The organism is Billgrantia gudaonensis (assembly GCF_900100195.1).
GTDB lineage: Bacteria > Pseudomonadota > Gammaproteobacteria > Pseudomonadales > Halomonadaceae > Halomonas > Halomonas gudaonensis.
Map to the genome: position 1 here is coordinate 55295 of NZ_FNES01000008.1, position 57187 is coordinate 112481.

Here is a 57187-nt window from a genome sequence, read left to right on the forward strand (position 1 = left end):
TCGAGAAGCGCCAACAGGTCGGCGGCCATGGCGGCATAACTCATGCCGTCGGCATGGGGCGAGCGGCCGTGGTTGCGCAGATCGACGGCAATCACACGGTACCGTTGCTGCCACTGCTTGACGTGAGAGCGCCAGTTGTCGGCACTGCCCAGCAGGCCGTGTACCACCACGAGGGGAGTGCCCTCCCCGCCCGTGTCCACATGATTGAGATCGACGGTCATCGGACCTCCCGTATCGGTGACATGTCAGGCTCGCTGTGGCGCCAGATCCTGCTGGCCGGTGAGCATCACCAGACGGCGACTCAGCCAGGCAAGCAGCACCCCGTACAGCGGCAGGAAGAAGAGCAGGCTGATGGTCAGTTTGATCGCATAGTCGACCCAGGCGATCTCGATCCAGTTGGCGGCCATGAAGGGGTCCGGGCTGTTATGGAATGCCACGGAAAAGAAAGCCGCCGTATCGGCCAGATTGCCGAAAACGGTCGATACGGCCGGTGCGATCCACCAGGCGCGCAGCCTGCGTAGCCGATCGAACACTTGCACGTCGAGCAGTTGGCCGAGCACGTAGGCCATGAAGCTGGCCACGGCGATGCGAGCGACGAACAGGTTGGGCTCGCCGAGCGCCTCGAGTCCCGCGAAGCTGCCGCGCGGAAAGACCACCGAGACCAGATAGGAGATCACCAGCGCCGGCAGCATGACGCGGATGATGATGGCTCGCGCAGGCTCCTTGCCGACGAGCCGAACGGTGAGATCCGTCGCCAGAAAGATGAAGGGGAAACTGAAGGCCCCCCAGGTGGTGTGGAAGCCGAACAGGGTGAAAGGGATCTGCACCAGATAGTTGCTGGCGGCAATGACAACAATGTGGAAGCTCACCAGCAGGACCAGGCAACGGCGATACTGGGCGGGAGACAGCGCGAACATGGATGGATCCTTTTTCGTGCGCGCGACAGCGCGGGAGGGGTGAGGGAACCCTCGTGAATGGAAGGGACGTAGTATACGCGCGAGCCCTTGTCAGGCCAAGGCAGTGAACGCCGCGACGCCGCCCGAAGGCGGCGTCGCAGAGCCGGTGACGACCCGAGGAATCAGAGCGGTCGGGCTTCGTGGGAAGCGCCCACCGAGCGCTCCTTCATGGCCTCGTGAACGTCCTCCAGGCTGGCCGGATCATCGATGGTCGATGGCACGCCATACTCCTTGCCATCGGCGATATTGCGCAGCAGTTTGCGAAGAATCTTGCCGGAACGGGTTTTCGGCAGACGATTGACGACCAGCACCTGCTTGAAACAGGCAACCGGGCCGATCTGCCGACGAACGCGATCGATGAGCTCTTCTTCGAGGGCCGCTTCATCGCCTTCGAAACCGTCCTTGGGTATCACCAGGCCCACGGGCACCTGGCCCTTGAGCGCATCGTGAATGCCGATCACCGCACACTCGGCGACGGCGGGATGGGCGCCGACCACCTCTTCCATCTCGCCGGTGGAGAGACGATGCCCGGCGACGTTGATCACGTCATCGGTGCGTCCCATGATGAAGAGATAGCCGTCTTCGTCGAAATAGCCGCCGTCACCGGTGAGGTAGTAGCCGGGGAACGCGGCCATGTAGGCGCTGTGGAAGCGCTGCGGATCGCCCCAGATGCCGGTCAGGCAGCCCGGCGGCAGCGGCTGTTTGATGACCACGCTGCCCTGTTCCATCGGCTTGGCCCGCTCTCCTTCCCGGTCGAGGATCCGCACGTCGAAGCCCGGTACCGGAACGGTGGCACTGCCGGCCTTGGTGGGCATGGGCTCGAGCCCCTGAAGGTTGGCCGCGATCGGCCAGCCGGTCTCGGTTTGCCACCAGTGGTCGATCACCGGCACGTCGAGCAGGTCGTCCAGCCAGTGGAAGGTCGGCGGATCGAGTCGCTCCCCCGCCAGGAACAGCGCCTGCAGGCACGAAATGTCGTATTGATCGAGCAGCTTGCCGTCCGGGTCCTCCTTCTTGATGGCGCGAAAGGCCGTGGGTGCTGTGAAGAAGCTCTTGACGCGGTATTCGCTGATCAGACGCCAGAAGGCACCGGCATCGGGCGTCTTCACCGGCTTGCCTTCGTACACCACCGTCGTGCAGCCGCGCAGCAACGGCGCATAGACGATATAGGAGTGGCCAACGACCCAGCCCACGTCCGAGGCGGAGAAGAACACGTCGCCCGGCGCCACGTCGTAGATCGTTTCCATGGAGTAGTGCAAGGCCACCGCATAACCGCCGGTATCGCGAACCACGCCCTTGGGCTTGCCCGTCGTCCCCGAGGTATAGAGTACATACAGCGGATCGCTGCCCTTGACGGGTACGCAGTCGGCCGGCTCGGCTTCGGCAACCAGCTCGGCCCAGTCACGGTCGCGAGTGCCGAGCGTGGCGGTTTGACGCTCACGCTGCAGAATCATGCAGGCATCGGGCTGATGCTCGCTCTGGGCAACCGCCTCGTCGAGTATCGGCTTGTACGGAATCACCCGATCGATCTCGACGCCACAGGAAGCGGCCATCACGACCTTGGGCTTGGCGTCGTCGATACGCACGGCCAACTCGTGGGGCGCGAAACCACCGAACACCACCGAATGCACCGCTCCCAAGCGTGCGCAGGCGTACATGGCCATCAGCGCTTCGGGCACCATGGGCATGTAGATGACGACCCGGTCGCCTTTTTCGACCCCCAGACCGCGCAACGCGCCCGCTACCCGAGCGACCTCGTCGCGCATTTCGCGGTAGCTCAGCGTACGCTTGCCGCCGGAGACCGGCGAGTCCCAGAACACGGCTGGCTGCTCCCCGCGACCGTTGTCTACATGGTGATCGAGGGCGGCATGACAAATGTTCAACTCACCATCGACGAACCAGCGAGCATGATCCTGCTCGTCGTATTCGAGAATGGTCGAAGGCGGCGTGAACCACGGGATGCGACGAGCCTGTTCTGCCCAGAAGGCATCCGGCTGTTCGATAGAGCGCTGGAATTCAGTCTTGTAGGTGGTCATGAGCTTGCTGTCCGACGTCTGAGTTGCCACGGTGATTGTTGACACTCTAGAGATTTTTCGGCGAATTTCCTTCATACCATCGGCTAAGAATGCCGAATCGATGATCTGGAGCATCAATATTGTCGACAACAACGTACCCTCAGCGACGGTGGTCGCAAAAGTTGCGTTGAATCGTCGTTTGACAGAAGTTCAGCCACTATCAAAGATGACTAAATGAGCAATGCCAAGAAGACCGATATTGGCTATGAGCAGCGCCGCACCTTTCGTGCGAACGCTCGACCCGGCTCCCGACGCCCTGGACGACGATCGAACATAACGCGCCTGGCGAGCCAATACGGAGAAACCGAGATGAGCACCTTACCGAGTGCCGCCGCACGTCTGCTTCAGGCAGGCAATGAGGCCATCGACGAGGCAACGTCCCTGCTCAAGGCCGTCGCCAACGACAACCGACTGAGAATTCTCTGTCTGCTCGATGGCAGCGAGCTGTCAGTCACCGAACTCAACCGGCAGCTCACTCTGAGTCAATCCGCCCTCTCACAGCACCTGGCGATCTTGCGACGAGAGGGATTGGTGACGACGCGACGTGCCTCTCAGACCATCTTCTATTCGCTGCAAGGTGAAGAGGCACGGGCTTTGGTGGAGACGCTGGCACGTCTGCAGCGTCTGTGAGCTCAGCGCTTCTCCCAGCGGCCGGCATCGAGACGTTCCAGCAGTCGGTCGACGCTGCGCTCCACGCCGTAGGAGACGGCCATGCCGAACCGCTCGCCCATCGAGCGGCGCGGCTCCAGGCGAACGCTGATGACCCGCGCCTCGTCCATGCGCGAGACCAAGTACGCTTCGCTGGTTCCCAGCGCATCGACGAGGTTGCGCGTCAGGGCGTCGCGACCGTACCAGATCTCGCCGGTGGCCACGGCCTCGATGTCCAGGTTCGGCCGCCGCTCGGCAACGTGCGACTTGAAGAGCCGGTGAGTGTTTTCGAGATCGGCCTGGAACTTGTCGCGGCCTTCTTGCGTGTTCTCTCCGAACACGGTCAGGGTACGCTTGTATTCGCCCGCGGTGAGAAGCTCGACATCCACGTCATGGCGCTTGAGCAGACGATGGAGGTTGGGCAACTGGGCCACGACACCGATGGAACCGATCACGGCGAACGGGGCGGCCTGCAAGCGGTCGGCGGCACACGCCATCAGGTACCCCCCACTGGCCGCCACCTTGTCGACGCAAACGGTCGTCGTCAGGCCCGCCTCGCGTAGGCGATCCACCTGCGCGGCAGCCAGGCCATAGGCATGCACCAACCCGCCGGCGGACTCCAGCCGCAAGACCGCTTCGTCGCCCTTCTCGGCACTCGCTAGAACCGCCGAAATCTCTTCCGCCAGGCGAGGGGTTCCGCTGGCACGAATGTCGCCGTGAAAGTCGAGTACCCAGACCGTCTGCCGCGCCGTCGGCGCCTCCTTGCCACCACGACGGTTCTTCGCCTTGTCGTCACGACGGAACGCCTTGAGCAGCCGTTTCCGGGCACTCGGTTCGCTGGCAGCGAGGGCAAGCCGGCGGCGCCGGTACTCGCGTCGATCGTTGAGCTGCTCGACCCGCAGGCGCAGTCTCTCGCTGCCGTCACCGCGCATTCGCGCGATGACGGCCAGCGCCAGACCGACAACCAGCACCAGTATCGCCAGACGGGCCACGAACAGCCCAAGCTCGGTCGCCCACTCTTCCACCCTGAAGCCTCCACCGTCCGGTTGATGCTACCATCCTGCCCCCGGTCAGGGCTCGGCACAATGCTCTTGATTAAAACAATCGTTCGAAATACGCTCTTGGCGCAACTCCCCAACGACACGCAAGAGGAACCCTTCCATGTCCAGTACCACGCTTCAGAAACTGCAGCAACGTTTCGACCCTCAAGCCGCCCAGGGCATGGACGATGTCTTCCAATTCCACTTCCATGATGCGGGTAGCCACTACCTGATCGTCAAGGACGGCACGCTGGCCGTTCACGAGGGGGAACACGATGACCCCTCGGTCACCCTGAGCATGAGCAGCGATACGCTCAAGGGCATCATGAACGGCGACATCAACGGCATGAACGCCTTCATGACGGGCAAGCTAAAGGCGACCGGCAACGTCATGCTGGCGACCAAGCTCACCACTCTCTTTCCTTCCCGTTGAGCGCCTCGCCGGCGTTCGCCCTTCAGCGGCCGGCCGTCGCCACTTCGGAGAGATGCGTTTCGATCAACGCTCGAGAAATCGAATAAAGAGGTGGCAGTCGAGGCAGTTCGCCGGGCCGGAACCAGGCGGCATCGACGATCTCGATGCCGTCGATGTGCAGCGTCTCGCTCGCCGCTTCGGCAAAGAAGCCCAGCATCAACGAGTGCGGGAAAGGCCACGCCTGGCTGCGGTAATAGCGTACTCGGGCGACGGTGAGCCCCACTTCTTCGTATATCTCTCGCCGTACGGCATCCTCGGCTGATTCGCCGGGTTCGATGTAGCCGGCCAGGGTCGAGTAACGCCCAGGCGGAAAGCGTGGGCTGCGGGCCAGAAGCAGTGCTTCGCCATGGGTAACCAGGGTGATGATGCACGGCGATATCCGCGGATAGTTGCGGTGGCCGCAGCTCGCGCAGGTCATGGCGAATTCCGTATCGAGCCGCGATGTCGGAGTGCCGCACCGCCCACAGAAGCGATGGTCGCGAAGCCAGGCAGCCACTTGCAGAGCGGTGGAAAGCAATGGAAACCAGGATTCGGGGAGGACGGACAACCAGTGACGACCCTCTAGCCAATCTTCTTCGGCTTTCTTCTCGACGGCCAGGGCAACGGGCTCGTCGTTCCAGTAGCCGAGCGGTTGCCAGGCAGCGTGCCAAGGCTGCGACGGCTGCAGCGGGGAGCCGTCCGTTGCCGGGGCGATCCGCCCTTCGGCGATACGCACCACCCTTCCCGACGCGACACCGAGAGGGAGCTCACGGCGCAGCATCACTCGTTCTCCGAGTGGCCGGCCGATAGCACTGCATGGTTGTCCCAGAGACAGTGCCCGGCCGACTGGCGAATCCGTTCCAGCTTGGCGCGGTGCGCCTCCATTTCCGACTCGTCCGGAGCGAATACGCGCAGACTTCCCGCCTCGAGGGACAGCCGGCGAATGGCCAGTCCTCCCGCCACTGCATCGTCATTGCTGCGAGCTTCGTCGGCATCCAACGTCAACGCAGTCTGGCCGCCGGTCATGGCCAGATAGACATCGGCGAGGATTTCCGCGTCGAGCAGCGCACCGTGCAGTACGCGATGGCCGTTGTCGATGTCATAGCGCTTGCACAGCGCATCCAGGTTGTTGCGCTGCCCGGGATGGCGATCACGCGCCAGCTTCAGGGTGTCGAGGATACGGCAATGCTCGGCCACCGGCCCGAGTCGAGGTTCTCCGTGGTCGGCCAGCCGCTGAAACTCGTGATCGATGAAGCCGACGTCGAAGGCGGCATTGTGGATCACCAGCTCAGCACCCCGGATGAAATTCCAGAAGTCATGGGCGATCTCGGCAAAACGCGGCTCATCGGCGACCCGTTCGTTGGTGATGCCATGAATCTCGACCGCCTCGGCTTCGATCTCGCGTTCGGGATTGATGTACTGGTGATAATTGTTGCCGGTGAGGCGACGGTTGACCAGTTCCACGGCACCGATCTCGATGAGCCGGTGTCCTTCTCGGGGGTCGATGCCCGTCGTTTCGGTATCCAGAACGATCTGTCGCATGGCACTCACTCGTGGTTGGCAAGATCGGCGGTCGCAGCCTGTGCGTCGATGGCGGCATTGGCCAGGGCGTCGGCGCGCTCGTTCCCGGGGTGACCGCTGTGCCCTTTCACCCATTGCCACTGGATGCGATGACGATGGGTTTCTTCCAGCAGCTCACGCCATAGTTCGGCATTCTTGACCGGCTGACGACTGGCCGTCTTCCAGCCACGCTTTTGCCAGCCATGGATCCATTCGGTGATGCCGCGGCGCAGGTACTCGGAATCGGTCCAGAGCGCGACTTCGCAGGGGCGCTTCAGAGCACGCAACGCCATGATGGCCGCCATCAGTTCCATACGATTGTTGGTCGTTCGCGACTCGAAACCGTTGAGGGTCTTCTCGTGATGCCCGCTCTGCAGTACCGCGCCCCACCCGCCCGGACCCGGGTTGCCGCGGCAAGCGCCATCGGTATAGACGACGACCCGGGGCAGCGGGTCTTCTTCGTTAACATCAGACAACGTCACGAATCCTTTCAGTGTGGCGGCCGACGCGAGAAGCATGTCCCAGCGCATTGCCGCCGAGCGCGCTGCCGAGGTCGAGCTGAGGGCGCTGGACATGCGCCAGCCGGCTCCGGCGTCGTGCACGAATGATGTAACTGTCGCCCAACGGCAGGTTATGCCGTCTGCCGAGGGTTTCCAGCGTCGCGTTGCTAGGCAGGCTGCCGGGCAAATGAAAACCGCAATAGTCTACCCGCTCGATCTGGAAGTCGACAAACGCCAGCCAGTCTCGCAGCCCGGCAGGCGTACGCCAGCGTCCGCGCCACGGCAGCCGATGGCGGCGGCCGGGCCACAGACGGCCTATCCCCGCGGCGCCCAGGGGGGCCCAGCCGAAGATGATCAGACGGCCATCGTCCGCAGTGACCCGTGCCGCTTCCTGGAGCAAGCGATGAGGATTGGGCACCACCTCGAGCAAGTGGTGTATGACGACCAGATGCAGACACTCGTCGGGCAGTGCCAGGGCATCGGGAGGACACACCAGCGTCGATGGCGACTCGGCGAGTTCGACCGTGGGCGCCCAGCGCAGGCCATGGCGAATGGGGCACATGTCGGTGAGCGACGCAGCCATGCTCAACTCCAGGCGATGTCCACCATGCAGGCGTTCGCATATCGGCCCCAGACAGGCACGCTCGGTGCGCCAATGCGCGGTGCCGTCGGCACTGGCCCAGTAGCGTCGCCCCTCCCTGAAGAGTCTTGCCAGGGTGGTCGCGTCCTGCGCGTTTGACATCGTCTACCGTCGCCTCCAAGATTGTGGGTTTTGCAAGCCACGGGCACACCGCTCATACAGGTGCGGGCCAGCGAGCCGGGCCGGCGTCATGGTGCTCATATTTCGGTTGACGACGCGACGAGGACATCCTGCCCATGCTGAGCGTGACACCGATTCCCGCTTTTGGCGATAACTATATCTGGCTTCTACGCCAGGACACGAGCCCCGACGTCTGCGTCGTGGACCCTGGCGACGCCGCCCCCGTCATGCATGTGCTGGAGCGCGAGGGACTGACGCTGACCAAGGTGCTGATCACCCACCATCATCACGATCATACCGGCGGTCTCGAAGAGCTCATACAGCGTTACTCGCCTCACGTGATCGGCCCGAACAATCCCCACATCGAGGGCATCGACGAACCCGTTGGCGATGGCGACACCTGCCGCGTCATGGGGCGTCGCTTCGACGTTCTGGCGGTACCCGGACATACCCTCGACCATATCGCCTTCTTCACGCCGGGCATTCCGCCACTCCTGTTCAGCGGCGATGCTCTATTCTCGGCTGGCTGCGGCCGACTGTTCGAAGGAACGCCCGAACAGATGCACCAGTCGTTGCAGCGCCTGGCCGAACTGCCCGACGACACGCTGGTATTCGCCGGCCACGAATATACCCAGGCCAATCTGCGCTTTGCCAGCGCCGCCGACCCACACAATCCCGATGTGGCATCGGCACTGGCCGAGACCGAGCGCGCTCGCGAACTGGACCGCCCCACCCTGCCCAGTCAGCTGGGTCGAGAACGACGCATCAACCCCTTCTTGCGCTGCGCGGATCCCGAAGTGCGCGCCGCCGCCGCGGCACATGGGGATACCGACACGGATCTAGCCACCTTTACCACCCTGCGCGCGTGGAAAGATCGTTTCTGAACGACGACACGGTATGTTGCGGATGCAGCAACCAGAAGGAGAACGCATGATCCATCGAACGGCGCGACGACAGACAATCGGTCTGGTCGCCAGCTTCGCCCTGACGGGCACCCTGGCGCTGGCTACCACCACCAGTCAGGCAACCACCATACCGCCCCATTCCGGCGCGCCCGCGAGTCACTCTTTCTGGGAAGTATTGCAGCTCGAGCCGCGGGCTTCGGACGCCTGGGAGCAATTGCGTGGACTGATGCAGTGGGATCACCACACCGAGGACCCCCGCGTTCGACGCTGGATCGAGCACTACCGCGCCAGCCCTCATAATGTGCGCGAGATCACTGAGCGCGCCCGCCCCTGGCTGGCATGGATCAACGCTCAACTCCAGCAGCGAGATCTACCGGGCGAGATCGCCCTGGTGCCTTTCATCGAAAGCTCCTTCGATCCGCAGGCTCGCAGCCATCGGGGAGCAGCGGGCATGTGGCAATTCATGCCGGGCACGGCCGATGCGCTAGGGCTCTTGCGCCAGCAAGGGTATGACGGCCGATTGGACGTGGCCGCCTCGACGCGCGCAGCACTGGATTACATCGAGCTTCAGGCGGAACAGTGGTACGACGGTGACATCGAGTTGTCGCTGGCCGCCTACAATGCCGGCGCCGGCACCGTCAATCGAGCACGCAATGCTGCCTTGAGTCGTGGCGAGCGTGGAGACTACTGGAACCTCGACCTCCCCGGCGAAACCATGCAATACCTCCCCAAGCTGCATGCTCTGGCGGCCATCATCGCCGACCCGGAGGCTCACGACATCGAACTGCCGGCCATCGATGTCACCCCGGCCATTGCCGAGGTACCGGTGGAACAGACGATCGATATTGCCCGGCTGGCCGACATGGCCGGTCTTCGTCAGTCCGAGCTGACGGCACTCAATCCGGGGCTCACTGGCGGCCAGGTGCATCCGGGCACCGCCGACGTCGTGCTCGTTCCCAGCGAACACGAAACGGTCATCCAGGCTCGGCTCAACGACGCCACGCCTCGCCGCTCCACAGACGGTGGCACTGCCGAGTACGTGGTGCAGCAGGGGGACACCCTTTCGCGCATCGCCAGTCAGCATGGCATCAGCGTCGACGAGCTGCGTCGCTACAACGGCTTGCAAGGCGACATCATCCAGGTTGGCCAGAGTCTCGATATGCCCGCACAAAGCCTGGCATCTCGCTGACGCCGACGTAAAAGGGCTGCAGGCAGTTTACAAGGCACGGTACGCCTGACACCTTATGACGATCGCCTCATCGGGAAGCACAGGAATCCGTCAAGGATGTCACCCAGCTCGATCGTCACTCGCAGCCTGCGAAATGTCCTGCCGTGCCTGGCAGCGCTGGCCACCGCCTCCATCGTCATCGCAGATGAGCCGGTCGCCACGGAACATGGCCTGGCGTTGTACGGCGAACCCGCATTGCCCGCCGACTTCACGCACTTTCCCTACGTCAATCCTCAGGCGCCCAAGGGCGGTAGCCTGACACGAGCTGCCGTCGGCTCCAGCTTCGACTCGACCAATCCCTTCATCATCCGCGGTACCCCGGCGGCCGGCGTCAGCGTGATCTACGACACTCTGCTCGAGAGCAACCTCGACGAACCTTTCAGTGTCTACGGGCTGCTTGCCGAGGGCATCCGGCTCGATCCCGAGCGTCACTGGATCGAGTTCGACCTGCGCCCAGAAGCACGCTTTCATGACGGCGAACCGGTCACTGCCGAGGACGTGGTCTACAGCTTCGACCTGCTGATCGAAGAGGGAAATCCCTTCTACCGTAGCTACTACGCCGAGGTGGCCGAGGTCGAGGCGCTCGACGACCATACCGTGCGCTTTCGCTTCAGTTCCAACGAATCGCGTGAGCTGCCGCTCATCGTCGGCCAGTTGCCGATCCTGCCCCGGCACTACTGGGCCGAGCGCGACTTCAGCGCCCCGACGCTGGAGCGGCACATCGGTTCCGGTCCTTACCGTATCGCCGAGGTGGACCCCGGCCGACGCATCGTCTACGAGCGCGATCCCGACTACTGGGGTCGCGACCTGCCGGTCAACCGTGGGCGCCACAACATCGACCGCCTGGTGCATGACTACTATCGCGACCGAGACATCGCCTGGGAAGCCTTCAAGGCTGGCATCATCGACTATCGCACCGATGCCCGAGCCGCTACCTGGGCCATCGGCTACGACTTTCCCGCCTATCATGACGGTCTGGTCAAGCGACTGACGGTGCCCGACGGTCAACCGGCAACGATGCAGGGCTTCGTCTTCAATCTGCGCCGTGACAAATTCCAGGACCGTCGCGTGCGCGAGGCGCTGTCGTTGACCTTCGACTTCCCCTGGCTCAACGCCAATCTCTTCTACGACAGCTACCAGCGCACGCGGAGCTACTTCCAGAACTCCGAGATGGCCGCGCACGGCCTGCCGAGCGAAGCGCAGCTGAAGCTGCTGGAGCCGCACCGCGACGACCTGCCGGCAGAGGTCTTCACGAAGGCGCTGCCCATCGACCATCCCGAAGCGCTGCGCAGCCGCCTGCGGCGCGCCTACGATCTGCTGCTGGATGCCGGCTACGTCGTCGAGGATGACCGCCTGGTTCACAGCGAGACGGGCCGCCCGCTACGCCTGGAGGTGTTGCTCTTCGATACCGGCATGGAACGGGTGGTCCAGCCGATGCTGCACAACATGTCGCGCCTGGGAGTCGAGAGCAGCATTCGCATCGTCGACATCAACCAGTACCTCAACCGCCTGCGCAGCTTCGACTTCGACATGGTGGTAAGCCAGTTTCCACAGTCGAACAACCCCGGAAACGAGCAGCGCGAATACTGGACGAGCGATTATGCCGAGACGCCGCAGAGCCGCAACCTCATGGGGCTGGCCAATCCAGCGGTGGACGATCTCGTCGACCACCTGATCCGCGCCGACAGTCGCGAGGCATTGAACGCCGCAACCCGCGCCCTGGACCGGGTGTTGCGGTGGCTGTTCATCACGATTCCCCATTACCATTCCGGCGAGACCCGCCTCGGACTCTGGGACAAATTCGGCTATCCCGAACCCTTCCCCGAGTACGGTTTCGACCTGTCCGCCTGGTGGGTCGATGCCGACCGTGCCGCCGAGATCGACCAGCGGCTGCACGGCCGCTGACGCCTGGACGAGGATGCTTCCCCCGTGAGCCGTTACGTTCTACGCCGACTGCTGCTGATGATTCCCACCCTGGTGGGCATCATGCTGCTCAATTTCATCATCGTGCAGGCCGCCCCCGGCGGCCCCATCGACCAGATGCTGGCCCGCTTCGAGGGCGCCGACAGCATGGCCAGCACGCGCCTCGATACCGGCGGTGGCGACGTCGTGGTGCGCGACGAATCACGTGGCGCCCGGGGCATCGATCCGCGATTCATCGAACAGCTCGAGCAGCAGTTCGGCTTCGACAAGCCCGCCCACGAGCGCTTCCTGGGGATGATGCGCGACTATGCCACCTTCGATTTCGGCACGAGCTTCTTCCGCGACCGCCCGGTGGTCGAGCTGATGATCGAGCGACTGCCGGTGTCGGTCTCCCTGGGCTTGTGGACCACCCTGCTGGTCTACCTGATCTCCATTCCGCTCGGCATCCGCAAGGCGCTGCACCACGGCTCGCGCTTCGACGTATGGAGCTCGGGCCTGGTCATCGTCGGCTACGCGATTCCCGGTTTCCTGTTCGCGATCCTGCTGATCGTCCTTTTCGCCGGGGGCAGCTACTGGGATATCTTCCCGCTGCGTGGACTCACCTCCCCCGACTTCGATTCGCTCACCCCCTGGGGCAAGGTCAAGGACTATGTCTGGCACATCACCCTGCCGGTGATCGCCATGACCATCGGCAGCTTCGCGACCCTTACCATGCTCACCAAGAACAGCTTCCTCGACGAGATCCACAAGCAGTACGTACTCACCGCCCGTGCCAAGGGAGCCAGCGATAGGCGCACGCTCTATGGCCATGTGTTTCGCAACGCGATGCTGATCATCATCGCCGGCCTGCCCGGGGCATTGGTCACCATCTTCTTCACCGGCTCGCTGCTCATCGAGGTGATCTTCTCGCTCGAGGGTCTGGGGCTGCTCGGCTTCGAGGCGGTGATGCAACGCGACTACCCAGTGATCTTCGGCACTCTCTTCCTCTATACGCTCATCGGTCTGATCCTCAAGCTGGTCTCCGATCTCACCTACGTGTGGGTCGATCCACGCATCGACTTCGAAACCCGGGAGTCCTGAGCCATGGCCCTCGCTTCCACCTCACGACTGTCGCCCATCACTCGGCGTCGCCTGGCGGTGTTTCGCGGCAACCGGCGCGCCTGGGTGTCGCTATGGCTGTTCCTGGCTCTCTTCGCAGTGAGCCTCGCCGCCGAGCTGATCGCCAACGACAAGCCGCTGGTGATGCGCTACGACGGCCAGTGGTACGCCCCCTTGCTGGTGGACTACCCCGAGACCGAATTCGGCGGTTTCCTGCCGACCGACACCGACTACCATGACCCTTTCATCCGCGAGCAGATCGCCAATGACGGCTGGGCGCTTTGGCCGCCGATCCCCTTTTCGTACCAGACGCTGGACATGCAGATGATGCGCCCGTCGCCGGCGCCACCCGACAGCCGCCACTGGCTGGGCACCGATGATCAGGGACGCGACGTACTGGCGCGGGTGATCTACGGTTTTCGCCTTTCGGTGGTCTTCGCCCTGGTGCTGACGGCGGGCTCGTTGGTCCTGGGGGTGTTCGTGGGTGGCATCCAGGGCTATTTCGGCGGCAAGACGGACCTGATCGGCCAGCGCCTCACCGAGATATGGTCAGGGCTGCCGGTGCTCTTCCTGCTGATCATCCTGGCGAGTTTCGTGCAGCCCAACTTCTGGTGGCTGCTCGGCATCATGCTGCTCTTTTCGTGGCTGGGACTGGTCGACGTGGTGCGCGCCGAGTTCCTCCGGGCGCGCAATCTCGAGTACGTACGAGCCGCCAAGGCCATGGGGCTGCCGCCCCGGCTGATCATGTGGCGCCACGTACTGCCCAACGCCATGGTCGCCACCCTGACGTTCGTGCCCTTCCTCTTCACCGGAGCCATCACCAGCCTCACGGCGCTGGACTTCCTGGGCTTCGGCCTGCCACCCGGTTCCCCGTCGCTGGGTGAGCTGGTCGCCCAGGGCAAGAACAACCTCCACGCCCCCTGGTTGGGAATCACCGCTTTCGTCAGCCTGTCGTTGATGCTCTCGCTGCTGGTGTTCATCGGTGAAGGGCTCCGCGACGCCTTCGACCCGCGCCATGTCCAGCACGGTGCCACCACATCGCCGAGGAGCCAGACCGATGCCTGACGCCAGCCCGTTGCTGCGTTTCGACTCTCTCTCCGTCGCCTTCGACGGGGTCACCGTGCTCGACAGGCTGTCGCTCACCGTTCACCGTGGCGAGACGTTGGCTCTCGTCGGCGAGTCGGGTTCCGGGAAGTCGGTCTCCGCACTGGGCGCCATGGAGCTGCTGCCCGGCAATGCGCAAGTCACCGGAGGACGCTGGCTGGGCGACACCGATCTCGCTCGTCTGCGCCCACGCGACTGGCAAGGGTTGCGTGGCGGCCAGGTGGGCTTCGTCTTCCAGGAGCCCATGACCTCGCTCAACCCGCTGCATACCGTGGCCAAGCAGATCGGCGAGACGCTACGTCTTCATCAAGGCCTCTCCGGGCGGGCCGCTCGGGAGCGAAGTCGCGAACTGCTCGTTCAGGTGAAACTGCCGCGACCGGACGAACTGCTCGATGCCTGGCCGCATCAGCTCTCGGGCGGCCAGCGACAGCGCGTGATGATCGCCATGGCGATCGCCAACGACCCACAGCTACTGATCGCCGACGAGCCGACGACGGCGCTGGACGTCACCGTGCAACAGGAGATACTGACCCTGCTCGCCGAACTGCGCGACCGCCACGGCATGGGCATGTTGTTCATTACGCATGATCTCAACCTGGTACGCCGACACGCCGATCGGGTCTGCGTGCTGCACGATGGTCGCGAGCAGGAGACGGGGCGCGTCGCCGACGTCTTCCGGACACCGCAAAGCGACTACACTCGTCTCCTTCTCGACGCCGAACCCAGCGGCGGCCCCTCCCCGGTAGCGGCCGACTCGGTGCTACTCCAGGCCCGGGGCCTGGCGGTGAGCTATGCCCGGCCACGCCGCCTGCTGGCCAAGCGCCCACCCGCCTTCGAAGCGCTGTGCCCGCTCGATCTCTCACTGGCACCCGGTGAAACGCTGGGCATCGTCGGCGAATCCGGCTCCGGCAAGACTACCCTGGCGCATGCCCTGCTGCGCTTGACCGAGAGTCGTGGCGAGATCGAGCTTGCCGGCGAGCGGCTGGATAACCTCAGCGGCAAGGCGCTACGCCAGCGTCGGCGCCGTATACAGGTCGTCTTTCAGGACCCCTATGGTTCGCTCTCCCCTCGCCTGCCCGTCTCGGAGATCGTCAGCGAAGGCCTGCGCTTTCATTTCCCCGAACTGGATGCAGAAGAGGTCGAGCGGCGCGTGTTCGCGACGCTGCGCGAGGTCGGGCTTCCCCAGGATTGTGCGGCTCGCTATCCGCATGAGTTCTCCGGTGGGCAGCGTCAGCGCATTGCCGTGGCGCGTGCCATCATTCTGGAACCCGAGCTGCTGGTTCTCGACGAACCGACCTCGGCACTCGATCGAACCGTGCAGAAGCAGCTCGTCGAGCTGCTTCGCGAGCTGCAACGGCGGCGGGGAATCAGCTATCTCTTCATCAGCCATGACCTGGCGGTGGTGCGAGCGATGGCGCATCGCATCATCGTGCTGCAGGAGGGGCGCGTCGTCGAACAAGGCGAGTGCAAGACGGTTCTGAGTTCTCCCTCGACGACCTACACTCGATCGCTGGTTACCGCTGCCGGTCTTGTCGACTGAATGTCGAGAGGGGCAGTTGGAGGGATGCCGTTTGGGCAAACGAGTAGATAACGGTATAATTCCCTGCTTTCAGAACAGCGCGGTTTCCTCCGCGCTCAACTCACGCCACTCTCCCGGTGCCAGGGCGGTATCGAGCGCCAACTCGCCGATCGACTCACGGTGCAAGGCTTCGACATGATTGCCGATGGCGGCGAACATGCGCCGAACCTGGTGGTAGCGCCCTTCATGAATCGTCAGGCGCACTTCCCTAGAACTCAGGGGCTCCAGCTCGGCCGGCCGTGTCGGGCTCGTCTCGCCATCGAGCAGAATTCCCTCATGAAAGTCAGCGATTGCCCTGGCGAGCGCCCCCCCTTCCAGCGGCCGCGCCAGGCTCGCCCGGTAGGTCTTGGGACAGCGACGACGCGGTGCCGTCACTCGATGGGACCATTGGCCGTCATCGGTCAGTAGCACCAGCCCCGTGGTATCCACGTCCAACCGCCCCACCGCTTGGAGTCGTTCTGCCTTGGGAAGATCGATGAGATCCACGGCGCGGGGATAAAGGCCACGGCGCGCAGTGCACTCGACACCGGTCGGCTTGTGCAGCATGACATAGCGCAACCCCACCAGCGCCAGGACCTCGCCGCGCCAGGCCACCCGAGCGTGCCCTCCCACCTGCGTTGCCGCTTGCTTCACCACCTCACCGTCGATGGTCACTTCGCCTTGGGCGAGCACCCTCTTGGCCTGACTGCGCGTGAGCGGCGCGGTTTCGGCCAGGAAGCGGTCGAGACGCATCAGAAGCCGACTCCGTCTGCAACGCTGAAGTGGTCGGCGTCACGCCAGGCGGGGAACTTCTCGCGGAAGGCATCGAGTTCGTCGCGCGACAGCCGGCCGGTCTTGACGAAGCTCTGATCGCCGGGTTCGTCGATCAGGGCTTCGCCCTTGAAGTCGACGAGCATCGAGTCGCCGGCATAGCCCAGCCCCTTGGCGTCCTCGCCGACGCGGTTGACCCCGATCACCGGGCAGAGGTTCTCGATGGCGCGCGCCTGGAGCAGGATGCGCCAGGGGTGACGACGCGGCGCCGGCCAGTTGGCCACGCACAGCAGAGCATCGTATTCGAAGTGCTCGTGGGGGCCCGGTTGCTGACGCAACCACACCGGAAAACGCAGGTCGTAGCAGACGCTCAGCAGGATGCGAAACCCCTTCAGGGTGACGATGACCCGCTCATGCCCCATGGCATAGCGCTCGTGTTCACCGGCCATGCGAAACAGGTGGCGCTTGTCGTAATGAACGAGGCTGCCATCGGGGCGCGCCCAGATCAGGCGGTTGTAGTAGTTGCCGTCTTCCACCACGGCGACGCTGCCCGTCACCACGCAGCCGCGCTGCCGTGCCTGGTCGCGTAGCCAGGCCACCGTGCGGCTCTCTGCCATGGGCTCGGCCATTTCACGCGAGTTCATGGTGAAACCGGTGGCGAACATCTCCGGCAACACGATCAGGTCGGTCTCGTCGTCGCCGAGCGTCCCCAGGGTATCCTCGAGCATGCGGCAGTTGGCTTGTGGGTCTTCCCAGCGCAGATCGCACTGCACCAGGGTGGTACGCAGTTCACTCATCTCGAGATCCTATCGCAGGTGGCACCAGCATCAGCGTAACGCAGGCAGTCGGGTACGTCAGCCGGGATCGCAAGGGGCATCTCCCATGGCGCGACAACCAATAGCTTGCTAAGTTAGCCGTTTTGCCGGGAGCATGGCATGAAACGCCCACTCACGACGGACCGTGAAGCCAGGCGCGGGGTCGCCTTCGGGCTCGGCGCTTACGTTACCTGGGGCTGTTTTCCCCTCTTCTTTGCCCTCTTCCAGGGGGTACCGGCTTTCGAGGTCCTCGCTCATCGGGTCATCTGGTCATGCCTGTTCCTGGCCGGGCTGATCACCCTGATGCGCCGCTGGGAGCCGATTCGCCAGGCGCTGTCCGCACCGCGACGACTGGGACGCGTGCTCGGCTGTGCCCTGCTGATCGCCACCAACTGGGGGCTCTACATCTACTCAGTGGAGAGTCACCAAGTCTTCCAGGCGAGCCTGGGCTATTTCCTCACGCCGTTGGTCAACGTGGCCCTGGGGATGCTGGTGCTGCGCGAGCGCATGGCCATGCTGCAAGGCATTGCCGTGGCGATCGCCGGTTTCGCCATTGCCATCCAGCTGATGATGCTGGGTGAGTTGCCCTGGATCAGCCTGGTGCTTGCCTTCTCCTTCGGCACCTATGGGCTGTTGCGCAAGCAGGTCCCGCTGGATGGTCTCTCGGGTCTGTTCGTCGAAACGCTGCTGCTGCTTCCGCTGGGGCTGATGGCGGTGAGCTGGCTGAGCATGATCGACCAGTCGCACTTCCACGGCACGCCACGCAACACGGTACTGCTGATCGCCAGCGGCATCATCACGGCGCTGCCGCTGCTGGCCTTCGCTGGCGCAGCACGACGACTGAGACTGGCGACGCTGGGATTCCTGATGTACCTGAACCCGTCCATCCAGTTTTTCCTGGCCCTGCTGGTATTCCAGGAGCCCCTGGCACCGTCTCAGTTGGCCACCTTCGTGTTGATCTGGACGGGACTCGCTCTCTATTCCTGGTCAGCCTGGCAGGATCGTCCCCGCTCGGAGGGTTCGACACGACGATGACTGCCCCCCAACGCACCGGCGTCGCCAGGGCCAAGCCGGATCCAGTGGACGCCAGTCGCGACTATGGTAGCGCCCGCTGGTTCCTAGGGTCGCACAGGACCGGTGCCATCCTCGCTCAGGCGATCTCGGGCTTGTACCCCACCCGGAAGCCGCCCCAATGCTTGCCGTCCACGTACACCGGCACGGAGAGGTCATGCATGATCTCTCCGGTATCGCGCTTGTAGGTCTGCAACAGCAGCGGCTTCTCGTGAGCCCCACAGCGGCTGCCGGTGGGATCGTCGTAGATGCGCTTGCTGCGGCTCAGCTTCAGGTCGTGCTCGTAATCCCCATTGGGCGGTTCGCTGACATGGCGATTGTGCGTCGGCACGTAACCGCGGCGATCGGTACTGATCGCGTAGGCAAGCCCCAGAGCGGTGAGAAGCGGCTCCTGGACGTCGGGAAAGCAGCGGTCCGTGTAGTCGTCGAATTCGGTGCGATACTGCACGGGGTTGGTGCCCGGCACCGGACGGTAGTCGGGGTCGAACAGCGAGCGGGCATCGATATCGCCGCGTTGCACGCCCGCTTCGAGCAGCTTGCCGACCTGGACGGCGGCCTGGCGTGCGGCGGCCAGCACTTGCTGGTGTCGGCCCTCCAGGCGTTGCTGGGCCAGGGCGCCGTCGACACCCTCGGCCGCTTCCATCAGCGAGCGTGCCTGCCCTGCCAGCCCATGCATATCGCGATTGCCCTGTTCGGTCTCGTCTTCCAGGGTGGTCAAGGTGCCGGCGACGCGCTGAGTGTGCCGGTTGGTATCCTCCATGGCCTCGGCGATGGAGCGGATCTCGCTTTCGACCTGATCGAAATCGCCGGTCATGCTGGTGAGCTGCTCGCCGACCTTGCCCATTTCCTTGGCGCGATCCCCGACCCGCTGCATCAGGTGGCCGATGGTATCCACGACGCGGTGGCTACTGTCGCCGATGTCGCCGACCAACGCTTCCACGTTTCGGGTCGCGTCCGACGTGCGCCCCGCCAGTTCGCGCACTTCACCGGCCACTACGGCAAAACCGCGTCCATGCTCGCCGGCTCGCGCGGCCTCGATGGACGCATTGAGAGACAACAGATTGGTCTGCTCGGCGATTTCCTCGATCAACGACGTCACATGGCGCACCCGGTCGGCTTTCTCGCTCAGCAGGTTGAGCAGTTCCAGCGCTTCCTCGGAACGGTCCGCCAAGGCCTGCATTTCCTGGATGACCTGATCCAGCGATTCGCGACTGACGTGGCTCGCATCACGCGAATGGCTGGCCAACGCCGCGACGTTGCCTGCACTGGAAGCCACCTGCTCGATCGCCGAGGTGATGGCCGCCATGCTCGAGGAAGCCTCGCGCACGATATCCTCCTGGCGATCCAGGCGTCGGTCCATCTGGTCGGCATGATGGGAGACTTCCGCCGAGGCGATGGCAGTATTGCTAGCTCGCTCGATCAGGCCATGGGCCATTCGCCTCAGGGAGAGATAGTCTCGTGTCATGGGTAGCCAGGCGGCAATTCGCCCGCTTTCGAGTCGCTCGGCGCTGGCGGAGAAGACGCCCAGCATGCCGCTGAGCGACAGTGACGCCCCGCCCACGAGCCCCAATAGCAGCGTGAAAACGCCCAGCAGCCCGGCGCCGGCAATCACGGAGAGAATCAGGCCCGCCCCCAGTGCGAGAAGGCCGGCCAGCACGATCAGAATCCGCATGACACGTCTCGTTTGTTGTCGATGTCGTGTCAAGCTTACCCTGTCATGGCGATACTCCCCTTAGCACTTTCGCCTGACAGACCAATGGGTTATTCAGACTTAGGGATGATGTGGCAGTGACGTTGAGCCGTCCCCTGCCCTGGCCATGCACTCGATGGCCAGGCAGAGAACGGCGTCATCAGCGCTGGCTGGCTGCCAATGCTTGATCGAGGTCAGCGATGATATCGTCGCTGTGCTCGATGCCGATGGAGAGGCGAACCATGTCGGGCGTCACGCCGGCGGCTTGCAATTCCTGATCGCTGAGCTGGCGATGCGTGGTAGCGGCGGGAATGGAGGAACAGGTCTTGGCATCGCCGATGTTGACCAGACGCAGGATCATGCCCAGCGCATCGTAGAACCGTGCGCCGGCTTCCCTGCCGCCCTGAATGCCGAAGCTGAGGATCCCCGAGGCATGACCGCCCATGTACTTGCGCGCCAACGCGTGATCCTTGTGACTGGACAGTCCGGCATACTGGACCCAGGTGACGGACGGATGCGAGTCGAGGAAGTCGGCCACGCGACGGGCATTGTCGCAGATCCGCTCGATGCGCAACGACAGTGTCTCCAGGCCCTGCAACAGGTTCCACGCCGCCTGGGCGGAGAGCGCGGCCCCCATGTTGCGTAGCGGCACCACCCTGGCTCGGCCGATGAAGGCCGCCTCACCCAGGTCGCGGGTATAACAGACCCCGTGATAGGACACGTCCGGCTCGTTGAGCAGCGGGAAACGTTCGGGGTGGTCGGCCCAGGGAAACCGGCCGGAATCGACGATCACGCCACCCACGGTGGTGCCATGTCCGCCGATGTACTTGGTGGCCGAATGGATGACGATATCGGCGCCGTGCTCGATGGGCCGCCACAGGAACGGCGTCGGCACGGTATTGTCGACCATGATCGGCACGCCGTGGCGATGGGCGATTTCGGCCAGGCGTTCCAGATCGACGACGCTGCCGGAAGGGTTACCGACGGTCTCGCAGAATACCGCCTTGGTGCGCTCGTCGATGAGCCCTTCGATTGCGGCCAGGTCATCCTTGTCGGCGAAGCGAACCGCGATACCCTGGCGCGGCAAGGTATGGGCGAAGAGGTTGTAGGTGCCGCCGTACAGCTCGCTGATCGAGACGATGTTGTCCCCGGCCTCGGCAATGGTCTGGATGGCATAGGTGATCGCCGCCATCCCCGACGCTACCGCCAGGCCCGCGATACCCCCTTCGAGCGCCGCCACGCGCTGTTCCAGCACCGCACAGGTGGGATTCATGATGCGCGAATAGATGTTGCCCTCGACCTTGAGATCGAACAGATCCGCCGCATGCTGGGCATCGTCGAATGCGAACGACGTGGTCTGGTGGATGGGCACCGCGACGGCTTTCTGCTCGTCCGGAGCATATCCGTGGTGCAGGGCGATGGTTTCGAGTTTCATGGCATATCCTCATGGGGGTCGGTAGCCCCGATGCTAGCCAAGTCTCAACCCGCAGACCAATATCGTTTAGTCTGGTAAGCTCTTGCTGGCCCTGGCGCCCACCTCCTACCACTGACGAATGCGGATGCTGAAACGCCACCTGCCGATTCTGAGCTGGCTGCCCCACTACAATCGCCGACTGTGCGGCGCCGACCTGCTGGCCGGTGTCATCGTCACCGTGATGGTCATCCCCCAGTCGCTGGCCTACGCCATCCTCGCCGGCCTGCCCGCGGTCGTCGGTCTCTATGCCAGTCTGCTGCCCCTGCTGGCCTACGCCGTGCTCGGCACCAGTCGCACCCTGGCCGTAGGCCCGGTAGCCATCGTGGCGCTGATGACCGGAGCGGCACTGGCCAGGGTAGCGACGCCGGGCAGCCCCGAATATCTGCAGGCGGCCCTGGTACTGTCGCTGCTTTCGGGGCTGATGCTGATCGCCATGGGGCTCTTGCGCATGGGCTTTCTAGCCAATTTCCTGAGCCATCCGGTGATCGGTGGCTTTCTCTCGGCGTCCGGCATCCTCATTGCGGCCAGTCAGGCCGGCCATCTGCTCGGCATCGACGTCGAAACCAGCGATCTGCTACCACGCCTTGCCGAGATCGCCCGCGAGCTGCCCCAACTCCACGCCCCGACCTTCGCCATCGGCATCGGCACTCTGTTGTTCTTGCTGCTCATGCGGCGGCGTGGCGCACGCATCCTGAAGCGATTGAGAATGCCGGCGTCGCTGGCGGAACTGGTCGCTCGAGCCGGCCCCGTGTTCGCGGTGATCGTCACTACCTGGGTGACCCGTCGGTTCGACCTCGACGCGCAAGGGGTGGCGGTCATTGGAGACATCCCTCAGGGTTTGCCACCGCTCACCCTGCCGGGCTTCGATCCGTCGCTGTGGCAAGACCTTCTCGTGCCCGCTTTCCTGATCAGCGTAGTGGGATTCATCGAGTCCGTGTCCATGGGACAGATGTTGGCCGCCCGCAGACGCGAGCGCATTTCGCCCAACCAGGAACTGGTCGGCCTGGGAGGCGCCAACCTGGCAGCGTCCATCACCGCGGGCATGCCGGTCACCGGCGGCTTGTCACGCACCGTCATCAACTACGATGCCGGTGCCCGCACGCCCATGGCGGGAATTTTCGCCGCTGCCGGCATTGGCCTGGTCACGCTGTTCTTCACGCCGTTGCTGTATCACCTGCCGATCGCCACGCTGGCGGCCACCATCACCGTATCGATCCTGACCCTGGTGGACGTACCGATGATTCGCCAGACCTGGCGCTACTCGCGCAGTGATTTTTCCGCCATGGCCGTGACCATCGTGCTGACCCTGGGGAACGGGGTCGAAGCCGGCATCATCGGCGGCGTGGCCCTGTCCATCGGCCTTTTCCTGTATCGAACCAGTCGCCCCCACAGTGCGCTGGTGGGCCGCATCCCCGGCACCGAACATTTTCGCAACGTCGTGCGTCACGACACCGAAACCAGCTCTCACCTGGCATTGCTGCGCATCGACGAAAGCCTCTACTTCGCCAACGCCCGCTACCTGGAGGACACCGTCTACGACCTGGTGGCCACGCACCCCGAGCTCGAGCACGTCGTGCTGATCTGCTCTGCCGTCAACCTGGTCGATGCCTCTGCCCTGGAAAGCCTCGATGCCATCAATGCCCGGCTCAAGGATTCCCGTGTCACCCTGCATCTGGCCGAAGTGAAGGGGCCCGTGATGGACCAGCTCAAACGTAGCGACTTCCTGGACGTCATGACGGGACGGGTCTTTCTCAGCACCTATGCCGCCTGGCGCGAACTGGCCAAGCCATCGACGTGAAACGAGCCGGCGATGACGTCGATGCCCGACTTTGGTTATCCTGTTCGACAAACATCAAGAATATCGACAAAGGATGACATCCCCATGGAGCACGCCCCGCGCCAGAACCTGGGCATCAGCGCCTATCACTGGTTGAAGCGCGACATCATCCGCGGCACCTTTCAGCCCGGTCAGAAACTGCTGATGAGCCGGCTGAAAGAGCGCTACGATCTGGGTATCGGCCCACTGCGTGAAGCACTGTCGCAATTGGTGGCCGAACGACTCGTCGTGGCCATCAGCCAGCGCGGTTATCGGGTGGCTCCGATGTCATTGGCCGAGCTGGCCGATCTCTACGATGCCCGTGCCCAGATCGAAGGACTCATCCTCCGGCTGGCCATCGAACGCGGCGACGACGCCTGGGAAGCGGACATTCTCGCCACGGCACACACCCTGGCCAAGGTCGTGGAGGTCAACACCTCGGACGAACTGCTGGATGTCTGGGACACACGCCACAAGGCCTTCCACACGGCCATCGCCAGTGGCTGCGATTCGCCGCATCTGTTGCAGGTACGCCAGAGTCTGTTCGACAAGGTCGAACGCTATCGCCATCTCTGGCTGCGGGAAACCGTGCTCTCCGAAGCGGCACTGGAAGCCAAGCGCAGCGAGCATGCCGCCCTCGTCGACGTCATCCTTCGCCGCGATGCCGAGCGGGCCGCCCGCATGATGCGCGATCACCTCATGACCCCGGTACCGATCATCACCGAGGTCATGCAACGCCAAGGCATCGCCTGAGGCCCGAACGATCTTCGCCCCACGCGGCATTGCATCGGCGTGTCACGAGACCGTCACCCACATCGGCCAGACTGTGAGATGACAATCTCGGCTCGACTCCATATCTTGTGGGTATGGACCGGCCGCTTCCCAATCCGGCCTCGCCCGATGGAGATACCGACATGCCCCACTTGCTGCGATTTTCCCGGGAACTCGAAACGCGCCTCGAACGGCTGAGCCAGCGGACCGGCTTGAGCAAGGCGGAACTGATCGAGCGCTGCGTCATCCTGGGCCTGGCCGAGCTGGAAGCGCCACTGCTGCTGGAAGGTGCTGCCCAGCCACGCCTAGCGGATGCACCCACCCTCGATCAGGTACTGCGTGAAAGCGGCCTCGGGGCCTGAGTCTTTCCGGCCTGGTCAGGAGAACTGGCGACGAAACCGGCGGTAGTCGCTCCATGCGCGTTCGTGCGAGTGGGCAACGAGGCGCACCGTCTGGCCCGGCATGCATTGGGCCAGTCGTGCCGCCGCCAGCGGCGTCAAGGCTCCAAGCCGAGGATAGCCCCCGATGGTCTGGCGATCGTTGAGCAAGGCGATCGGCTGGCCATCCGGTGGTACCTGGACGGCACCCAGCCCCAACCCTTCCGAGATCATCGTGCCGATACGACAGCGCAATGCCGGCCCTCTCAAACGCACTCCCATGCGATCGGCACGATCATCGACATGCCACTCCGAGTTGAAGGCGGCATACAGGCTGGCCCCATGAAAGTCGGCGATCTGCGCTCCGGGCAGCAGCGCGAGTCGCCCTGCTTCTCCATAGTCGGGCCGGGCTTCGCTCGGCATTTGCGGCGCACGCCCATCGGGTGTCTTCGGCGAAACGCCGAGCTCGTCTCCTTCGTCGAGGGGCCGGCCGCAACCGTCGTGACCGCCGATCCCCTCGCGCACCACGCATGCGCAGCTGCCCAGAACCGGCTCGGCGGCGAAGCCGCCGGCCACGGCAAGATAGGCACGCAGGCCGCAGCGAGGGCTGGCAAAACTCAGCCGCTGGCCTTCGCGGACTCTGACACGCTGCCACAGGGGCAAGGGCTCGCCATCCAGGGTGGCACCAAGGTCGGCACCCGCCACGGCCAACGTCAGATCACGACTCACGGCCAGCGACAGACCGCCGAAAGTGATTTCCAAGGCGGCCGTCCCCCAGGGGTTGCCAGCGAGGTGATTGGACCACGCCCAAGCATGCACGTCGGCCGGACCACCCTGCGTCACTCCGAGCCGCCGTACGCCGAAACGCCCCGCGTCTTGCAGTAGGGCAAGAGGGCCGGAGCGAATGACACGCAGCCCGATAACGGTATATTCATTGCCCATCAGGCGTCCTCCCGCATCGGAGTGACATCACCGCCCCGGCTCTCGAAGGTTTCCTCGTCCACGGGGACGAACCGCACTCGGTCACCCACCTGCAGCAGACTGAAACCTTCGCGATGGCGATCGAACAGCCTTGCCGTGGTGCGTCCCAGCAGGTTCCAGCCTCCAGGCGTGACGGCCGGATAAGCCGCCGTCTGACGTCCGGCGATGGCAACGCTGTTCTTCGGCACTCGCTGGCGCGGCGTCTCGAGGCGCGGTACCTTGAGACGCGCATCCAGCAGCCCCATGAAGGCGAACCCCGGCGCGAATCCCAGGGCAAAGACCCGATAGGTCGTTCCCGCATGGCACTCGATCACCTGCTCTATTGACATGTCCGCGTGCTCCGCCACGCGGAGGAGATCCGGCCCCACCCGGGTGTCGTACCAGGTGGGCAGCTCGCAAACCTTGCCGCCGCCGTCCGCCTCGTCGGGCGTGAGCTCCTGCAGCAGATCCGCCAGACGTCGACGCACTTCGGCCGGTGACGACAGCATCGGATCGAAGACCACCAGCAGCGTGGTATAGGAAGGCACCAGGTCCACCAGCACTCCACCGAGCGCCGCTTCGCAGCGACGCGACAGCGCCGTCAGCCAGAGCAGGTTGCGTTCATCGATCCCCTCGAAGAGGCGCACCAGCCAACCGTCCAGGCCAGCCGCCTCGATGCGCGGCAGCCGAGAGCCCACCATCAGCAATGCTCCTCGTCCAGCGCCTCGAGCGCTTGTCGAATCGACTTGACCGCGGCGATCGACTCGGGATTGTCGCCATGCACGCAAAGCGTATCGGCCGCCAGCACCAACTCACTGCCGTCGCTGGCCGAAAGCGGCTGACCGCGCGCGATGCGCACTGCCTGATCGACGATGACATCGGGGTCGTGATGCACCGCACCGGGTTCGCGTCGCGACACCAGCCGGCCTTCGCCGTCGTAAGCGCGGTCAGCGAACGCCTCGAACCACAGAATGACGCCATGCTGCTTGGCAATGCGACTCGCCGCCGAAGTGTCGCGGGTCGCCATGGTCATCAACGGCAAAGCCGCGTCGAAAGACACGATCGCCCGCATCACCGCGCTCATGATCTCCGGTTCCCGTGCCATGTCGTTGTAGAGCGCACCATGCGGTTTCACGTAGACGAGGTCGACTCCTTCCGCACGGCACAGCCCCGACAGAGCTCCCAACTGGTAGAGCACCAGGTTCTCGATCTCCTCCGCCGAGCAAGCCATCGAACGACGCCCGAAGCCGACCAGATCGGGGTAGGCCGGATGCGCGCCGACCCTGACGCCATGCTTGCGCGCCAGGCGCAGCGTCATGCGCATCACGTCGGGGTCGGAGGCATGAAAGCCGCAAGCGACGTTGGCCAGATCGACATGGGGCATCACCTCATGGTCCATACCCATCGGCCAGGGCCCGAAGCTCTCGCCCATGTCGGCGTTGAGTAGCAATTTCGGCATCGATATCCTCCCGCTGCATTAAAATCAATTTATCAATAATTTGACAATGAAACACCATTAAATAGGATAAAAAACGTTGATGCATCGTATGGCCGTCGCATGGCATCTCAGCAATGCGACGCTATGCTCTAACGGCCACGATGTGCGAATCGACAACAACACCGTCAAAGAGGATTCAACGATGACCGCCAAGACGCCTCTCTGGGCCGGCACTGCAGCTGCCCTGTGTGTCAGCCTAGCCACCTACGTGACCACTGCCCAGGCCGCCACCGAGTGGGACATGCCCACCCCTTACGGTGACCGCACCTTCCACACCGTGAATATCCACGAGTTCGCCGATGACGTTCGTGAACGCACCGATGGCGAACTGGACATCACCGTGCATGCCAATGGCTCGCTCATCGGTCATCCCGAAATCAAGAACTCGGTAAGGCGAGGCACCGTGCCGATCGGTGAGCTGATCATGTCGCGGTTGGCCAACGAGAACCCCATTTTCGAAGTCGACTCCGTTCCCTACCTGGCCGCCAGCTACGAGGAGGCGGAGGCACTCTGGGAGGCCTCCCGCGAGATCATCAGCGAGGAACTCAGCGAACAGGGCCTGCGCATTCTATTCGCAGTTCCCTGGCCACCGCAGGGTATCTATACCAAGCAGGAACTCACCGGTCCCGACGACCTGCGCAATCTGAGCATGCGCGCCTACAACGCTGCCAGCGAGCGTCTCGCCCAGCTGGCAGACGCCGTACCCACCCAGGTCGAGGTCCCGGACATCCCCACCGCCTTCAGCACTGGCCGAGTGGATGCCATGATCACTTCGCCAGCGACCGGCGCCGATACCAAGGCCTGGGACTACCTGAGCCACTTCAATCATGCACAGCTGTGGCTGCCCAAGAACATGGTGATCGTCAGTGAGCAGGCCTTCTCCCGTCTCGATGAGGCCACCCAGCAGGCCGTTCTCGAGGCCGCCGAGGAAGCCGAGGCACGAGGCTGGGAGATGAGCCGCAAGGAAACCGACGATGCCATTGCCATTCTCGAGGAAAACGGCATCCAGGTGAGCGAACCCACGCCGGAATTGGCCGAGCTGCTCGGCGAGATCGGCGAGACCATGACCAGCGAATGGGTCGAACGCGCCGGCGATCAGGGTCAAGCCATCCTCGATGCCTACGAAGCCGCTCGCCAGTAACCCGCTCCGGTCCCGGGGTCACCCGGGACCGAGCCGTCCGCCCCTCACGGTGACTCTGCCATGCGCTATCGACTCGCGCCGCTCTACAACCTGGGCGGCTACCTCTCTGCAGCCTGCCTGTGCCTGATCTGCGCCCTGATCACGGCCCAGATCGCGGGCCGAATCATCGACCGCATCGCCATCGAGCTGGGAGCCGGGCGTATCGGCCTGTCGATCCCCGGGCTCGCCCAGATCTCGGGCTACCTGCTGGTAGGCGCCAGCTTCATGGGGCTGGCCTATGCGTTCATCAATGGCAGTCACATCCGCGTGACCCTGATCATCGGTCGGCTGCGCCCCTCGGTGCGCGTCTTTTTCGAGGTGTTCTGCCTCAGCGTCGCGACCGCACTCTCCCTCTACCTGGCCTGGCACCTCTATTGGTTGCTGGCAGACAGCATCGCCTTCAACGAAACGTCGTATGGCCTGATCAACATCCCTCTATGGATTCCCCAGTCCGTGATGCTGACTGGCGTGCTGCTGCTCTGTCTGGCCTTGATCGAGACCTGGGTGGCCACTCTGATCGCCGCGGTGACCCACCCCACCAGCTTCACCATCGACGACACGGGCCACGAATGAGCCGGGAGACATGACCATGCTGACGATGATGATCGTTCTGTTCGCAACCTTGCTGCTGCTGCTCGGCAGCGGCGTATGGGTCGCCTTCTCGTTGATGGCGCTGGGCTGGATCGGCCTTTCCCAGTTCACCAGCATCCCCACCGGCAACGTGATGGCCTCGAACGTCTGGGGCTCCAGCTACAGCTGGGAACTGACCGCCCTGCCCATGTTCATCTGGATGGGCGAAATCCTGTTCCGTTCGCGGCTCGCCGACGACATGTTCACCGGCCTGTCACCCTGGATGCAGCGCATTCCCGGGCGCCTGCTGCACACCAACGTGGTGGGCTGCGGTCTCTTCGCAGCCGTCTCGGGGTCATCGGCGGCCACCTGCGCCACCATGGGGAAGATGACCCTGCCCGAGCTGACGCGTCGCGGCTATGACGAACGGCTGGTCATCGGCAGCCTGGCCGGGTCGGCCACGCTGGGCCTGCTGATTCCCCCATCGATCATACTCATCGTCTTCGCGGTAGCCACCGATCAGTCGATCGCGCGCCTGTTCGTCGCGGGCGTTTTCCCTGGGCTGATGCTGATCAGCCTGTTCGCCATCTATCTGATGATCTGGGCCTGGCGGTTTCCCGATCGAGTTCCCCCGGCAGAGCCTGGCGTCTCGCTGGGCGAGAAGCTGCGTCGCTCGCGGCGGCTCGTTCCCATGCTGGCATTGATCGTGGGGGTCATCGGCTCAATCTATGCCGGCTTGGCTTCCCCGACCGAAGCCGCTGCCGTCGGCGTGGTGCTGTCGCTGCTGCTGGCTCGCACCCAGGGTTGCATGAACCGCACCGTTTTCCGCGATGCCTTGCTCGGTGCCGTGCGCACCTCGATCATGATCGCCTTCATCCTGGCCGGCGCCTCCTTCCTGACGGCGGCCATGGGCTTTACCGGGCTGCCACGAGACCTGGCCGCCTGGATCGCGGCCATGGAACTCTCGCCATGGATGCTGCTCGTCGCACTGACGCTGTTCTTCATCGTGCTGGGCTGCTTTCTGGACGGCATCTCCGTGGTCGTGCTGACCACCTCGATCATGCTACCGATGGTCGAGGCTGCCGGCATCGACCTGATCTGGTTCGGCATTTTCCTGGTGATCGTCGTGGAAATGTCGCAGATCACGCCCCCGGTCGGATTCAATCTCTTCGTCCTGCAAGGCATGACGGGGCGCGACATCCTCAGCATCGCCTGGGCAGCCATGCCTTTCTTCCTGCTGATGCTGCTGGGTGTCGTCCTCATCACCCTCTTTCCGCAGATCGTCACCTTCCTGCCCGAAGCCATGGGGAACCGCTGATGACTCTGGAAACGCCCGATCGAACGCGCCGGTCCGGCCAAGGCCCCATCGTCTCCTCCGAACACCTGTCGCGCAGCGCCCAGGAGCAATCGGAGTTCGAGTTCGGCTTGATCATTGCCGGGCATGCCTTCAACCGCTGGATGGTGCGCTGCATGACCGCCTGCGGCTACCCGGAGCTCGGCTCGCTGGACGTGCTGGTACTGCATAGCGTCAACCATCGCGAGCGCGCCAAGCGACAAGCCGACATCTGCCTGGTGTTGAACGTGGAAGACACGCACACCGTGACCTATGCGCTCAAGAAACTGGCCAAGCTGGAACTGGTGAGCGGCGAAAAACACGGCAAGGAAACGTTCTTTCGCACCACCGCGAAAGGCCGTGACGCCTGCTCCCGCTATGCCGAGATCCGCGAAGCCTGCCTGGTGGACTCGCTCGCCTCGCTGGGCATCGAGCCCGAGGAGACGCATCGCATCGCCGGCATGCTGCGCGCCATGTCGGGGCTTTACGACCAGGCCGCACGTGCCGCGGCATCGCTATGAGTTCACGGGTCAGCGACTCGACGTCGAGGATGCGGGGTGCTGGCCTGCCAGGGCGGCACGCGGATCGCGAGGATAGAATCGCTCCGGCTGGCGCTGCACGTGAGCGAAGAACCGGGTGTCCTTGTAAGGCATCTTCATGAAGCCGGAGACGCCGAGGCCGGATATCAGGCTCACGGCGGCCAGTATGTCGTTCAGACGACGCCGAAACTCCGCCTCTCGCGACGGATCGAGCAGGCGGTAGTAGCTGTGAATCTTGAGATGCTGAGGCAGCGCCTCGAAGATGATCATGCCGGTATGGTGGATGTCGTTGAGCGCCTCCAGCGAATCGATGATCGCTTCCGGCAGAATCAGGAACTCCTCGGGGTCAGGACCGTCCTCGAAGTAGCTGTGCAGTCGCGAACGGTCTTCCAGTTCCGGTACCGCACTCACCTCGTAACGCAGCTGCATGCCGGGTTCTAGACGAAATGGCTCGTCGGGATCGTTGCGGTCCAGGTGCAGAGTGTCGCGGGCATTGAACAGGCAGCTCTTGAAGATCCCCTGCCGGTAGATGGCCCGCGCCAGGTTGACCATGTTGTTGACCGCGGCCACGAAGGCCGGCTTGAGCTCCGGGTCGTGGAGATTGAGCGAGGTGTCGATGTAGACGCCCTCCGCTTCCCAGCGCACCGCTAGCCCTCCCACCACCGGATACTTGCCGAGCCGACTCACCGCCGCCAAAAACGCCTTCTCGGTTTCGCCCATGCCCTGCATGAAGTTCTTGTAGTAGCGGTCGAGCTGAACGTCGTTGACGTCGTTGAGCGTCTCCTCACCGCCCTCCTCGCGCAGGAAGGACTTCCGCGAACTGTACACCACGGTGTCGATCTCGCGACTCGAGGGACGCACCCAGGTCGGCACCAGCGGAGTTTCCGCCGCTTCGGGCAGGTCGATCATCACCGTGCGCGCGATGCGCGGCATCTCATTGACGAAATGGTCGCCGGCCCGGCGCCGGGTTCCGGGATCGGGATCGAGCATGCCGTCGAGCATCCGCGCGAATTCCATGGGCAGGCCCAGCGAGGTGGCCGGAATCGCCCGATGGCCGAAACGGCACGACTGGGCAGAGGCGAGCGCGTAGAGAGTACCCGCGGCACCCTGCTCGTCGAAGCGTGGCGACGAGAGCGCCCCATTCAGTTGCTCCTCGCCGATGAAATAGACGTCGCCCAGCCGCGCGTTGGTCTGCTGAAGGTTGTCCGACATCAGCTCCATGACGTTGGATGCCACGAACTGCAGGTTGGCGTCGAGCTGTGCGAACACCGAGGACCCCCAGTCGATCAGCGCCACCGTCTCGCGCTTGGCATCGAAGACCAGATTGGAGGGCTTGATGTCGCCGTGGACGATGGGCTTGCCGGCCGGCCCGGCTTCGCGGCGCAGCGCGCGAAGGATATCCGCCAGCTGGTCGGCGATACGCACGATCAACCGAGGCGCGAGGCGGCCCTCCTGGAGAGAGACCTCTTCCAGGTTCAGGCCCGGGGCACGCTCCATCGCCAGGATGGATTGGCTGCGCACCCGCTGGAAAGCGATCAACTTGGGCACTCGCGGGTGGTCGACCTGCTCCAGCATGAAGGCCTCTTCCTCCAGGCGATCCTGAAGGTGCTGGGGCAGGTTGACCCGAGTGAACTTGAAGACGTACTCCTCGCCATGGGCGGTGACCCCAGCGAAGACGAAGCCATAGGCGCCCTTGCCGACCAGCTCGATGTCCCGGTAGCCCAGTTGCTCCAACTGGGCCTGACACAGCGCCACCCACTCCTTGAGCTTGCGAGCGTCGTCGTGACTGAGCAGGTAGATCGACTGCTCTTCCGGGATGTAGAACTGCTGCAGGGACGCCTGGGTCATGGCCCCTCCTCACCCGAGATGGAGCAGCATCGTCTCCGGGCTCTCCAGATACCCCTTCCAGGCATTGCAGAAGCGGGCGATGGTGCCGCCGTCGATCACTCGGTGGTCGCCGGCCCAGGTCACGGTCATGATCGCCCGCTTGACGACCCGATCCTGCGCATCGAAACGCGGCAGCCACTGGGTCTTGCCGATGGCGACGATCGCCAGCTCCGGCGCATTGATGATCGGTGCCGCATAGGTTCCCCCCAGCGCGCCGATGTTGGAGATGCTGATGGTGCCGCCCTTGAGGTCGGCCTGATCCACGCGCCCCTCGCGAGCAGCGGTCGTCAATCGCTCGACCTCAGCGGCCACGTCGAGCAGCGTTCGCCGCTCGACACCCTTGACGTTGGGCACCAGCAAGCCCGCCCGACTGTCCACCGCCATACCGACGTTGACCGCAGAGAGGTAGTGGATCGCGCTGGCATCGTCATCGAGGCGGGCGTTGAGAACCGGCTCCTCTCGAACCGCCAGCGCGATCGCCTTCATGAAGAAGGGCATCAACGTGAGCCTGGTCCCCTTCGCTTCGGCCTGGGGCTTCAACCGCTCGCGCAGGGCCAGCAGTTCGGTGACGTCGATTTCCTCGCCGTACTGGAAATGGGGAATGGTGCTGGCGGCTTCCACCATGCGCCGTGCCATGACCGCGCGCACGCCGCGCAACGGCTCCACGCGCACCTCGCCGACCTCGCTCTGACCCGGCGCGGCAACCGGTGCCGTGGCCTCAGCGCGCTCTGCCGTGGCTCCCGGTACCGCGCCCTGCTCCAGGTAGTGCAGCACGTCTTCCTTGAGCACCCGCCCTTGCTTGCCGCTGCCGGGCACCTCGTCAAGCGATAGGCCGTGCTCGCGCAGCAGTCGTCGCACCGCCGGCGCTGCGGGAATCCTCCCGTAGGGGCCGTAGCCGGCGGCCACCGCCGGACGCGGCTCTCTCCCCGCGCGTGGTGTCGCCGTATCGGTCTCTGCAGGCTCGTGCGTAGCCGGGCGCGGCGATGCTTCGCGCGCCGACTCTTCGGCGGCGGCATCGGGCACGTAGGCGAACAGCGGCGCATGCACCTTGGCCACCTCGCCCTTGCCCACGTGAAGCCGGCTCACCCGACCGGCTTCCGGGGCGGTGATCTCGACGAGTGCCTTGTCGGTCATGACATCGACCACCGGCTGGTCCTCGGCGATGGTCTCGCCCTCGGCGATACGCCACTCCACCACCTCGCACTCGACGATGCCCTCGCCGATATCGGGAAGAATGAAGTCCTTGGCCGATGCATCCGACGCACCGACAGCCGACGCCGCTTCGGGTTCCGGGGGCGATGTCCGCTCGGCAGCCGGGGCGTTTGCCACGTCTTCGCCATTGCCGTCCGCCGGTTCATAGGCGAACAGCGGCGCATGCACCTTGGCGACCTCGCCCTTGGGTACATGGAGTTTGGTGATGCGCCCCGCCTCGGGGGCAGTGATCTCGACCAGCGCCTTGTCGGTCATCACCTCGACCACCGGCTGGTCCTCCTCGATGGCGTCGCCTTCGCCGACGCGCCATTCGACGATCTCGCATTCCACGATACCTTCGCCGATATCGGGCAGCATGAACTCACTCATCTTGCGTCTCCTGTCCTGATACCGGGGTTAGAATTCCACGCTGGCGCGGATGGCCTCGTAGACCTTGAGGTGGTCCGGCAGGTACTCCTTCTCCAGCGTCAGCGGGAAAGGCGTATCCAGGCCGGTCACACGCGCGATGGGCGATTCCAGGTACAGGAAACAGCGCTCCTGGATGGTGGCGGCGATCTCGCCGGCGAAGCCGCCGGTACGCGGCGCCTCGTGGCTGATCAACAGCCGGCCGGTCTTGAGCACCGACTCCACGACGGTGTCTTCGTCCCAGGGCAGGATCGAACGCAGATCGATCACCTCGCAGGAGATGCCCGCCTTCTCGGCCAGCTCCACGGCGCGATCGATGATTTCCATCTGCGCTCCCCAGCCCAGCAAGGTGATGTCGCTGCCCTCCTTGATGACTTCGGCCTCGCCGATGGGCAGCTGGTAGTCGTCCTCCGGCACCTCGCCGGTGGAAGCGCGGTAGAGCCGCTTGGGCTCGAAGAAGAGCACCGGATCGGGGTCGCGGATCGATGCCAGCAACAGTCCCTTGGCCTGGTAGGGGTTGCGCGGCACCACGACCTTGAGCCCCGGGGTGTGCGCGAAGTAGGCCTCAGGGGACTGGGAGTGATAGAGACCGCCGGAAATTCCGCCGCCATAGGGGGTGCGGATGGTCAGGCCGCCGACATTGAAGAGATCGCCGGAACGGAAGCGGAACTTGGCCGTCTCGTTGACGATCTGGTCGAAGGCGGGAAAAATGTAGTCGGCGAACTGAATCTCGGCCACCGGCACCGAACCCTGGGCGGCCAGGCCGTTGGCGAAGCCGATGATGCCCTGTTCCACCAGCGGCGTATTGAAGCAGCGCGCCTTGCCATAGCGCTCCTGCAGGTGGCTGGTGGCGCGGAAAACACCACCGAAGACACCCACGTCCTCGCCGAAGCAGATCACCCGCTCGTCCTCGGCCATGGCGATGTCCAGGGCATTGTTGATCGCCTGCAGCATGTTCATGGTCGGCATCTCAAGCACCTCCCCGGTCGTCATCGGCCGGCTTGTCGGCGACATCCTCGGCGCGCACGCCCGGATCCAGCGAAAGGGCCCCCTTGGGGTAATCGTCGGGATAGCGACGGATGTGCTGCTTGAGCGCATCGAGTTGGCGCTGCAGGGCGGGAGTGACGTCGGCGTAGACGTCGGTGACCAGGCTGTCGAGTGGCGGGGGTGGGCGCTTCTCGGCGCGTTTCATGGTCTCCAGCACCTCGCGGCGCAGGCTCTCCTGGAGTTCCTTCTCTTCGTCGTCGCTCCACCAGCCCTTGCCGGACAACCAGCGCCGCATGCGCAGAATGGGATCCTTCTCGCGCCAGGCATCCTCTTCCTTGCGCGAGCGATAACCGGAAGGGTCGTCGGACGAAGAATGCGCGGCGAGCCGATAGGTCATCGCCTCGATGAGTACCGGCTGATTCTTCTCCACCGCGATGGTGCGTGCCGCCTGAGTGGCACGGTAGACGGCCAGAACGTCGTTGCCATCGACGCGGATGACGTGCATGCGATAGCCGAAGGCTCGCGGCGCGATACCATCGGCAGCGAACTGCTCATGGGCCGGCGTGGAGATGGCGTAACCATTGTTGCGGCAGAAGAAGATCACCGGCACTTCGTGCACCGCCGCCATGTTGAGCGCAGCGTGGAAGTCCCCTTCCGAGGCTGCCCCCTCGCCGAAGAAGGTGATGGTGCAGTGGCCCTCGCCGGCCAGCTTCTGGCCGTAGGCGTAGCCGGTGGCCTGAGGAATCTGCGTTGCCAGCGGCGAGGAAATGGTCATGTAATGAAGCTTGCGCGATCCATAGTGGATCGGCATCTGGCGCCCTTTGCCATAGTCGAGTTCGTTGCCGAACAACTGGTTCATGAACTCGTCGTAGGTAAAGCCGCGATAGACCAGCGCACCCTGCTCGCGATACTGCGCCATGATCATGTCGGCATCGTCCAGCGCCGCCGTGGCACCGACCACCGCGGCCTCTTCACCGGTGCACTGCATGTAGAAGGAGAGTCGCCCCTGGCGCTGAGCCGCCATCATGCGCTCGTCGAGCACCCGCGTGACGAGCATGGCGCGATACAGACGCAGCGCCTTTTCCTGGTCCTGGTCCAGATCGGGAACGTCGGCGCCTTCGAACAGGGAGCCGTCCTGCCGCAGGAGCCGATAGGTCGGGATATGAAACTCGTCGCCGGTCATGAAGGCCAGCGCATGGACGTCTTCTGTTGTTGTCATCTTCCTGGTCCTTGGGTGGTGGCAGGAAATACCGCCCCTCGTGAGGGCAGTGTTGTCTCAACTATAGCGATGCGCCAGAGGTTCTCTCCAACGCAGTTCGATATTACGACAGTTGACGTTAACGTAAAACAGATGGGAAGGCACCCCATGAGAGCGACGCTTCAGACCCGCTGCACCAGTCGTCTCTGCACACGTTCGAAGGCGCTGTCCACGGTGATCGCCAGAAGCCCGATGAGCATCGCACCCTGAAGCACGTAGGCGGTATTGCCGTTGACGATGCCGGAGATGATCGGATCGCCCAGGTTGCTGGCTCCGACGGTGGCACCGATGGCCGCGGTCGCCACGTTGACGGTCACCGAGGTCCGCACCCCGGCAAGAATCACCGGTGCGGCCAGCGGCAGTTCGACCTGAAGCAATATCTGACGGCGAGTCATGCCCATGCCGCGCGCCGCCTCGTGCACGCCGGGATCGATGCCCTGAATGCCGGCCAGAGTGTTGCGGACGATGGGCAGCAATCCATACAGCAGCAGTGCCACGATGATGGGCAGCGTGCCGAAACCCAGCACGGGAACCGCCAGTGCCAGTACCGCTACGGGCGGAAAGGTCTGACCGATGGAGGCCAGTTGGCTCACGAGAGGCAGAAAGTCGCGTCCGAAGGGACGCGTTACCGCTATCGCCCCACCGACGCCGATCATCACCGCAGCCAGCGACGCCAGCCCCACCACGAGAACGTGCTGACCCAGCAACGCCAGGAAGCTGGAGCGTGCGTAGAGCACCTCGCGGCTGTCGGGTTCGATCCAACGAAACGGGCCTTCGAGCTCGCCCATGCCCAGACACAGCACCAGCAGCAGACCCAGCCAGGCGAGCGGCCCCCACTCGCCGAGCCACCAACGCAGGCGCAGACCCCTGCCAACGACGGCACGCCGGCTCATGTCTTGCTCCCCACCAGGCGCCGCAAGGAGAGTTCACCAATCGGAATGTCCTCGTCATCCACCACGGTGAGGCGATCGACGCGATGCCACAGCATCAGCGACAGTGCCTGGCTCAGCGGCGCATCGACGGCGACACGCTCATGGGCCAGCAGACGCGGCCCCAGCGGCAGCATGCGGTCTCGCACCCGCGTCAGGGCCGCTTCCTTGAGGCCTCTGGTATCGCCCCCCAACAGCGAGGCGACGAACTCATCCGCCGGAGCGTGCAACAGTTCGACGGGGGCGCCCTGCTGCACGATGCGCCCCTGGCGCATCACCACCAGCCGGTCGGCCAGACGCAGCGCCTCGTCCATGTCGTGGGTCACGAAGACGATGGTCTTGTGCAGACGAGCCTGAAGATCGAGCAGCTCGAGCTGGAGCGCCTCCCGGGTGATGGGATCGAGCGCCCCGAAAGGCTCGTCCATCAGCAGGATCTCGGGATCGGCCGCCAGCGCTCGGGCCACGCCCACGCGCTGTGCCTGGCCGCCGGAGAGCTGCCGGGGGTACTTGTCGGCGAACTCGGCCATCGGCAGCCCCAGCAGCGCCATCAGCTCTTCCACGCGTTCCCGGACACGCTGTCGCGGCCACTTGAGCAGGCGGGGCACCAGGCCGATGTTGCGTGCCACCGTCCAGTGCGGAAAGAGACCGGTATTCTGGATCACGTAGCCGATGCGCCGCCGCAACGTCACCTCGTCGAAGGTGCGCACCGGCTGACCGTCGAGATGTATCTCGCCTGCGGTATGCTCGATGAGACGGTTGATCATGCGCAGCGTGGTGGACTTGCCGCAGCCCGAGGTGCCGACCAGCACGCAAAGCTCTCCCTTCGCCACCCGCAGCGAGATGCCGTCGACCGCCACTTCTTCGCCGAAATGCTTGGTCACCCCGAACAGCTCGATCACGTCGTTCCTCCCTGACGCAGGTAATCGGTGAGGGCACTGAGCAGAGCATCCGCGATCAACGCCAGGGCGATGATCGGCAGCGCTCCGAGCAGCACGAGATCCATCGCGGCCTGCCCCAGCCCCTGGAAGACGAAGGTGCCGAACCCCCCGGCACCGATCAGCGCTGCCACCGCGGTCAATCCGATCGCCTGAACGGTGGTGATGCGAACGCCCTCGAGGACGACCGGCAGCGCCAGCGGCAAGCGCACCTGGAGGAATACCTGACGTCGGCTCATACCCATGCCCCGAGCAGACTCGATCACCGCCGGATCGACCTCATCGAGCGCTACGAAGATGTTGCGCACCATGGGCAGCAGGCTGTAGCCGAGCAGGGCCAACCAGGCCGGTGCCCAGCCGATGCCGCTCACTCCCAGCGCGGCCAGCCACTCGAAGCGCGCAGAGAGCCAGGCCAGCGGCGCCAGCAGCAGTCCGAACAGGGCGATGCTGGGGATGGTCTGCAGGAAGTTGAGGATCCCGAAACCCACACGCCGCAGTCCGGCACGCCGCCGCATGGCCAGCGCCAGCCCCGCGCCCAGCAGGATGGCGGCGCCCACCGCCGCTCCAACCAGCACGAGGTGCTGAAGGAACGCAGCGTAGAACTGATCGCTGCGCCCCTGATACTCGCGATAAAGGGCGAGCGGAGCCAGCCACTGAGCCAGGCAGCCCCACCAGGCGAGCGCCACTGGCACCAGCACTGCCCAGCCGAAGGGACGCGACAGCGCCAGGCGGACGCGCAGCTCGATCAGTGCCAGCAACGACACGAAGAGCACACACCAGATGGCACTGCCGATGCCCAGCCGCGACGACGGTTCCAGGCTGACCGCTACAGCCGACAGCCACAGGGGGATCGCGACCAGCACGGCGATGACCAGCGCCAGCGCAGCAGGCAGACGCCGCGGCGTTGGCCGCCAGGCCAGGACCGCGACGGCAAGCATCGGCACCGAGGCCAGCAGCGTGACGCCCCACCCCAGTGCCTCCGCAGCACGCTGAGGCGTTCCCTGAACGATGCGGTTGGGAGCCACGCTGACGGCGGGCAGGGTCAGCCAGGCGACTGCACCGGCGAGCATCAGCGCGATCAGGACGACGTTTGGAGACGGCCTAGCTCGAGCCACTCCTTACTCCGTTGTCTCGAGATCGGCCAGGAAGTCCGCCGCCACCTGGTCTGGAGCGACGCCCTTCACGGCCACCTGACCATTGAGCCGCTGCAGTGTCTCTAGATCCAGGGCGGAAAAGACCGGGTCGAGCAGCGCCTCGATCTCGGGGTTGGCTTCGAGCACCGATTCACGAATCACGGGCGCCGGCTGGTAGACGGGCTGTACGCCCAGCGTATCTTCCAGAACCACCAGCCCCAGCTCCCCGAGGCCGCCGTCGGTGGCATAGGTCATGGCGGCATTGACGTCACTCGTCTGCCGAGCGGCGGCACGCATGGTCGCCGCGGTATTGCCTCCGGAGAGAACGAGCAGTTGGTCGGCCGTGAGTTCGAACCCATAGGCCTCCTGGAAGGCCGGCAAGGCCTGCTCGGACTCGACGAACTCGGCGCTGGCCGCGAACTTGAACTCCCCGCCGTCGCCCAGATAGTCGGCCAGATCCTCGAGCGTCTCGAGTCCATGGGCCTCGGCCAGGTCCTTGCGAACGCTCATGGCCCAGGTGTTGTTGGCATCGGCCGGGGCCAACCATACCAGGCCGTTGTCGGCATCGCGCTCACGCACCGTCGCATAGGCTTGCTCGGCATCCTTCCACACGTCACTGTCGGCCATGTCGAAGAAGAAGGCGCCATTGCCCGTATACTCCGGGTAGATGTCGATCTCACCAGCCAGCAGCGCTTCGCGGACGATGCTGGTGCCACCCAGCTGCAGCCGGTCCTCGGTTTCGATGCCGGCCGCTTCGAGCCGCTGCAGGATCAGCTGACCGAGTACCGAGCCCTCGGTGTCGATCTTGGAGGCGACCACCACCGGTTCGTTGGCATGAGCACAGGAGAGCGTCAGCAGGGAGCCGGCGGCCAACGCCGCCAGGCCAGTCAGGGAGCGGTTCATGATCACCATCCGTTCATTGTGAATGTACGCAGAGTATAAGACGTGTACAGTTTGGCTGTCAGACGCCAATCTCAACGGGGAATCGCGCTGCCATGCCTCATGCCGAGCCCACTCTCGTCGATGGCTACCACCACCCCATGGTGAGAGATCTTGCATGGCTGCTGAGCTGCCCCGACCTCGTCGACGATACCTGGCCGCCGCGCCCCGGACGCGACGAGATGGGCTTGGACGACGACGCCCGACTCGACCACTTCCTCCACGAGCTGGACGCCTCCCCCCAAGCTCTCGAGCGGCGCGTCGGCAACGCCCTCGACGGACGCATGGGACTCTACCACGAAAAGCTCTGGCAGTTTCTGCTCGAACAGGCACCGGGCACGCGCTTGCTGGCTCACAATCTGCGGGTGTCGCGCGGCAAGTTGACCCTGGGGGAAATCGACCTCCTCTACCAGCGCAGCAACGCACCGCGACTGATCCATCTGGAAGTCGCGATCAAGTTCTACCTGGGCCTGCCCACGGGACCCGGCGATGCCGAGGATCCGGCGCGCTGGATCGGGCCCGGCGGTGCCGACAGCCTGGCCAGCAAGCTCGCCCATCTGCGCCGTCACCAGCTGTCGCTGAGCGACCGACCCGAAACGCGGGAGGCGATTCGCGAAGCGCTGGCCGGCCAACGACGAGGCCCGCTGGTCGGCCGGTTCATCGAACGCCGCCTGGCCATGCCAGGAATGCTCTTCCAGCCGTGGCGCCAACCACTGCCCGTGCCGCGCGGCGGCTCCGCGAAGCACTGGCGCGGGCGTTGGCTGCACTGGGGAGAATGGCGCGCCTTTCGCGACGGACTGCCGCGCCACACCCGGGCAATCTGGCTGACCCGACCTCACTGGCTAGCCCCTCCGAGCCAGAGCGCCTTCACGGCGCTGACCGACCTGGAAGGCCGGCTGGCCGAGCACTTTGCCGGCCCGGCAACGCCGATTCAGGTGGCGCTGATCAGCGACGACACCGTGCAACGGTTGTTCCTGGTGGATGACGGCTGGCCGTGGCAGATCCCACTGCCACCCCGGCCGTGACGGCCTCGCCGGCGACTCTCATTCGCCTGCATCGACGGGGGGCTCGTAGACCCAGCGAGTGCCCTCACGCGAATCCTTGAGCAGAATGCCGAGCTCGGCCAACTCATCGCGAATGGCGTCCGCCGTGGCGAAATCCTTGGCCCGCTTGGCCTCGGCGCGCGCGGCGATCTTCGCCTCGATGTCGGTCTCGGCGAGCGGTAGCACCGCCTCACCGCCACGCAGGAAATACGCCGGATGCTGATCGAGCAGCCCCAGCACGTCGCCCAGCCGCTTGAGCTCGAAAGCCAGCGCCGGGGCCTGCTCAGGCACCTCCTGCTTGGTGCGGTTCAACTCGCGCACCAGCTCGAACAGCACCGAGAGCGCCTCGGGCGTATTGAAGTCGTCGTCCATGGCGACGGTGAAACGCTCGGCGAAACGCCCGTCGACATCCCCCTCGGCCGCTTCCACGCCGTCGAGCGCATTGTAGAAGCGCTCCAGCGAACGGCGTGCCTCGCTCAATGACTCCGGCGCGTAGTTGATAGGGCTACGATAGTGGCTCGCCACCAGCAAGTAGCGCACCACTTCCGGGTCATGATGCTCTAGCACCTCGCGAATGGTGAAGAAATTGCCCAGCGACTTGGACATCTTCTCGTGGTTCACGCGTACGGCGCCGGCATGCATCCAGGTATTCACGAACGGTTTGTCGTTGGCCGCCTCGCTCTGGGCGATCTCGTTCTCGTGGTGCGGGAAAGTGAGGTCGGGCCCACCGCCATGAATGTCGAAGGTTTCGCCCAGGCAGCACTTCGACATGGCCGAGCACTCGATGTGCCAGCCCGGTCGGCCCTCTCCCCAGGGCGAGGGCCAGCTCGCCTCGCCCGGTTTGGCCGCCTTCCACAGCACGAAATCCAGAGGGTCTTCCTTGTATTCTCCCACCTCGATGCGCGCCCCGGCACGCATCTCGTCCGGATCGCGGTTGTTGAGCTTGCCATAGCGCTCGAACTTCCTGACCCGATAGTAGACGTCGCCGTTATCCGCGGCATAGGCATAACCCTTGCGGATCAGCGTCTCGATCATGGCGATGATGTCGCCGACATGGCGCGTGGCTCGCGGCTCGTGATCGGGACGCCGCACCTTGAGCCGCGCTTCGTCCTCGTGCATGGCCGCGATCATGCGCTCGGTGAGTGCACCGATGGCTTCGCCGTTCTCCTCGGCACGGCGCAATATCTTGTCGTCGATGTCGGTGATGTTGCGCACGTAGTCGACATCGAAACCGCGCCAGCGCAGATAACGAGTGATGACGTCGAAGGCCACCATTACCCGCGCATGACCCAGGTGGCAGTAGTCGTAGACGGTCATGCCGCATACGTACATCCGCACCCGTCCAGGTTCGATGGGCGTGAAACGCTCCTTGCGGCGCGTCAGCGTGTTGTAGATCAGCAGGTCCCCGCTCACATTCACCCCTTCTTCTTGATCTTGGCCCAGGTATCCTTCAAGCCGACGGTGCGATTGAACACCAGCTCGCCCGGTCGGCAGGCGTGACGGTCGGCACAGAAATAGCCGACGCGTTCGAACTGGAACCGCGACTCGGGCGTCACGTCGGCCAGGCCGGGCTCGCCGATGGCCTGCACCGTGACCAGCGACTCGGGGTTGAGGTGCTCGAGAAAGTCGGCGTCCTTGTCCTTGTCGGGCTGCTCTTCGAGGAAGAGGTTGTCGTAGAGCCGCACCTCCAACGGCACACCATGACCCGCGCTGACCCAGTGAATGACCCCTTTCACCTTGCGCCCTTCGGGATTCTTGCCCAGCGTCTCGAAATCCACCGAGCAGTGGAGCGCCTCGATCTCGCCGGCAGGATTCTTGACCACCTCGTCGCAACGAATCACGTAACTGTTGCGCAAGCGCACTTCCTTGCCCGGCGCCAGGCGGAAGAACTTCTTGGGCGGTTCCTCCATGAAGTCGTCCCGGTCGATATAGATCTCCCGAGCGAAGGGGATCTTGCGCACGCCCATATCGTCACGTGCCGGATGGCCAGGCACGTCGTACACCTCCTCGTGATCTTCGGGCACGTTGGTCAACACCACCTTGAGAGGCTTGAGAACGACCATGGCACGCGGCGCGCTGTCTTCCAGATCGGAGCGAATGGCGTGATAGAGCATGGCGATATCGACGAGTCCGCCGTCGGCCCGCGTCACCCCGATCATCTCGCAGAACTTGCGAATCGAGGCCGGCGTATAGCCGCGCCGGCGCATCCCGGACAGGGTCGGCATGCGCGGATCGTCCCAGCCATCGACGATGCCCTGATCCACCAGCAGCTTGAGCTTGCGCTTGGAAGTGAGGGTGTAATTCATGTTGAGCCGCGCGAACTCGATCTGACGCGGCTTGGACGGCACCGGCAGGTTGTCGAGGAGCCATTCGTAGAGCGGACGGTGATCCTCGAACTCCAGCGTACAGATGGAGTGGGTGACTCCTTCGATGGCGTCCGACTGGCCGTGGGCGAAGTCGTACGACGGATAGATCTTCCACCTGTCGCCCGTCTGATGGTGGCTGGCATGGCGGATACGATACAGGATCGGGTCGCGCAGATTGATGTTGGGCGCCGCCATGTCGATCTTGGCGCGCAGAACCTTCTCGCCTTCGGCGAATTCGCCGATGCGCATGCGTTCGAGAAGGTCGAGGTTCTCTTCGACGCCACGCTCCCGATAGGGACTGGGCCTGCCGGGCTCCGTCAGGGTCCCGCGATGCTCGCGGATCTCATCGGGCGATAGATCGTCCACGTAGGCCTTGCCCTCGCGCACCAGATGCTGGGCCCAGGCGTAGAACCGATCGAAATAGTCCGACGCGAAGCGCACCGGCCCCGCCCACTCGAACCCCAGCCAACTGACGTCTTCCTTGATGGCATCGATATACGCCTGCTCCTCCTTCGCCGGGTTGGTGTCGTCGAAGCGCAGGTGACAATCTCCACCGAACTGCTCGGCCAGGCCGAAATTCAGGCAGATCGACTTGGCATGACCGATGTGCAGGAACCCGTTGGGTTCCGGCGGGAAACGAGTCACGATCTTGCCGCTGCGACCGGCCTCGACTTCCTCCTGAACCTGGTTACGAATGAAATTCGGCGCGCTGGTGGTATCGGTGGTCATGGTTGGAAAAACAACCTCTGGTTAGAGTGCGGTCTGGGGCCTTGACGATGGCCTCCACTGCTCGGGGCCGTTCCGGTGACAAGCCTGCGAGTACGCGCCGTGAGCCCATCCCTGGGCGCTACCGACGTGCTGCGACGCTCTCGCATCCTGCGTGGCAGGGCCGGCGCTGGCCGTCCATGACCAGCCCGTTCGGAGCGATGCTCCCCACCCTGGCAAGGGGCCTCTTCGTGGGCTTGTCCCCGACACCCCTTGCCGCTGGCGCAAGCCACTGAACCGAGACGCCCGGGCTTGCTTCGCGCAGCGAGGCAAAACCGGTATTATAGCGCCACGTCCATGCATGGCGCCAAGGTGCGCCCGCTTTCGAATCAGGGAAAACCGCAATGATCGTTCTACAGACCAATTTCGGCGCCATCCACGTCGAGCTGGACCACGACAAGGCACCGAAAACGGCCGCCAACTTCGAACAATACGTCCGCGAGGGCTTCTACGACGACACTCTCTTCCACCGCGTGATCGACGGCTTCATGGTTCAGGGCGGCGGTTTCGACACCGAGTTCAACCAGAAGCCGACTCGCGACCCGGTCGAGAACGAAGCCGACAACGGCCTCAAGAACGCTGTCGGCACCCTGGCCATGGCTCGTACCCAGGATCCGCATTCGGCCACCGCCCAGTTCTTCATCAACGTGGCCGAGAACGACTTTCTCAACCACAGCGGCAAATCGATCCAGGGCTGGGGGTACTGCGTATTCGGCCGCGTGGTCGAAGGCATGAATGTCGTCGAGAAGATCAAGGCCGTGCCCACCACGCGCCGCGGGATGCATGCCGACGTGCCCGCAGAGGATGTCGTCCTCCAGCGTGCCTTCGTGGCAGACGCCGACAGCTGATCCAGCCGACGCGCCCGCCGAACGGCGGGCGGCCGTGCCAGCGACCGCACCGTCGCCGCCGACAGCCCTGCGAGACGAGGCCCATGAGCACCCTGCTGATTTCCGACCTTCACTTACATCCCGGCGCTCCCGAACTTTCCGATCGCTTCCTCGACTGGCTCGACACCCGGGCCAGGGGCAACGAGGCACTCTTCATCCTCGGCGATTTCTTCGATGCCTGGATCGGCGACGACCTGCTCGACCTGGGTGACGACCCTACGGGGCATGCCCGACTGGCCAGGCGAGTGGTCGATGCCCTTCGCCGCCTCAGCGACGGCGGTACCGCTGTGTACATCATGCACGGCAACCGGGACTTCCTGATCGGCGAACGCTTCGCCGGCGACGCCGGTGCCACGCTCCTGGCCGACCCTAGCGTGGTCAGCCTGGGCGACCAACCCGTGCTGCTGATGCACGGCGACAGCCTGTGCACCGGCGACGAGGCCTATCAGGCATTTCGCACGCAGGCACGCGAAGACCGGTGGCAACGCCAGATTCTGTCCCTCCCCATCCCCGAGCGTCTGGCACTGGCACACTCCTTGCGCGAGCAATCCGGCGAGGCGACGTCGAACAAGGCCGAAGCGATCATGGATGTGACGCCCGACGAGGTCGTTCGGGTCATGCAGGCTCACGGAGTGGCCACCCTGATCCATGGCCATACGCACCGCCCCGCCGTGCACGAACTCGAGGTCGACGGCCAGCCGGCCAGGCGGATGGTGCTGGGCGACTGGCAGCCAGGCCAAGGCTGGGAAATCGAGGTCAACCAGGCGGGGCATCCCGAGCTGAAAGCCTTTCCGCTGGGCTAGCCACCGTCGCAAACGCACGCCCGGCTGCACCGTGCAAGCCAGAACGGCTTGCGAATGGCGGCTGGCAACGATGCCTAGCCGCCCAGACACTCCGCGAGACGAATTGCCAGTCGGTCGGCATCCGGCAACGTACCCGCCTCGGCAATGATCTCCAGGCGCGAATCCTGCCGCCAGGCCGTCGGTTCGAGGCTCACCGTACCCGCCGAACGATTGTAGAATTTCCAGCCGCTATCGGTGTGCAGCACCGCCTTGACTCGCAATCGAGACGGCAGATCGGCCAACAGCGTCGAGAGGCGATCCAGCACGAAGACATCGTCGGGATGCCAGCGCCAGCCCAGGGTCGCGTAGCCCAGGGAGACGCCCTGTTCGCAAATGGGGCGTCCCGGTCTCGGAAAGGACGGACCATTCAGCCCTTCCACGAGCACGCTGCCCGCCGCCTGCTCGCGTAGCCGTCGATGCGCTTCACTCTCCGGTAGCGGCCGCGCGCCCTCCTCGGCATGCGCCATTCCGCCGTTCGATAACGATGCGTCAAGCTCGCCGTAAGGCGCATGGCGTATCCACTTCTTGCGAGGCCAGCTCGCATCCAACCAGGCCTGGGCGGCAACCAATTGATCCTCGGTGGCCAGATCGGTCATGGTCAAGGCCACTGCATCGGCCATGGCCAATTGGTCGCGGAAGGTGTCGTGCTCCCGAGAGCGAGGGTCGTCGAGCCGACGTGGATCGAGCACGGCGATGATGTCATGCATGACTAGCACCCCGTGAAACGCCTCGCCCCGCAACACGTCCAGCAATCCGGCGGGATGCCCCAGCCCCGAAGGCTCGATCAGCAAGCGATCGGGACGATGCCGGTACAGCAGATTGACCAGAGTCGCCTGCAGCACGAAGGCCAGTTGGCAACACAGGCAGCCTCCCGGCAATCCTTTCACCGTCACCCCGTCCTGCGGCTCGAACATGGCCTGGTCGATGCCCACCTGGCCGAACTCGTTGACCAGCACGGCCCAGTTTTCATGCTCCGGTTTCCGACGTATGAGACCGCGGATCAGACTGCTCTTGCCGCTGCCCAAAAAGCCGGTCACCAGATGCACCGGCACGTTCACCACGGGTTCTTGGGTCACGTTCGACTCCGCCGCTCCCATTGATTGTTATTTTATAACATAGTCCGCGGAGGCTGTTGAGCCCCGTGCCGACGTGAGCGTCATGGTGGGCTTTTCACGTGAAAGATAACGGTATAAAAGACGATATCCACCGATGAAAAGGGGCACCCTAAGGTGCCCCTGAGCCTAACGATGTCGCCGAGTTCAATAACGCTCGATCTCTGCGGTATCGCGCAGGTGGGTCCGCAATGCCTGAATGGCGGCCTGCCCCCTCAACTGCTCGGCCATGCGCGCAACGAAAGCCTCCGTCTGCTCGTCGGGATCGCCATTGGCGACCTCCTCGAGAGCGATGAGCACCACCCGCTCATCGTTGCTGGCCTGACCGTAGACCGGCTGGTCGCCATCGGGTGACGGCAGGCGAAACGCCGCGTCCAGAATGAATGCGGGCGTCTCGCCGGTTTGTCGCGATGCTTCCTCTACCCGCTGCCAGTCCGCATCGAACGAGTCGCCATCACGCAGTCGCTCGGCTCGCGACTTGGCCAGCTCGAGCAGAGCGTCACGGGCCTTGCGCTTCTCCACGGCCGCTCTCACCTCGTCTCGAACTTCATCGAGAGGACGCGTCGCTGCCTCGCGATGGTCGGCGACTCGCAGCACCATTCGGCGATCGGCGTCGAGCTCGATGACCTCGCTGTTGAACCCGTCCCGAAGAACGTCGTCACTGAAGGCCTCGCTCATCACTCCGGGCTCACCCAACACGCCACTCGCCTCTTCGCGGGAGACCCAGTCGCTCTCGCGAAGCGTGAGATCGAGACTCTCGGCCACGCTGGCGAGATCTTCCGCCGCAAAGCTCTCGTCGATCAGTTCCTGAGCGCGGCGGTTGAAGGCGTCGTCGACCTTTTCCAGCGCCACCTCTCTTTCCAGTTCGTCACGCATTTCCTCCAGCGGCGGCAGATCGAGCTCGGTGACCTTGACCAGATGCAGGCCATTGTCCGTCTCCACGATCTCCGATACCTGCCCCACACCGATGCCAAAGGCGGCATCATCGAAGGCGTCGCCGAAGAACCCTGGACTGATGAATCCCAGATCGCCGCCCTGCTCTGCGGTCGTGGCATCGTCGGAATACTCTTCGGCCAGTTCGGCGAAGGAATCGCCTTCAGCCAGTCGCTCGCGTACGGTTTCGAGCCGGGCTCGCGCTTCCTCGCGGCTACGCTCGCCGTCGAAGCTGACCATGATATGGGAAACTCGCCGATCCGAATCGCGGCCGCGCTCTTCCCAGGCTTCGCGAATCTCTTCGTCGCTCACCGGCTCGCTTTCGGCCATGGCCTCTCGGTCGAGGATCACGTATTCCAGGCGAACCTGCTCGGAACGCCGATACTGCTCGGCATTGGCATCGTAGTAGTCCTGAATGTCGGACTCGCTGACCTCGACCGGCTCTGGCAGGTCCTCGGGCGTCAACTCATGGTAGCGGAAACTACGCGTCTGACGCTGCAGCGCGGCGAGCCGCTCGCGCTCGCTGTCCAGTGTGAAATCGCTCATGGCCACGCCCTGCTGCAACTGCTGGCGCACCATGTCCGCTCTCAATGCCTCACGGAACGACACGGGGGTGAATCCGGCACTGGCCAGACGATTGCGGAACAGTTCCTGCGAGAAGCGCCCATCCTGATCCTGAAACTCCGACAGGTTGACGATGACCTGGTCGATCTGATCCTCGGACAGGTAAAGGCCGCCGTCTTCGGCATAGGCCGTCATCAGTTGCTCCCCGATCAGGCTCTCCAGTACCTCGCCGCGCAAGGCACGCTCCTGCTCGGGCGGTACCTGACCGGAACGAATGGCGCGCTGAACTTCCATTTCCAGCTGTTGGCGGGTGATCGTCTCGCCATTGACCTTGGCGACATCGTCACCATCGTTGCCGATGAGCCCGACCAGCGACTCGATGCCGAACAGGGCCAGCGCCGCCACCACGGCACCGACGAGGATCTTTGCCCCCCAACTCCGGGAGCGGTCACGAATACTTTGCAGCATGCAGGCCTCGGTGATTGAATAACGGAAAGCGTGACCATTATACGCATGGCTCTGGCCTGGCGACCATGAGCGTGAAAAAGGCGCATCGCAATGGCGATACGCCTTTCTGTCGTCTTACCGAGCAACCTTAGCGTTGCACGGCAACAGCAACGCACTGGGCCTTGTGGTTGCTCAGTTGACGGAATCCTTGAGCGCCTTGCCGGCCTTGAAGGTCGGCACCTTGGCAGCGCTGATCTGGATCGGTGCGCCGGTCTGCGGATTGCGGCCGGTACGCGCCGCACGCTCCTTCACGGAGAACGTGCCGAAACCCACCAATGAAACGGTGTCACCGCTCTTGAGGCTTTCGGTGACGGTATCGACCATCGCGTCCAGGGCGCGCGTCGCGGCCGCCTTGGGAATATCGGCAGAAGCAGCGATGGCTTCGATCAGCTCGGATTTGTTCACACTTCACCCCTTGACTGTTTCAGGTAATGGCTCTAATCAGCGCGACTTTCGGCCGACAATGCGATCACAGCATGGCTATAACTTATAGCAATGCCGCAAAAGACGTGTCAAGCGACCTTAGGCGCCAAACCGCGCCATAACGGCATTTTAAAACCACTATGGCGCAAAAAAATGATCAATGCGTGCTGATCATCGATGCCGAAGCCGGCGATTCCTCAACCCGGGAATCCTCACCTTTTGCTTCGGTGCTTTCTGTCAGTGCAGCTTCCAAAACTTCGTCTATCCAACGCACCGGACGGATTTCCAAAGCATCTTTGATGTTGTCCGGCACCTCTTTGAGGTCGCGGCGATTCTCTTCCGGAATGAGCACGGACTTTATACCACCGCGTCGGGCAGCCAGCAATTTCTCCTTTAGCCCACCGATCGGCATCACCTCGCCGCGCAGATTCACCTCGCCGGTCATCGCCACGTCGCAACGCACCGGCCGACCGGTATAGGCCGAAACCATGGCCGTGACCATGGCGATCCCCGCACTGGGTCCATCCTTGGGCGTTGCTCCCTCGGGCACATGGATGTGCAAGTCTTCCTTTTCGAAACGCTCGGGATCGATCCCCAGCGCCACTGCCCGCGCCCGCACCACGGTCTGAGCGGCGCTCACCGACTCTTTCATGACGTCACCCAGCGAGCCCGTCTTGTTGATGCGACCCTTGCCGGGAGTGACCACCGACTCGATGTTGAGCAACTCCCCTCCGACCGAGGTCCATGCGAGACCCGTGACCCGGCCGACCTGATCCTGCTGATCGGCAAGTCCATAGCTGTAGCGACGCACGCCGGCATGCGTCTCGATGTCGGCCGCAGCCAGCGTGGCCGGCGCCTGAGCACCTTCCCGACCCTCGCCCTCGAGGCGCTGACGCAGGACCTTGCGGCAGACCTTGGCGATCTGTCGCTCGAGCTCCCTCACCCCCGCCTCGCGAGTATAGTACCGGATCAACTCCAGCAGCGCCTCGTCCGAGAACGCCAGTTCCTCGTCCTTGAAGCCGTTGGCCTTGAGCTGCTTGGGCACCAGATAGCGCCGCGCGATGGCCAGCTTCTCGTCCTCGGTGTAGCCGGGCAGGCGTATCACCTCCATGCGATCCAGCAACGGGCCCGGAATGTTCATCGAGTTGGCCGTGCAGATGAACATCACCTCGGAGAGATCGTAGTCCAGTTCCAGGTAGTGATCGCTGAACTTGTCGTTCTGCTCGGGATCGAGCACTTCGAGTAGGGCCGAGGCCGGGTCGCCACGGTGGTCCATGCCGATCTTGTCCACCTCGTCGAGAAGGAACAGCGGATTCTTGACCCCGGCCTTGCTCATGCGCTGGATCAGCTTGCCCGGCAGCGAGCCGATGTAGGTACGCCGGTGCCCGCGAATCTCGGATTCGTCGCGCACGCCACCCAGCGCCAGGCGCACGTACTTGCGGTTGGTTGCCCTGGCGATGGACTGACCGAGAGAGGTCTTGCCCACCCCGGGAGGACCGACCAGACACAGCACCGGTCCTTTGAGCTTGCGCACCCGCTTCTGAACGGCCAGGTACTCGAGGATACGCTCCTTCACCTCGTCCAGGCCATGATGATCCTCATCCAGCACCCGGTGCGCATGCACGAGATCGTGCTTGACACGCGTGCGCTTCTTCCACGGCACCGAGATCAGCCAGTCCAGCCAGGAGCGCACCACCGTGGCCTCTGCCGAACTGGGCGACATCATCTTCAGCTTGCCCAGTTCCTGGCTGGCCTTCTCGCGGGCCTCTCTGGGCATACCGGACTCTTCGATGGCCTTCTCGTACTTTTCGGCCTCGTTGGGCACGTTCTCGAGCTCACCCATCTCCTTCTGGATGGCTTTCATCTGCTCGTTGAGATAGTACTCGCGCTGCGACTTCTCCATCTGGTCCTTGACGCGCGAACGGATCCGCTTCTCGACCTGCAACAGATCGATCTCGGATTCGATGAGGGCCATGAGGTGTTCGATTCGGTCGCGGACGCGATCCATCTCGAGCAATTGCTGCTTGTCACCGATCTTGAGCGACAGGTGGGCACAAATGGTGTCCACCAGCCGACTGGGATCCTCGATGCCCGACAGCGAATTGAGCACCTCGTTGGGGACCTTCTTGGAAAGCTTGACGTACTGCTCGAACTGGTTGAGCAACACGCGCACCAGGGCTTCCTGCTCGCGCTCGGTGAGAGGCAGGCTGTCGCGCAACACTGCATCGGCCAGGCTGTAGCCGCCTTCGGTGTGATGAACGGCACGCAGATCGGCGCGGGACGTTCCTTCGATCAACACCTTGACCGTGCCATCGGGCAACTTGAGCAGCTGCATGATCTCGGCCACGGTACCGATGGTGAAAAGATCGTCGGTTCCCGGATCGTCATGACCCGCTTCCCGCTGGGCCACCAGCAGCACGCGCTTGTCCGCCGCCATGGCGGCATCGAGAGCCTGAATCGACTTCTCGCGACCGACGAACAGCGGTATCACCATCTGCGGATAAACGACCACATCACGCAGCGGCAAGAGGGGCAGACTCAGGGCCTGTTCGGCGTTCTGCTGCATCGCAGACATTCCTCAAACGAAATCGGATGGATACACAAGGTGTGGGGGCATGACACGGGCGTTGCAAGTGCCCAGGGCAAAGGACACGAACAAAGGGGTCGCCACGGCGACCCCTTGCATGCAGGCAGGCTCGGCAGGGACAGCGAGCCCTCTCAGCCGTCGGTGCCGTCGACCCGCTGCTCTTGCTGTGAGTAGATGAGCAGCGGATCGCTTTCGCCGGTGATCACCGATGCATCGATGACCACCTTGGTCACGCCCTCCATGGACGGTATTTCATACATGGTATCGAGCAGTACGGATTCCAGGATGGAACGCAGCCCCCGAGCTCCCGTCTTGCGCGCCATGGCCTTCTGAGCCACCGCACGCAACGCATCTTCGCGGAACTCGAGCTCCACTCCCTCCATGTCGAAGAGACGCTCGTACTGCTTGACCAGCGAGTTCTTCGGCTCGGTGAGAATCTGTATCAGCGCATCCTCGGTGAGCTCGGTGAGCGTGGCAATGACAGGCAGACGCCCGACGAACTCCGGGATGAGCCCGAACTTGACCAGGTCCTCGGGCTCGACATCCAGCAGCAGATCGCCCACGCCCTTGGATTCGTCCTTGCTCTTCACCGTGGCGTTGAACCCGATACCGCCTTTCTCGGCACGGTCGCGAATCACCTTGTCGAGCCCGGCGAAGGCACCGCCGACGATGAACAGGATATTGGCGGTATCGACCTGCAGGAACTCCTGCTGGGGATGCTTGCGGCCACCCTGGGGCGGTACCGAGGCCGTGGTGCCCTCGATCAGCTTGAGCAGCGCCTGCTGCACGCCCTCACCCGAAACGTCGCGGGTGATCGACGGGTTGTCGGACTTGCGCGAGATCTTGTCGATCTCATCGATGTAGACGATGCCGCGCTGCGCCTTCTCGACGTCGTAGTCGCACTTCTGCAACAGCTTCTGGATGATGTTCTCGACGTCCTCGCCGACGTAGCCCGCTTCGGTGAGCGTCGTGGCATCGGCAATGGTGAAGGGCACGTTGAGCAGCCGCGCCATGGTCTCGGCCAGTAGCGTCTTGCCGCTCCCCGTAGGGCCGATGAGCAGGATATTGGATTTGCCCAGCTCAACGTCATCGCCCTTAACATCCGCACGCAAGCGCTTGTAGTGGTTGTAGACGGCCACTGACAGTACCGTCTTGGCGCGGTCCTGCCCGATCACGTAGTCATCCAGCGTGTGACGGATCTCACGCGGAACGGGCAAACGCTCATCGTCGCTCTCGGCATCGGCATCGAGAACTTCTTCGCGAATGATGTCGTTGCACAGGTCGACACACTCGTCGCAGATATACACGGACGGTCCGGCAATCAGCTTGCGTACTTCGTTCTGGTTCTTGCCGCAGAACGAGCAGTAGAGCAGCTTGCCGCCATCGTCCTTGCCTTTGCCGTCGGCCATTCGCGTACCTCTGTCGCTGCGGCGGCTCAGCGCCGCCGGTGATCACGTATGAATGATGCGTGCTTAAATCACGCTATCAGGATGTCGGCCGCTTATCCAGCACGGCATCGATCAGGCCATACTCGGCGGCCTGGCTGCCGCTCATGAAATTGTCGCGATCGGTATCCCGGGCGATGGTATCGATGTCCTGACCGGTATGATGCGCCAGGATGCGGTTGAGCTTGTCGCGGATACCCAGAATCTCACGCGTGTGGATCTCGATGTCCGCAGCCTGCCCCTGGTAGCCGCCGAGGGGCTGGTGAATCATCATCCGCGAATTGGGCAGGCAGTAACGCTTGCCCGACGCTCCGCCGGCCAGCAACAGCGCCCCCATGCTGGCGGCTTGACCGATGCACACCGTCGAGACGTCCGGCGTGATGAACTGCATGGTGTCGTAGATCGCCATGCCGGCGGTCACGCCACCCCCGGGCGAGTTGATGTAGAGATGGATGTCCTTGTCCGGATTCTCGGATTCAAGGAACAGCAGCTGGGCCACCACCAGGTTGGCCATGTAATCTTCCACCGGGCCGATCAGGAAGATCACGCGCTCTTTGAGCAGGCGGGAATAGATGTCGTAAGCCCGCTCGCCACGTGCGCTCTGCTCGACCACCATCGGCACCAATCCGCCGGCGTTGTGGATATCGAACTCGTTGCTCATCTGTGTGATGTCCTTGCATCCGATGAATGGAAGCGACGGAAACGGCACTGCCGCCTATCCGCGGCAGCACCGAAGACCGGCATCTCAGGCCTTGTCGTCGTCGCCTTCCGCGGCGTCGTCTTCTTCGCCGTCCTGCTCGGGCTGCTGCTGAGCCGCTGCCAGCGCTTCCTGGTAGCTCATTTCCACGTCCTTGACCGTGGCTTGCTCGAGCAGGTGCTCCACGGCCTTCTCTTCGAGAAGCGCCGACTTGACCTGAGTCTTGAGCTGATCGTTGCTCATATAGTAGTCGACGACCTGCTGGGGCTCCTGATACTGCTCGGCGAGCTCTTCCACGCGCGCCTTGATTTCGTCGTCAGTGGCATCGAGCTCGTTCGCCTTGATCACTTCCGCCAGCAGCAGCCCCACCTGCACGCGCCCCTTGGCCTGTTCGGCAAACAGCTCGTTGGGCAGCTGAGAAACGTCGAAATCCTCTCCGAGCCCGAACTGCTGCGCCGCCTGGCGCTTGAGCGCATCGGTCTCCTGCTGGATCAGCGACTGCGGCACCGGCACCTCGTTGGCTTTCTTCAACGCCTCGAGCACCTGCTGCTTGACGCGATTGTCGACGGCCTGCCTGGCCTCACGGGTCATGTTCTTCTTGACCTCGGCGCGGAAGGCTTCGACGTCATCCCCTTCGACGCCAAACCGCTGAATGAATTCCGCGTCGACTTCCGGCAACTGCTGAGCGCTGACCTTGTGCACCTTGACCTTGAAGGTCGCTTCCTTGCCGGCCAGGTGCTCGGCTTGATAGTCCTCGGGGAAGGTGACGGTCACTTCCTTCTCGTCGCCGGCCTGGGCACCGACCAGATGGTCTTCGAACCCGGGGATGAAGCTGCCGGAGCCCAACACCAGGTCATGCCCCTCGGCGCTGCCACCTTCGAACGGCTCGTCGCCCAGGAAACCCTGGAAGTCGATGGTCAGCTGGTCGCCGTCTTCGGCGGCACGCTCGACCTCTTCCCAGGAGGCATTCTGCTTGCGCAGGGTTTCGATCATCTCATCGACGTCGGCCTCGGTCACTTCGACCACCGGGCGCTCGACTTCGGTACCTTCGATGGAAGCCAACTCGATTTCCGGATAGACCTCGAGGGAGGCGACGAACTCGAGGTCCTTGCCGGCCTCGTTGACCTGCGCCTCGATGCTCGGATACCCCGCCGGATTGAGGTTTTCATCGGTGATGGCCTTGACGTAACGCTCGCGCATCACTTCGCCCACCACCTCGTCGCGCAACCCGCTGCCGTAACGCTGGCGTACCACGGACATGGGCACATGGCCCTTGCGGAAGCCATTCAGGCGCACGTTCTTCGCGGTGTCCTTGAGGCGAGCCTCGACGGCTTCATCGACCTCGGCGGCCGGCACCTGGAACGTGACTCGGCGCTCGATCTGGGAGGTCGCTTCGACGGAAACTTGCATGAATAGTCCTCTACCGCCTGGGGCGTTGTGTTGAATGCGTGGATGGGTAAAAGAGTGATTTTAAGAAGCCCGCACTGTGGTGGCAAGCACCCTGGCTAGGAAGTGGGGGCAGCTCGGCATATTGCAAGGGGCTTAACGTCGAGCATAGTCTCGACCGCAGCGAAGCTCGGACGAACTGCCGATAGCGACGAGGCAAGGCCCGGGGAGCCAGCATGCGGGATAGCGAAAAGGAGCGCGGAGACGGGAAAACGGGTGCAATGGGGTGGATGATGGGGATCGAACCCACGACCACCGGAGCCACAATCCGGGGCTCTACCACTGAGCTACATCCACCACTGCACTAACCAAAACGGAGACGTCGACATGGGGTGGATGATGGGGATCGAACCCACGACCACCGGAGCCACAATCCGGGGCTCTACCACTGAGCTACATCCACCATTCGACTGCTGCTCGAACCGTCGGCATTCCTGCATGCGCACGACATGGCGCGCCCAGCAGGACTCGAACCTGCAACCCACGGCTTAGAAGGCCGTTGCTCTATCCGGTTGAGCTATGGGCGCATTCTATGTTCAATGACGCCTGACCGCAACCCTTGTCATGAATTTCATCAATCCAAACAGGAAGTTGTGGTCGGGGTGGAGGGATTCGAACCCCCGACATCCTGCTCCCAAAGCAGGCGCGCTACCAGACTGCGCTACACCCCGCCGGCCTTAGCACGGCCTCGATGCCGCCATCGGGCCTCATCGAGCGCTGCGTATTCTACGCGAGAATCCCTTGCGGTCAATAGCCACCTGACCTGGCAGGGCTTTAGCGCTTTGCCTGAGAGTCAGGCCGTGCGAAAATCTGCGCCCTTCCGGTGTCGGCCCACCGGCCCACGCCAGCCGACATTCGCACCTGTCACCACCACACGGGGGAGAGACGATGACCGCTCAACGCATCGATGGCAAGGCCATAGCCGCCGAGGTTCGCCAGCGGGTCGCGCGCCGAGTCGACGCGCGCCATGCCGAAGGCAAGCGCACGCCCGGCCTGGCCGTCATCGTAGTGGGCGACGATCCGGCATCCCATGTGTACGTCAGCAACAAGCACCGCGCCTGCGAGCAGGCCGGCGTGCTCTCGTTTCGCCATTCGCTGCCCACCGACATCACGCAGCAGGCACTGGAAGCGCTCATCGATGAACTCAACTCCGATTCGCGCATCGATGGCATCCTGCTGCAGCTGCCACTTCCCGACCACCTGGACGAACGCCCGCT

General features: G+C 63.8%; 52 protein-coding genes and 4 tRNA genes (2 of these 56 cut by a window edge). 20 read left to right on the top strand and 36 right to left on the bottom strand.

Features of this window, described 5'->3' with window-relative positions:
• The 3 genes from BLP96_RS10850 to BLP96_RS10860 form a co-directional block, all read right to left on the bottom strand.
• A protein-coding gene (locus BLP96_RS10850) for an alpha/beta fold hydrolase (protein WP_089686035.1) crosses the window boundary here: on the bottom strand, positions 1–221 show its 5' portion. The gene continues 562 nt to the left of window position 1, outside the view; the window shows 221 of its 783 coding nt (coding positions 1–221); it begins with the start codon at positions 219–221; its stop codon lies beyond the left edge, outside the window.
• A gap of 24 nt (positions 222–245) precedes the next feature.
• Positions 246–917, bottom strand: a complete 672-nt coding sequence (locus tag BLP96_RS10855; protein WP_089686037.1) for a 7-cyano-7-deazaguanine/7-aminomethyl-7-deazaguanine transporter — start codon at positions 915–917, stop codon at positions 246–248.
• Positions 918–1078: 161 nt separating this feature from the next.
• Positions 1079–3103 (bottom strand): propionyl-CoA synthetase, encoded by a 2025-nt coding sequence (locus BLP96_RS10860; RefSeq protein ID WP_340147969.1) that lies wholly within the window; start codon positions 3101–3103, stop codon positions 1079–1081.
• Between the two features lie 234 nt (positions 3104–3337).
• Here BLP96_RS10860 and BLP96_RS10865 point away from each other — a divergent pair, with 234 nt between their 5' ends.
• Positions 3338–3658: an ArsR/SmtB family transcription factor gene (locus BLP96_RS10865; RefSeq protein ID WP_089686040.1), complete on the top strand. Its 321-nt coding sequence runs from the start codon at positions 3338–3340 to the stop codon at positions 3656–3658.
• A 2-nt stretch (positions 3659–3660) separates the two neighbouring features.
• Here BLP96_RS10865 and sohB read toward each other — a convergent pair whose 3' ends face one another.
• Complete coding sequence (sohB, locus tag BLP96_RS10870) at positions 3661–4701, bottom strand: protease SohB (RefSeq protein WP_089686042.1); 1041 nt, start codon at positions 4699–4701, stop codon at positions 3661–3663.
• 136 nt (positions 4702–4837) lie between these two features.
• On the opposite strand from sohB, the gene BLP96_RS10875 reads away from it, so the two are divergent.
• Positions 4838–5149 (top strand): SCP2 sterol-binding domain-containing protein, encoded by a 312-nt coding sequence (locus BLP96_RS10875; protein WP_089686044.1) that lies wholly within the window; start codon positions 4838–4840, stop codon positions 5147–5149.
• A 22-nt stretch (positions 5150–5171) separates the two neighbouring features.
• Here BLP96_RS10875 and nudC read toward each other — a convergent pair whose 3' ends face one another.
• Genes nudC through BLP96_RS10895 form a run of 4 tightly spaced genes read right to left on the bottom strand, consistent with a single transcriptional unit; the run spans position 5172 to position 7969 of the window.
• The gene (gene nudC, locus BLP96_RS10880; protein ID WP_089686046.1) at positions 5172–5948 is read right to left on the bottom strand and encodes an NAD(+) diphosphatase; all 777 of its coding nucleotides are present in this window, start codon (positions 5946–5948) and stop codon (positions 5172–5174) included.
• Entirely contained in the window at positions 5948–6709 is a 762-nt protein-coding gene (dnaQ, locus tag BLP96_RS10885) for a DNA polymerase III subunit epsilon (protein ID WP_089686048.1), read from the bottom strand. The genes nudC and dnaQ overlap by 1 nt, the downstream gene beginning before the upstream one ends.
• 5 nt (positions 6710–6714) lie before the next feature.
• On the bottom strand, positions 6715–7203 hold the full coding sequence (gene rnhA / locus BLP96_RS10890) for a ribonuclease HI (protein ID WP_245682230.1): 489 nt from the start codon (positions 7201–7203) through the stop codon (positions 6715–6717).
• On the bottom strand, positions 7196–7969 hold the full coding sequence (locus BLP96_RS10895) for a class I SAM-dependent methyltransferase (protein ID WP_089686051.1): 774 nt from the start codon (positions 7967–7969) through the stop codon (positions 7196–7198). Before BLP96_RS10895 ends, rnhA begins: the two co-directional genes overlap by 8 nt.
• A 134-nt stretch (positions 7970–8103) precedes the next feature.
• Between BLP96_RS10895 and gloB the strand changes: the two genes are divergently transcribed.
• The 6 genes from gloB to BLP96_RS10925 all read left to right on the top strand — a co-directional run bounded on the left by gloB (position 8104) and on the right by BLP96_RS10925 (position 15785).
• Positions 8104–8871 carry a hydroxyacylglutathione hydrolase gene (gene gloB, locus BLP96_RS10900; protein WP_089686053.1) on the top strand — a complete coding sequence of 256 codons (768 nt, stop codon included), beginning with the start codon at positions 8104–8106 and terminating at the stop codon, positions 8869–8871.
• Between the two features lie 46 nt (positions 8872–8917).
• Complete coding sequence (locus BLP96_RS10905) at positions 8918–10081, top strand: transglycosylase SLT domain-containing protein (RefSeq protein WP_089686055.1); 1164 nt, start codon at positions 8918–8920, stop codon at positions 10079–10081.
• A gap of 96 nt (positions 10082–10177) precedes the next feature.
• Positions 10178–12025: an extracellular solute-binding protein gene (locus tag BLP96_RS10910; RefSeq protein ID WP_089686057.1), complete on the top strand. Its 1848-nt coding sequence runs from the start codon at positions 10178–10180 to the stop codon at positions 12023–12025.
• A 24-nt stretch (positions 12026–12049) separates the two neighbouring features.
• A complete protein-coding gene (locus BLP96_RS10915) occupies positions 12050–13123 on the top strand; it encodes a microcin C ABC transporter permease YejB (RefSeq protein ID WP_089686060.1) in 1074 nt (357 codons plus the stop codon).
• A gap of 3 nt (positions 13124–13126) precedes the next feature.
• Positions 13127–14206, top strand: a complete 1080-nt coding sequence (locus tag BLP96_RS10920) for an ABC transporter permease (protein ID WP_089686062.1) — start codon at positions 13127–13129, stop codon at positions 14204–14206.
• The gene (locus tag BLP96_RS10925) at positions 14199–15785 is read left to right on the top strand and encodes an ABC transporter ATP-binding protein (RefSeq protein WP_089686063.1); all 1587 of its coding nucleotides are present in this window, start codon (positions 14199–14201) and stop codon (positions 15783–15785) included. The genes BLP96_RS10920 and BLP96_RS10925 overlap by 8 nt, the downstream gene beginning before the upstream one ends.
• Positions 15786–15854: 69 nt before the next feature.
• On the opposite strand, the gene BLP96_RS10930 is transcribed toward BLP96_RS10925, so the two are convergent.
• Entirely contained in the window at positions 15855–16556 is a 702-nt protein-coding gene (locus BLP96_RS10930; RefSeq protein WP_089686066.1) for a pseudouridine synthase, read from the bottom strand.
• Positions 16556–17371 carry an amidohydrolase gene (locus BLP96_RS10935; protein ID WP_089686068.1) on the bottom strand — a complete coding sequence of 272 codons (816 nt, stop codon included), beginning with the start codon at positions 17369–17371 and terminating at the stop codon, positions 16556–16558. Before BLP96_RS10935 ends, BLP96_RS10930 begins: the two co-directional genes overlap by 1 nt.
• A 138-nt stretch (positions 17372–17509) precedes the next feature.
• On the opposite strand from BLP96_RS10935, the gene rarD reads away from it, so the two are divergent.
• Entirely contained in the window at positions 17510–18424 is a 915-nt protein-coding gene (gene rarD / locus BLP96_RS10940) for an EamA family transporter RarD (protein ID WP_089686070.1), read from the top strand.
• Positions 18425–18539: 115 nt separating this feature from the next.
• Here the strand turns inward: rarD and BLP96_RS10945 are convergent, their stop codons facing one another.
• Together BLP96_RS10945 and BLP96_RS10950 are read right to left on the bottom strand one after the other, a co-directional pair.
• The gene (locus BLP96_RS10945; RefSeq protein ID WP_176761511.1) at positions 18540–20132 is read right to left on the bottom strand and encodes a methyl-accepting chemotaxis protein; all 1593 of its coding nucleotides are present in this window, start codon (positions 20130–20132) and stop codon (positions 18540–18542) included.
• A gap of 178 nt (positions 20133–20310) precedes the next feature.
• Entirely contained in the window at positions 20311–21585 is a 1275-nt protein-coding gene (locus tag BLP96_RS10950; protein ID WP_089686072.1) for an O-acetylhomoserine aminocarboxypropyltransferase/cysteine synthase family protein, read from the bottom strand.
• 124 nt (positions 21586–21709) lie between these two features.
• Between BLP96_RS10950 and BLP96_RS10955 the strand changes: the two genes are divergently transcribed.
• The 3 genes from BLP96_RS10955 (at position 21710) to BLP96_RS10965 (ending at position 24573) form a co-directional block, all read left to right on the top strand.
• On the top strand, positions 21710–23422 hold the full coding sequence (locus tag BLP96_RS10955) for a SulP family inorganic anion transporter (protein WP_089686074.1): 1713 nt from the start codon (positions 21710–21712) through the stop codon (positions 23420–23422).
• 84 nt (positions 23423–23506) lie between these two features.
• A complete protein-coding gene (gene csiR, locus BLP96_RS10960; protein WP_089686077.1) occupies positions 23507–24193 on the top strand; it encodes a DNA-binding transcriptional regulator CsiR in 687 nt (228 codons plus the stop codon).
• Positions 24194–24354: 161 nt separating this feature from the next.
• Entirely contained in the window at positions 24355–24573 is a 219-nt protein-coding gene (locus BLP96_RS10965; RefSeq protein WP_089686079.1) for a hypothetical protein, read from the top strand.
• Between the two features lie 15 nt (positions 24574–24588).
• On the opposite strand, the gene BLP96_RS10970 is transcribed toward BLP96_RS10965, so the two are convergent.
• From BLP96_RS10970 to BLP96_RS10980, 3 genes are read right to left on the bottom strand one after another with little or no spacing between them, the layout of a single operon-like run.
• On the bottom strand, positions 24589–25530 hold the full coding sequence (locus BLP96_RS10970) for a 5-oxoprolinase subunit C family protein (RefSeq protein ID WP_089686081.1): 942 nt from the start codon (positions 25528–25530) through the stop codon (positions 24589–24591).
• Positions 25530–26249 carry a 5-oxoprolinase subunit PxpB gene (gene pxpB / locus BLP96_RS10975; protein ID WP_089686083.1) on the bottom strand — a complete coding sequence of 240 codons (720 nt, stop codon included), beginning with the start codon at positions 26247–26249 and terminating at the stop codon, positions 25530–25532. The genes BLP96_RS10970 and pxpB overlap by 1 nt, the downstream gene beginning before the upstream one ends.
• Positions 26249–27007: a 5-oxoprolinase subunit PxpA gene (locus BLP96_RS10980; protein WP_089686085.1), complete on the bottom strand. Its 759-nt coding sequence runs from the start codon at positions 27005–27007 to the stop codon at positions 26249–26251. The genes pxpB and BLP96_RS10980 overlap by 1 nt, the downstream gene beginning before the upstream one ends.
• A 181-nt stretch (positions 27008–27188) precedes the next feature.
• On the opposite strand from BLP96_RS10980, the gene BLP96_RS10985 reads away from it, so the two are divergent.
• Genes BLP96_RS10985 through BLP96_RS11000 form a run of 4 tightly spaced genes read left to right on the top strand, consistent with a single transcriptional unit; the run spans position 27189 to position 30650 of the window.
• Positions 27189–28187 carry a TRAP transporter substrate-binding protein gene (locus BLP96_RS10985; protein ID WP_089686256.1) on the top strand — a complete coding sequence of 333 codons (999 nt, stop codon included), beginning with the start codon at positions 27189–27191 and terminating at the stop codon, positions 28185–28187.
• Between the two features lie 60 nt (positions 28188–28247).
• Positions 28248–28799: a TRAP transporter small permease gene (locus tag BLP96_RS10990; RefSeq protein ID WP_089686088.1), complete on the top strand. Its 552-nt coding sequence runs from the start codon at positions 28248–28250 to the stop codon at positions 28797–28799.
• 16 nt (positions 28800–28815) lie between these two features.
• Positions 28816–30114 carry a TRAP transporter large permease gene (locus tag BLP96_RS10995; protein WP_218118602.1) on the top strand — a complete coding sequence of 433 codons (1299 nt, stop codon included), beginning with the start codon at positions 28816–28818 and terminating at the stop codon, positions 30112–30114.
• A complete protein-coding gene (locus BLP96_RS11000; protein WP_089686091.1) occupies positions 30114–30650 on the top strand; it encodes a winged helix DNA-binding protein in 537 nt (178 codons plus the stop codon). The genes BLP96_RS10995 and BLP96_RS11000 overlap by 1 nt, the downstream gene beginning before the upstream one ends.
• A gap of 9 nt (positions 30651–30659) precedes the next feature.
• On the opposite strand, the gene BLP96_RS11005 is transcribed toward BLP96_RS11000, so the two are convergent.
• The 8 genes from BLP96_RS11005 to osmF all read right to left on the bottom strand — a co-directional run bounded on the left by BLP96_RS11005 (position 30660) and on the right by osmF (position 40317).
• The gene (locus BLP96_RS11005) at positions 30660–32516 is read right to left on the bottom strand and encodes a protein kinase domain-containing protein (protein WP_089686093.1); all 1857 of its coding nucleotides are present in this window, start codon (positions 32514–32516) and stop codon (positions 30660–30662) included.
• Positions 32517–32525: 9 nt separating this feature from the next.
• Positions 32526–34136 (bottom strand): dihydrolipoyllysine-residue acetyltransferase, encoded by a 1611-nt coding sequence (locus BLP96_RS11010; protein ID WP_089686095.1) that lies wholly within the window; start codon positions 34134–34136, stop codon positions 32526–32528.
• Positions 34137–34163: 27 nt separating this feature from the next.
• Positions 34164–35141, bottom strand: a complete 978-nt coding sequence (locus BLP96_RS11015) for an alpha-ketoacid dehydrogenase subunit beta (RefSeq protein WP_089686098.1) — start codon at positions 35139–35141, stop codon at positions 34164–34166.
• Position 35142: 1 nt separating this feature from the next.
• A complete protein-coding gene (locus tag BLP96_RS11020; RefSeq protein WP_089686100.1) occupies positions 35143–36378 on the bottom strand; it encodes a thiamine pyrophosphate-dependent dehydrogenase E1 component subunit alpha in 1236 nt (411 codons plus the stop codon).
• Between the two features lie 161 nt (positions 36379–36539).
• Positions 36540–37310: an ABC transporter permease gene (locus tag BLP96_RS11025; RefSeq protein ID WP_089686101.1), complete on the bottom strand. Its 771-nt coding sequence runs from the start codon at positions 37308–37310 to the stop codon at positions 36540–36542.
• A complete protein-coding gene (locus BLP96_RS11030; RefSeq protein WP_089686103.1) occupies positions 37307–38245 on the bottom strand; it encodes an ABC transporter ATP-binding protein in 939 nt (312 codons plus the stop codon). The genes BLP96_RS11025 and BLP96_RS11030 overlap by 4 nt, the downstream gene beginning before the upstream one ends.
• The gene (locus BLP96_RS11035) at positions 38242–39351 is read right to left on the bottom strand and encodes an ABC transporter permease (RefSeq protein ID WP_089686105.1); all 1110 of its coding nucleotides are present in this window, start codon (positions 39349–39351) and stop codon (positions 38242–38244) included. The genes BLP96_RS11030 and BLP96_RS11035 overlap by 4 nt, the downstream gene beginning before the upstream one ends.
• A 48-nt stretch (positions 39352–39399) precedes the next feature.
• Positions 39400–40317, bottom strand: coding sequence for a glycine betaine ABC transporter substrate-binding protein OsmF (gene osmF, locus BLP96_RS11040; RefSeq protein WP_089686258.1), 918 nt, complete (start codon positions 40315–40317; stop codon positions 39400–39402).
• Between the two features lie 92 nt (positions 40318–40409).
• Here osmF and BLP96_RS11045 point away from each other — a divergent pair, with 92 nt between their 5' ends.
• Positions 40410–41378, top strand: a complete 969-nt coding sequence (locus tag BLP96_RS11045; RefSeq protein ID WP_089686107.1) for a DUF1853 family protein — start codon at positions 40410–40412, stop codon at positions 41376–41378.
• A gap of 18 nt (positions 41379–41396) precedes the next feature.
• Here the strand turns inward: BLP96_RS11045 and cysS are convergent, their stop codons facing one another.
• Together cysS and BLP96_RS11055 are read right to left on the bottom strand one after the other, a co-directional pair.
• A complete protein-coding gene (cysS, locus tag BLP96_RS11050) occupies positions 41397–42797 on the bottom strand; it encodes a cysteine--tRNA ligase (protein WP_089686260.1) in 1401 nt (466 codons plus the stop codon).
• Positions 42798–42811: 14 nt separating this feature from the next.
• On the bottom strand, positions 42812–44491 hold the full coding sequence (locus BLP96_RS11055; RefSeq protein ID WP_089686109.1) for a glutamine--tRNA ligase/YqeY domain fusion protein: 1680 nt from the start codon (positions 44489–44491) through the stop codon (positions 42812–42814).
• Between the two features lie 380 nt (positions 44492–44871).
• On the opposite strand from BLP96_RS11055, the gene BLP96_RS11060 reads away from it, so the two are divergent.
• Positions 44872–45375 carry a peptidylprolyl isomerase gene (locus BLP96_RS11060; RefSeq protein ID WP_089686111.1) on the top strand — a complete coding sequence of 168 codons (504 nt, stop codon included), beginning with the start codon at positions 44872–44874 and terminating at the stop codon, positions 45373–45375.
• Between the two features lie 83 nt (positions 45376–45458).
• Positions 45459–46217 (top strand): UDP-2,3-diacylglucosamine diphosphatase, encoded by a 759-nt coding sequence (locus BLP96_RS11065; RefSeq protein WP_089686113.1) that lies wholly within the window; start codon positions 45459–45461, stop codon positions 46215–46217.
• A 74-nt stretch (positions 46218–46291) separates the two neighbouring features.
• Here BLP96_RS11065 and BLP96_RS11070 read toward each other — a convergent pair whose 3' ends face one another.
• The 11 genes from BLP96_RS11070 to BLP96_RS11120 form a co-directional block, all read right to left on the bottom strand.
• On the bottom strand, positions 46292–47332 hold the full coding sequence (locus BLP96_RS11070; protein ID WP_245682231.1) for a CobW family GTP-binding protein: 1041 nt from the start codon (positions 47330–47332) through the stop codon (positions 46292–46294).
• A 183-nt stretch (positions 47333–47515) separates the two neighbouring features.
• On the bottom strand, positions 47516–49333 hold the full coding sequence (locus tag BLP96_RS11075) for a SurA N-terminal domain-containing protein (protein WP_089686118.1): 1818 nt from the start codon (positions 49331–49333) through the stop codon (positions 47516–47518).
• A gap of 171 nt (positions 49334–49504) precedes the next feature.
• Entirely contained in the window at positions 49505–49777 is a 273-nt protein-coding gene (locus BLP96_RS11080) for an HU family DNA-binding protein (RefSeq protein ID WP_089686120.1), read from the bottom strand.
• 175 nt (positions 49778–49952) lie between these two features.
• Positions 49953–52361: an endopeptidase La gene (lon, locus tag BLP96_RS11085; RefSeq protein WP_089686122.1), complete on the bottom strand. Its 2409-nt coding sequence runs from the start codon at positions 52359–52361 to the stop codon at positions 49953–49955.
• A gap of 152 nt (positions 52362–52513) precedes the next feature.
• Positions 52514–53791, bottom strand: a complete 1278-nt coding sequence (clpX, locus tag BLP96_RS11090; RefSeq protein WP_089686124.1) for an ATP-dependent Clp protease ATP-binding subunit ClpX — start codon at positions 53789–53791, stop codon at positions 52514–52516.
• Between the two features lie 76 nt (positions 53792–53867).
• Complete coding sequence (gene clpP, locus BLP96_RS11095; RefSeq protein WP_089686126.1) at positions 53868–54488, bottom strand: ATP-dependent Clp endopeptidase proteolytic subunit ClpP; 621 nt, start codon at positions 54486–54488, stop codon at positions 53868–53870.
• 84 nt (positions 54489–54572) lie between these two features.
• On the bottom strand, positions 54573–55934 hold the full coding sequence (tig, locus tag BLP96_RS11100) for a trigger factor (protein WP_089686128.1): 1362 nt from the start codon (positions 55932–55934) through the stop codon (positions 54573–54575).
• A gap of 258 nt (positions 55935–56192) precedes the next feature.
• Positions 56193–56267, bottom strand: a tRNA-His gene (locus BLP96_RS11105).
• Positions 56268–56298: 31 nt separating this feature from the next.
• A tRNA-His gene (locus tag BLP96_RS11110) sits at positions 56299–56373 on the bottom strand.
• 47 nt (positions 56374–56420) lie between these two features.
• A tRNA-Arg gene (locus BLP96_RS11115) sits at positions 56421–56497 on the bottom strand.
• Between the two features lie 67 nt (positions 56498–56564).
• A tRNA-Pro gene (locus BLP96_RS11120) sits at positions 56565–56641 on the bottom strand.
• 217 nt (positions 56642–56858) lie between these two features.
• Between BLP96_RS11120 and folD the strand changes: the two genes are divergently transcribed.
• Positions 56859–57187, top strand: the 5' portion of a protein-coding gene (gene folD, locus BLP96_RS11125) for a bifunctional methylenetetrahydrofolate dehydrogenase/methenyltetrahydrofolate cyclohydrolase FolD (protein WP_089686131.1). The gene runs 544 nt beyond the window's last position; 329 of the gene's 873 nt are visible here — the first part of the coding sequence; the start codon lies at positions 56859–56861; its stop codon lies off the right edge, out of view.

Bases quoted from the DNA above. Each gene is read 5' to 3' on its own strand.
- clpP (WP_089686126.1), bottom strand. From the start codon at position 54,488: ATGAGCAACGAGTTCGATATCCACAACGCCGGCGGATTGGTGCCGATG.
- BLP96_RS10930 (WP_089686066.1), bottom strand. From the start codon at position 16,556: ATGCGTCTCGACCGCTTCCTGGCCGAAACCGCGCCGCTCACGCGCAGT.
- pxpB (WP_089686083.1), bottom strand. From the start codon at position 26,249: ATGGTGGGCTCTCGGCTGCCGCGCATCGAGGCGGCTGGCCTGGACGGT.
- csiR (WP_089686077.1), top strand. From the start codon at position 23,507: ATGGAGCACGCCCCGCGCCAGAACCTGGGCATCAGCGCCTATCACTGG.
- BLP96_RS10955 (WP_089686074.1), top strand. From the start codon at position 21,710: ATGCTGAAACGCCACCTGCCGATTCTGAGCTGGCTGCCCCACTACAAT.
- BLP96_RS10945 (WP_176761511.1), bottom strand. From the start codon at position 20,132: ATGCGGATTCTGATCGTGCTGGCCGGCCTTCTCGCACTGGGGGCGGGC.
- BLP96_RS10920 (WP_089686062.1), top strand. From the start codon at position 13,127: ATGGCCCTCGCTTCCACCTCACGACTGTCGCCCATCACTCGGCGTCGC.
- BLP96_RS10935 (WP_089686068.1), bottom strand. From the start codon at position 17,371: ATGAGTGAACTGCGTACCACCCTGGTGCAGTGCGATCTGCGCTGGGAA.
- BLP96_RS11045 (WP_089686107.1), top strand. From the start codon at position 40,410: ATGCCTCATGCCGAGCCCACTCTCGTCGATGGCTACCACCACCCCATG.
- osmF (WP_089686258.1), bottom strand. From the start codon at position 40,317: ATGAACCGCTCCCTGACTGGCCTGGCGGCGTTGGCCGCCGGCTCCCTG.
- BLP96_RS10995 (WP_218118602.1), top strand. From the start codon at position 28,816: ATGCTGACGATGATGATCGTTCTGTTCGCAACCTTGCTGCTGCTGCTC.
- BLP96_RS11020 (WP_089686100.1), bottom strand. From the start codon at position 36,378: ATGACAACAACAGAAGACGTCCATGCGCTGGCCTTCATGACCGGCGAC.
- BLP96_RS10860 (WP_340147969.1), bottom strand. From the start codon at position 3,103: ATGCTCCAGATCATCGATTCGGCATTCTTAGCCGATGGTATGAAGGAA.
- BLP96_RS10950 (WP_089686072.1), bottom strand. From the start codon at position 21,585: ATGAAACTCGAAACCATCGCCCTGCACCACGGATATGCTCCGGACGAG.
- BLP96_RS11010 (WP_089686095.1), bottom strand. From the start codon at position 34,136: ATGAGTGAGTTCATGCTGCCCGATATCGGCGAAGGTATCGTGGAATGC.
- clpX (WP_089686124.1), bottom strand. From the start codon at position 53,791: ATGGCCGACGGCAAAGGCAAGGACGATGGCGGCAAGCTGCTCTACTGC.
- BLP96_RS10910 (WP_089686057.1), top strand. From the start codon at position 10,178: ATGTCACCCAGCTCGATCGTCACTCGCAGCCTGCGAAATGTCCTGCCG.
- BLP96_RS11065 (WP_089686113.1), top strand. From the start codon at position 45,459: ATGAGCACCCTGCTGATTTCCGACCTTCACTTACATCCCGGCGCTCCC.
- BLP96_RS11005 (WP_089686093.1), bottom strand. From the start codon at position 32,516: ATGACCCAGGCGTCCCTGCAGCAGTTCTACATCCCGGAAGAGCAGTCG.
- BLP96_RS11035 (WP_089686105.1), bottom strand. From the start codon at position 39,351: ATGCTCGCCGGTGCAGTCGCCTGGCTGACCCTGCCCGCCGTCAGCGTG.
- BLP96_RS10985 (WP_089686256.1), top strand. From the start codon at position 27,189: ATGACCGCCAAGACGCCTCTCTGGGCCGGCACTGCAGCTGCCCTGTGT.
- BLP96_RS10970 (WP_089686081.1), bottom strand. From the start codon at position 25,530: ATGGGCAATGAATATACCGTTATCGGGCTGCGTGTCATTCGCTCCGGC.
- BLP96_RS10865 (WP_089686040.1), top strand. From the start codon at position 3,338: ATGAGCACCTTACCGAGTGCCGCCGCACGTCTGCTTCAGGCAGGCAAT.
- dnaQ (WP_089686048.1), bottom strand. From the start codon at position 6,709: ATGCGACAGATCGTTCTGGATACCGAAACGACGGGCATCGACCCCCGA.
- BLP96_RS11055 (WP_089686109.1), bottom strand. From the start codon at position 44,491: ATGACCACCGATACCACCAGCGCGCCGAATTTCATTCGTAACCAGGTT.
- BLP96_RS10925 (WP_089686063.1), top strand. From the start codon at position 14,199: ATGCCTGACGCCAGCCCGTTGCTGCGTTTCGACTCTCTCTCCGTCGCC.
- BLP96_RS10855 (WP_089686037.1), bottom strand. From the start codon at position 917: ATGTTCGCGCTGTCTCCCGCCCAGTATCGCCGTTGCCTGGTCCTGCTG.
- BLP96_RS11060 (WP_089686111.1), top strand. From the start codon at position 44,872: ATGATCGTTCTACAGACCAATTTCGGCGCCATCCACGTCGAGCTGGAC.
- lon (WP_089686122.1), bottom strand. From the start codon at position 52,361: ATGCAGCAGAACGCCGAACAGGCCCTGAGTCTGCCCCTCTTGCCGCTG.
- rarD (WP_089686070.1), top strand. From the start codon at position 17,510: ATGAAACGCCCACTCACGACGGACCGTGAAGCCAGGCGCGGGGTCGCC.
- nudC (WP_089686046.1), bottom strand. From the start codon at position 5,948: ATGCTGCGCCGTGAGCTCCCTCTCGGTGTCGCGTCGGGAAGGGTGGTG.
- BLP96_RS10965 (WP_089686079.1), top strand. From the start codon at position 24,355: ATGCCCCACTTGCTGCGATTTTCCCGGGAACTCGAAACGCGCCTCGAA.
- BLP96_RS11025 (WP_089686101.1), bottom strand. From the start codon at position 37,310: ATGAGCCGGCGTGCCGTCGTTGGCAGGGGTCTGCGCCTGCGTTGGTGG.
- tig (WP_089686128.1), bottom strand. From the start codon at position 55,934: ATGCAAGTTTCCGTCGAAGCGACCTCCCAGATCGAGCGCCGAGTCACG.
- BLP96_RS11075 (WP_089686118.1), bottom strand. From the start codon at position 49,333: ATGCTGCAAAGTATTCGTGACCGCTCCCGGAGTTGGGGGGCAAAGATC.
- BLP96_RS11015 (WP_089686098.1), bottom strand. From the start codon at position 35,141: ATGCCGACCATGAACATGCTGCAGGCGATCAACAATGCCCTGGACATC.
- BLP96_RS10895 (WP_089686051.1), bottom strand. From the start codon at position 7,969: ATGTCAAACGCGCAGGACGCGACCACCCTGGCAAGACTCTTCAGGGAG.
- BLP96_RS10980 (WP_089686085.1), bottom strand. From the start codon at position 27,007: ATGCCGAAATTGCTACTCAACGCCGACATGGGCGAGAGCTTCGGGCCC.
- gloB (WP_089686053.1), top strand. From the start codon at position 8,104: ATGCTGAGCGTGACACCGATTCCCGCTTTTGGCGATAACTATATCTGG.
- BLP96_RS10905 (WP_089686055.1), top strand. From the start codon at position 8,918: ATGATCCATCGAACGGCGCGACGACAGACAATCGGTCTGGTCGCCAGC.
- BLP96_RS11000 (WP_089686091.1), top strand. From the start codon at position 30,114: ATGACTCTGGAAACGCCCGATCGAACGCGCCGGTCCGGCCAAGGCCCC.
- BLP96_RS10875 (WP_089686044.1), top strand. From the start codon at position 4,838: ATGTCCAGTACCACGCTTCAGAAACTGCAGCAACGTTTCGACCCTCAA.
- BLP96_RS10990 (WP_089686088.1), top strand. From the start codon at position 28,248: ATGCGCTATCGACTCGCGCCGCTCTACAACCTGGGCGGCTACCTCTCT.